General features: G+C 43.2%; 61 protein-coding genes (2 of these 61 only partly in view). 59 read left to right on the top strand and 2 right to left on the bottom strand.

Going from position 1 to position 57,671, the window contains the following annotated elements; all coding sequences use genetic code 11:
* The 18 genes from MHI53_RS15090 to fni form a co-directional block, all read left to right on the top strand.
* Positions 1–570 carry the 3' portion of a type II CAAX endopeptidase family protein gene (locus MHI53_RS15090; protein WP_340371667.1) on the top strand. Its footprint begins 57 nt before the window's first position, so 570 of the gene's 627 nt are visible here — the last part of the coding sequence; its start codon lies beyond the left edge, outside the window; its stop codon occupies positions 568–570.
* A complete protein-coding gene (locus tag MHI53_RS15085) occupies positions 548–1,363 on the top strand; it encodes a LysM peptidoglycan-binding domain-containing protein (protein ID WP_340371666.1) in 816 nt (271 codons plus the stop codon). The genes MHI53_RS15090 and MHI53_RS15085 overlap by 23 nt, the downstream gene beginning before the upstream one ends.
* 134 nt (positions 1,364–1,497) lie before the next feature.
* A complete protein-coding gene (locus MHI53_RS15080) occupies positions 1,498–1,956 on the top strand; it encodes a YpbF family protein (protein WP_061144313.1) in 459 nt (152 codons plus the stop codon).
* A gap of 96 nt (positions 1,957–2,052) precedes the next feature.
* Positions 2,053–2,868: a metallophosphoesterase gene (locus MHI53_RS15075; RefSeq protein WP_340371665.1), complete on the top strand. Its 816-nt coding sequence runs from the start codon at positions 2,053–2,055 to the stop codon at positions 2,866–2,868.
* Positions 2,869–2,967: 99 nt separating this feature from the next.
* Positions 2,968–3,852, top strand: a complete 885-nt coding sequence (locus MHI53_RS15070) for a MerR family transcriptional regulator (protein ID WP_340371664.1) — start codon at positions 2,968–2,970, stop codon at positions 3,850–3,852.
* 73 nt (positions 3,853–3,925) lie between these two features.
* Positions 3,926–4,501 carry a genetic competence negative regulator gene (locus MHI53_RS15065; RefSeq protein ID WP_061144310.1) on the top strand — a complete coding sequence of 192 codons (576 nt, stop codon included), beginning with the start codon at positions 3,926–3,928 and terminating at the stop codon, positions 4,499–4,501.
* 256 nt (positions 4,502–4,757) lie between these two features.
* Positions 4,758–6,035 (top strand): Glu/Leu/Phe/Val dehydrogenase, encoded by a 1,278-nt coding sequence (locus MHI53_RS15060; protein ID WP_061144309.1) that lies wholly within the window; start codon positions 4,758–4,760, stop codon positions 6,033–6,035.
* A 148-nt stretch (positions 6,036–6,183) separates the two neighbouring features.
* Complete coding sequence (locus MHI53_RS15055) at positions 6,184–7,161, top strand: YpdA family putative bacillithiol disulfide reductase (RefSeq protein WP_340373695.1); 978 nt, start codon at positions 6,184–6,186, stop codon at positions 7,159–7,161.
* Positions 7,162–7,179: 18 nt separating this feature from the next.
* Positions 7,180–8,145 (top strand): asparaginase, encoded by a 966-nt coding sequence (locus tag MHI53_RS15050; protein ID WP_061144308.1) that lies wholly within the window; start codon positions 7,180–7,182, stop codon positions 8,143–8,145.
* 98 nt (positions 8,146–8,243) lie between these two features.
* Positions 8,244–8,930, top strand: a complete 687-nt coding sequence (gene prsW / locus MHI53_RS15045; protein WP_061144307.1) for a glutamic-type intramembrane protease PrsW — start codon at positions 8,244–8,246, stop codon at positions 8,928–8,930.
* 126 nt (positions 8,931–9,056) lie between these two features.
* Complete coding sequence (sleB, locus tag MHI53_RS15040; protein ID WP_081092572.1) at positions 9,057–9,908, top strand: spore cortex-lytic enzyme; 852 nt, start codon at positions 9,057–9,059, stop codon at positions 9,906–9,908.
* Between the two features lie 14 nt (positions 9,909–9,922).
* On the top strand, positions 9,923–11,278 hold the full coding sequence (ypeB, locus tag MHI53_RS15035) for a germination protein YpeB (RefSeq protein ID WP_061144306.1): 1,356 nt from the start codon (positions 9,923–9,925) through the stop codon (positions 11,276–11,278).
* A 168-nt stretch (positions 11,279–11,446) separates the two neighbouring features.
* Positions 11,447–12,106 carry a flagellar brake domain-containing protein gene (locus tag MHI53_RS15030; RefSeq protein WP_340371663.1) on the top strand — a complete coding sequence of 220 codons (660 nt, stop codon included), beginning with the start codon at positions 11,447–11,449 and terminating at the stop codon, positions 12,104–12,106.
* Between the two features lie 67 nt (positions 12,107–12,173).
* Positions 12,174–12,359, top strand: a complete 186-nt coding sequence (locus MHI53_RS15025; protein ID WP_061144304.1) for a YpfB family protein — start codon at positions 12,174–12,176, stop codon at positions 12,357–12,359.
* Between the two features lie 180 nt (positions 12,360–12,539).
* Complete coding sequence (gene cmk / locus MHI53_RS15020) at positions 12,540–13,214, top strand: (d)CMP kinase (RefSeq protein ID WP_340371662.1); 675 nt, start codon at positions 12,540–12,542, stop codon at positions 13,212–13,214.
* A 1-nt stretch (position 13,215) separates the two neighbouring features.
* Entirely contained in the window at positions 13,216–13,797 is a 582-nt protein-coding gene (locus MHI53_RS15015) for a lysophospholipid acyltransferase family protein (RefSeq protein WP_340371661.1), read from the top strand.
* A gap of 216 nt (positions 13,798–14,013) precedes the next feature.
* Entirely contained in the window at positions 14,014–15,156 is a 1,143-nt protein-coding gene (gene rpsA, locus MHI53_RS15010) for a 30S ribosomal protein S1 (protein WP_061144301.1), read from the top strand.
* Between the two features lie 19 nt (positions 15,157–15,175).
* Positions 15,176–16,222, top strand: a complete 1,047-nt coding sequence (gene fni / locus MHI53_RS15005; RefSeq protein ID WP_340371660.1) for a type 2 isopentenyl-diphosphate Delta-isomerase — start codon at positions 15,176–15,178, stop codon at positions 16,220–16,222.
* Between the two features lie 68 nt (positions 16,223–16,290).
* Here fni and MHI53_RS15000 read toward each other — a convergent pair whose 3' ends face one another.
* Complete coding sequence (locus MHI53_RS15000; protein WP_340371659.1) at positions 16,291–16,422, bottom strand: YpzI family protein; 132 nt, start codon at positions 16,420–16,422, stop codon at positions 16,291–16,293.
* Between the two features lie 134 nt (positions 16,423–16,556).
* Between MHI53_RS15000 and MHI53_RS14995 the strand changes: the two genes are divergently transcribed.
* The 32 genes from MHI53_RS14995 (at position 16,557) to MHI53_RS14840 (ending at position 49,370) form a co-directional block, all read left to right on the top strand.
* Entirely contained in the window at positions 16,557–17,177 is a 621-nt protein-coding gene (locus MHI53_RS14995; protein WP_340371658.1) for a hypothetical protein, read from the top strand.
* 470 nt (positions 17,178–17,647) lie between these two features.
* On the top strand, positions 17,648–18,958 hold the full coding sequence (gene der, locus MHI53_RS14990) for a ribosome biogenesis GTPase Der (protein WP_061144299.1): 1,311 nt from the start codon (positions 17,648–17,650) through the stop codon (positions 18,956–18,958).
* A gap of 16 nt (positions 18,959–18,974) precedes the next feature.
* Entirely contained in the window at positions 18,975–20,021 is a 1,047-nt protein-coding gene (locus MHI53_RS14985; RefSeq protein WP_340371657.1) for an NAD(P)H-dependent glycerol-3-phosphate dehydrogenase, read from the top strand.
* A gap of 383 nt (positions 20,022–20,404) precedes the next feature.
* Positions 20,405–21,742: an APC family permease gene (locus MHI53_RS14980; RefSeq protein ID WP_340371656.1), complete on the top strand. Its 1,338-nt coding sequence runs from the start codon at positions 20,405–20,407 to the stop codon at positions 21,740–21,742.
* 448 nt (positions 21,743–22,190) lie between these two features.
* Positions 22,191–24,296: a sigma 54-interacting transcriptional regulator gene (locus tag MHI53_RS14975; protein WP_061144296.1), complete on the top strand. Its 2,106-nt coding sequence runs from the start codon at positions 22,191–22,193 to the stop codon at positions 24,294–24,296.
* 281 nt (positions 24,297–24,577) lie between these two features.
* Positions 24,578–25,951, top strand: coding sequence for a putrescine aminotransferase (locus tag MHI53_RS14970; RefSeq protein ID WP_061144295.1), 1,374 nt, complete (start codon positions 24,578–24,580; stop codon positions 25,949–25,951).
* Between the two features lie 345 nt (positions 25,952–26,296).
* Positions 26,297–26,494 (top strand): DUF2768 domain-containing protein, encoded by a 198-nt coding sequence (locus tag MHI53_RS14965; RefSeq protein WP_061144294.1) that lies wholly within the window; start codon positions 26,297–26,299, stop codon positions 26,492–26,494.
* A 13-nt stretch (positions 26,495–26,507) separates the two neighbouring features.
* Positions 26,508–27,233 (top strand): hypothetical protein, encoded by a 726-nt coding sequence (locus MHI53_RS14960; protein WP_340371655.1) that lies wholly within the window; start codon positions 26,508–26,510, stop codon positions 27,231–27,233.
* A gap of 231 nt (positions 27,234–27,464) precedes the next feature.
* Positions 27,465–28,943: a stage IV sporulation protein A gene (gene spoIVA, locus MHI53_RS14955; protein ID WP_061144293.1), complete on the top strand. Its 1,479-nt coding sequence runs from the start codon at positions 27,465–27,467 to the stop codon at positions 28,941–28,943.
* A 483-nt stretch (positions 28,944–29,426) separates the two neighbouring features.
* Positions 29,427–29,699, top strand: coding sequence for an HU family DNA-binding protein (locus tag MHI53_RS14950; RefSeq protein WP_061144292.1), 273 nt, complete (start codon positions 29,427–29,429; stop codon positions 29,697–29,699).
* A gap of 302 nt (positions 29,700–30,001) precedes the next feature.
* Positions 30,002–30,568: a GTP cyclohydrolase I FolE gene (gene folE / locus MHI53_RS14945; RefSeq protein WP_061144291.1), complete on the top strand. Its 567-nt coding sequence runs from the start codon at positions 30,002–30,004 to the stop codon at positions 30,566–30,568.
* An 18-nt stretch (positions 30,569–30,586) separates the two neighbouring features.
* Positions 30,587–30,835, top strand: a complete 249-nt coding sequence (gene mtrB, locus MHI53_RS14940) for a trp RNA-binding attenuation protein MtrB (RefSeq protein ID WP_061144290.1) — start codon at positions 30,587–30,589, stop codon at positions 30,833–30,835.
* Positions 30,836–31,079: 244 nt separating this feature from the next.
* The gene (locus tag MHI53_RS14935) at positions 31,080–31,910 is read left to right on the top strand and encodes a heptaprenyl diphosphate synthase component 1 (protein WP_061144289.1); all 831 of its coding nucleotides are present in this window, start codon (positions 31,080–31,082) and stop codon (positions 31,908–31,910) included.
* A 3-nt stretch (positions 31,911–31,913) separates the two neighbouring features.
* Positions 31,914–32,624, top strand: a complete 711-nt coding sequence (locus tag MHI53_RS14930) for a demethylmenaquinone methyltransferase (protein WP_061144288.1) — start codon at positions 31,914–31,916, stop codon at positions 32,622–32,624.
* A gap of 34 nt (positions 32,625–32,658) precedes the next feature.
* Complete coding sequence (hepT, locus tag MHI53_RS14925) at positions 32,659–33,621, top strand: heptaprenyl diphosphate synthase component II (protein WP_061144287.1); 963 nt, start codon at positions 32,659–32,661, stop codon at positions 33,619–33,621.
* Between the two features lie 96 nt (positions 33,622–33,717).
* Positions 33,718–34,164: a nucleoside-diphosphate kinase gene (ndk, locus tag MHI53_RS14920; RefSeq protein WP_340371654.1), complete on the top strand. Its 447-nt coding sequence runs from the start codon at positions 33,718–33,720 to the stop codon at positions 34,162–34,164.
* Between the two features lie 151 nt (positions 34,165–34,315).
* On the top strand, positions 34,316–35,089 hold the full coding sequence (locus MHI53_RS14915) for a protein-glutamate O-methyltransferase CheR (RefSeq protein WP_061144286.1): 774 nt from the start codon (positions 34,316–34,318) through the stop codon (positions 35,087–35,089).
* Between the two features lie 255 nt (positions 35,090–35,344).
* Positions 35,345–36,517 (top strand): chorismate synthase, encoded by a 1,173-nt coding sequence (aroC, locus tag MHI53_RS14910; RefSeq protein ID WP_061144285.1) that lies wholly within the window; start codon positions 35,345–35,347, stop codon positions 36,515–36,517.
* Between the two features lie 3 nt (positions 36,518–36,520).
* Positions 36,521–37,600 carry a 3-dehydroquinate synthase gene (gene aroB / locus MHI53_RS14905; protein WP_061144284.1) on the top strand — a complete coding sequence of 360 codons (1,080 nt, stop codon included), beginning with the start codon at positions 36,521–36,523 and terminating at the stop codon, positions 37,598–37,600.
* 25 nt (positions 37,601–37,625) lie between these two features.
* Positions 37,626–37,994, top strand: a complete 369-nt coding sequence (gene aroH / locus MHI53_RS14900) for a chorismate mutase (protein WP_061144283.1) — start codon at positions 37,626–37,628, stop codon at positions 37,992–37,994.
* An 81-nt stretch (positions 37,995–38,075) separates the two neighbouring features.
* The gene (hisC, locus tag MHI53_RS14895; protein ID WP_061144282.1) at positions 38,076–39,188 is read left to right on the top strand and encodes a histidinol-phosphate transaminase; all 1,113 of its coding nucleotides are present in this window, start codon (positions 38,076–38,078) and stop codon (positions 39,186–39,188) included.
* 47 nt (positions 39,189–39,235) lie between these two features.
* Positions 39,236–40,339 carry a prephenate dehydrogenase gene (locus MHI53_RS14890; RefSeq protein WP_061144281.1) on the top strand — a complete coding sequence of 368 codons (1,104 nt, stop codon included), beginning with the start codon at positions 39,236–39,238 and terminating at the stop codon, positions 40,337–40,339.
* Positions 40,340–40,360: 21 nt separating this feature from the next.
* Positions 40,361–41,647, top strand: coding sequence for a 3-phosphoshikimate 1-carboxyvinyltransferase (gene aroA, locus MHI53_RS14885; protein WP_061144280.1), 1,287 nt, complete (start codon positions 40,361–40,363; stop codon positions 41,645–41,647).
* A 365-nt stretch (positions 41,648–42,012) separates the two neighbouring features.
* Positions 42,013–43,284, top strand: a complete 1,272-nt coding sequence (locus MHI53_RS14880; RefSeq protein ID WP_340371653.1) for a tetratricopeptide repeat protein — start codon at positions 42,013–42,015, stop codon at positions 43,282–43,284.
* 41 nt (positions 43,285–43,325) lie between these two features.
* Positions 43,326–43,877, top strand: coding sequence for a ReoY family proteolytic degradation factor (locus MHI53_RS14875; protein ID WP_061144278.1), 552 nt, complete (start codon positions 43,326–43,328; stop codon positions 43,875–43,877).
* A gap of 423 nt (positions 43,878–44,300) precedes the next feature.
* A complete protein-coding gene (locus MHI53_RS14870) occupies positions 44,301–44,762 on the top strand; it encodes a YpiF family protein (RefSeq protein WP_061144277.1) in 462 nt (153 codons plus the stop codon).
* Positions 44,763–44,922: 160 nt separating this feature from the next.
* Entirely contained in the window at positions 44,923–45,429 is a 507-nt protein-coding gene (locus MHI53_RS14865) for a ubiquinol-cytochrome c reductase iron-sulfur subunit (protein WP_061144276.1), read from the top strand.
* Between the two features lie 3 nt (positions 45,430–45,432).
* Positions 45,433–46,107: a cytochrome b6 gene (locus tag MHI53_RS14860; RefSeq protein WP_061144275.1), complete on the top strand. Its 675-nt coding sequence runs from the start codon at positions 45,433–45,435 to the stop codon at positions 46,105–46,107.
* A gap of 56 nt (positions 46,108–46,163) precedes the next feature.
* Positions 46,164–46,931 carry a menaquinol-cytochrome c reductase cytochrome b/c subunit gene (locus MHI53_RS14855; protein WP_061144274.1) on the top strand — a complete coding sequence of 256 codons (768 nt, stop codon included), beginning with the start codon at positions 46,164–46,166 and terminating at the stop codon, positions 46,929–46,931.
* Positions 46,932–47,103: 172 nt separating this feature from the next.
* Complete coding sequence (locus tag MHI53_RS14850) at positions 47,104–47,700, top strand: DUF1405 domain-containing protein (RefSeq protein ID WP_061144273.1); 597 nt, start codon at positions 47,104–47,106, stop codon at positions 47,698–47,700.
* Positions 47,701–47,821: 121 nt separating this feature from the next.
* Positions 47,822–48,607 (top strand): sporulation protein YpjB, encoded by a 786-nt coding sequence (gene ypjB / locus MHI53_RS14845; protein WP_061144272.1) that lies wholly within the window; start codon positions 47,822–47,824, stop codon positions 48,605–48,607.
* Between the two features lie 85 nt (positions 48,608–48,692).
* Positions 48,693–49,370: a zinc metallopeptidase gene (locus tag MHI53_RS14840; RefSeq protein WP_061144271.1), complete on the top strand. Its 678-nt coding sequence runs from the start codon at positions 48,693–48,695 to the stop codon at positions 49,368–49,370.
* A gap of 111 nt (positions 49,371–49,481) precedes the next feature.
* Here the strand turns inward: MHI53_RS14840 and MHI53_RS14835 are convergent, their stop codons facing one another.
* Entirely contained in the window at positions 49,482–50,354 is an 873-nt protein-coding gene (locus tag MHI53_RS14835) for a YitT family protein (RefSeq protein ID WP_340371652.1), read from the bottom strand.
* Positions 50,355–50,523: 169 nt separating this feature from the next.
* Between MHI53_RS14835 and MHI53_RS14830 the strand changes: the two genes are divergently transcribed.
* The 9 genes from MHI53_RS14830 to panC all read left to right on the top strand — a co-directional run.
* Positions 50,524–50,883 carry a nucleotide pyrophosphohydrolase gene (locus tag MHI53_RS14830; protein ID WP_340371651.1) on the top strand — a complete coding sequence of 120 codons (360 nt, stop codon included), beginning with the start codon at positions 50,524–50,526 and terminating at the stop codon, positions 50,881–50,883.
* Complete coding sequence (gene dapB / locus MHI53_RS14825) at positions 50,876–51,676, top strand: 4-hydroxy-tetrahydrodipicolinate reductase (RefSeq protein ID WP_100531417.1); 801 nt, start codon at positions 50,876–50,878, stop codon at positions 51,674–51,676. The genes MHI53_RS14830 and dapB overlap by 8 nt, the downstream gene beginning before the upstream one ends.
* 17 nt (positions 51,677–51,693) lie before the next feature.
* On the top strand, positions 51,694–52,119 hold the full coding sequence (locus MHI53_RS14820) for a methylglyoxal synthase (protein WP_340371650.1): 426 nt from the start codon (positions 51,694–51,696) through the stop codon (positions 52,117–52,119).
* On the top strand, positions 52,103–52,816 hold the full coding sequence (gene bshB1, locus MHI53_RS14815; protein ID WP_340371649.1) for a bacillithiol biosynthesis deacetylase BshB1: 714 nt from the start codon (positions 52,103–52,105) through the stop codon (positions 52,814–52,816). The genes MHI53_RS14820 and bshB1 overlap by 17 nt, the downstream gene beginning before the upstream one ends.
* 4 nt (positions 52,817–52,820) lie before the next feature.
* On the top strand, positions 52,821–53,960 hold the full coding sequence (bshA, locus tag MHI53_RS14810) for an N-acetyl-alpha-D-glucosaminyl L-malate synthase BshA (RefSeq protein ID WP_340371648.1): 1,140 nt from the start codon (positions 52,821–52,823) through the stop codon (positions 53,958–53,960).
* A 13-nt stretch (positions 53,961–53,973) separates the two neighbouring features.
* Positions 53,974–55,167, top strand: coding sequence for a CCA tRNA nucleotidyltransferase (locus MHI53_RS14805; protein ID WP_340371647.1), 1,194 nt, complete (start codon positions 53,974–53,976; stop codon positions 55,165–55,167).
* A complete protein-coding gene (locus tag MHI53_RS14800; protein WP_340371646.1) occupies positions 55,152–56,132 on the top strand; it encodes a biotin--[acetyl-CoA-carboxylase] ligase in 981 nt (326 codons plus the stop codon). The genes MHI53_RS14805 and MHI53_RS14800 overlap by 16 nt, the downstream gene beginning before the upstream one ends.
* Positions 56,133–56,477: 345 nt before the next feature.
* Positions 56,478–57,314, top strand: a complete 837-nt coding sequence (gene panB / locus MHI53_RS14795; protein ID WP_340371645.1) for a 3-methyl-2-oxobutanoate hydroxymethyltransferase — start codon at positions 56,478–56,480, stop codon at positions 57,312–57,314.
* Positions 57,311–57,671 carry the 5' end (the start) of a pantoate--beta-alanine ligase gene (panC, locus tag MHI53_RS14790; RefSeq protein ID WP_340371644.1) on the top strand. The gene runs 488 nt beyond the window's last position, so 361 of the gene's 849 nt are visible here — the first part of the coding sequence; its start codon is at positions 57,311–57,313; its stop codon lies off the right edge, out of view. Before panB ends, panC begins: the two co-directional genes overlap by 4 nt.

Below are 57,671 nucleotides of genomic sequence, written 5' to 3'. Positions count from 1 at the left end.
AATTTGTTTCTTACACAAATTATTCTCTTAACGTTAGCATTTTTTTTAGGTATTATTTTATTTGAAGACCGTTCCGCATTTTTCGACTTATTTAATTTAAATGACCTTAACATTTTGCTGATCGGTGTTCCCGCTGGAGCCCTCGTCGTGGTATTGGATATTATATTGATGAAAGTGACACCCCCTTCCTATCAGGATGATGGGGGGATCAACGAACGCATTTTCAGCCATTTGCCATATTCGATGATATTTGTCGTTGCATCAGTGGTTGCGGTAAGTGAAGAGTTATTATTTCGCGGAGTGCTGCAAACCCATTTTGGTTTGCTATGGACGAGCATCATTTTCGCAGCCGTCCATTATCGTTACTTGTTTAATTGGTTCTTATTTTTAAATGTATTGGTTTTGAGCTTTTTTATCGGTTTTTTATATGAATGGACCGATAATATCATCGTGACGATCATGGCCCATTTTTTGATTGACTTTATTCTGGGTGTTTTAATTAGGAACAAAAAGCAAAAAGAGTTAGGCAAGAAGGGGGGTGACTTGAATGAATCGAGTGCAAAAGAGTGACAAGGAAAACGATCAGGCGGGTGAACTTCGTTCGCGGGTTGAACGCCACAAAGCTAAGTCAATGCCTAAGCGCAGTAAAACTCACCAAAATAAAAAGAAAAAAAGTAAGGTGAAGTTCAAGTTTCCGATCATCAAGGCATTGGCGTTGTTTTTCATTTTACTTCCGATTGGGTTTTACAGCCTTTATTCATATCTTCAGAAATTACCGGTCCAAGATCCGAAAACTGACCAAATCGTTTTTGAAAATGGTGAGGATGCAAAGGAAACGATTCCGACTACAGCCACTGCAAAGGATTTAAAGGGCAATGATGAAAAAGAACCGTCGAAGGCCGAAGCGAAGAAAGAGAAAGAAGAAGCGAAGGCAAAAGCGGAGGCAGAAGCGCGAAAGCAACAGGCTAAGGAAGAGGAACAAGCTAAGAAAAAAGCTGAAGAGAATGCCAAAGCCGAGCAGGAAGCGAAAGAGAAAGCGAAAGCCGAGCAGGAGGCGAAAGATAAGGCCAAAGCCGAGCAGGAAGCGAAAGAAAAGGCAAGGGCTCAGCAATTGGCTGACGAAAAAGCCAAGCGGGAGGCCGCAGAAAAGAAAAAGGCAGCCCAAAACGCTCAAGCCGAAAAACCAGATAAGGATGAATATAAGGTTGTCCTACATACTGTTCAACCACAGGAAACCCTGTTCCGGATTTCAATGAATTATTACAAATCCCAGGAAGGCATTGCCCTTATCCAGGAGTGGAATGGACTGAATGGCAATGAAATATCCAAAGGGCAGGTTTTGAAAATTCCGATCAAAAAATAACGATAACACCTTGCCTTATTGGCAGGGTGTTATTTTTTCATATGCAGCTAAAAACATGTGATGGATAGCCGCTTTATCATTTTTTCCTGGACAGACTCATATCATGTTTGGAGAGAGTGAAGGAGGAAAAAAAGATGGAATCGACTATCATTTTATTGGATGAAAAGACGGATCAAGCAACAAAGCAAATGTTGCAAAATGTCGTGGACCGAAAAAAAAAGTTCGAGGCGCTTAAAAGGAAGCACCTAAAAACTTTATGGGCTACCATGATTGCTGTCGCTTTTCTTTTTATTTATCTTTATCTTTATATTGTTGTCCCTTATTCTTATTCTTTTTTCACGATGTTCAGTGTTTTCGTCGACCATTTCAGTCATTTCCTATTCTTGGCTGCAGCGATTGGGCTATATGGATATATGGTATTGGTTAAGAAGAAGCTGGATAAGGCGGAAAAGGAATTTCAGCTCCTTCGCTGTGAAATCATAAATAAAAGCAAGCAGCTATGGGAAAAAGAGGATGAATGGAAGAGCCGCCATAAGGTTTTTGAAATGATGAAGAAAAATTTTGATATAAATTTATACCATGAAAATAAATAAGGGCATATTAAACGATATATAATTGCGGGTGTCATGATTTTATGGTTACATGAAGGTAACTCTTAGGCTTAGGATGGAAAGAAGGTTTAATGATAGATGTTATGGTTATCTGTATTATTTTTTATCATCATGGTGCTGGCATTTGCCTTGATCGTTTACATGTGGCGAATTGCCAAGCAAGATAGGCTGATTATTCAAGACTTATATTTCAATGATTTCCCTGAAGGGTTTGGCGACATGAGGATTTTTTTCATATCGGATTTACATCGGAGGATCATTTCGGATCAATTGATTGCAGGTGCCCGCGGCGGGGTCGATTTGGTGATTATCGGCGGCGATATAAGGGAAGGCGGAGTGCCTCTTGCTCGAGTGGAAGAGAACCTCTCGAAATTGAAAGAACTTGGCCCCCTTTATTTTGTATGGGGAAATAACGACTATGAAGGAGATTTCCATGAACTGGATGCGACGCTTCTGAAACATGGAGTGAAAATCCTCGATAATACGGCTGTTTCATTCGAATCTACAAAAGGAAGGGAAATTGCTCTTCTGGGCATTGATGATATCACGGAAGAACGGGATAGGCTGGACCTCGCCCTTTCTGATTGCAAAAATGAGCCATTTCGGATTTTGGTGAGCCATAACCCGTTGGTCAAGGAACAGCTCACTCCGGAACACCGCATCAGCCTTGTTCTGTCAGGGCACACCCACGGCGGACAAATCCGTATATTCGGCTATGGACCTTATCAGCTTGGCGGCATAAAAAAAGAGGGGAATTGTTTGTATATGACGAGCAATGGTTACGGGACAAGCACTGTGCCTTTAAGGCTTGCGGCAAGGCCTGAAACACATCTATTCACCTTGAAGAGGGGGAAACGGACTGAAATGGGCGAAGCGATGGAAAAGTCCTATTAAAGGTTTCGTTTAGCCGGCATATCGGGATTTTACAGTCGAAAAAGAATCCACTATAATTTCAATAAATGAACGTTCAGCTATTGGAGGCCTTGTACAACCATGCAAGAAGGTAAATATAATATAAAGGCGGTTTCAAAACTGCTAAACATACAGCCGGGGACTCTAAGGGCATGGGAAAGGCGTTATAAATTCATTGAACCTGTCAGGAATGAGTCAGGCCACAGGCTGTATACAGAAAAACATCTGCAAACCCTTAAATGGCTCATCAATAAAACGAATCAAGGCTTCACAATAAGTCAAGCCGTTTCTCTTCTTGAAAACACCGGGTCTGAAGATAGTGGATCAACGGAAAGCCGGAAGGATGAGCAAACGATCAAGCTAGCGGATGACCTGATCGAAGCGTTATTGAATTTCAATGAAACGAAAGCCCAGATGCTGATTAGCCAAGCCTTCAGCATGTATACAATCGAGCATACGATAGTGGATGTCCTTGGTTCGATACTGGTCCGAATAGGCGATAAGTGGGAAAATGGAGAAATCACCTCCGCTCACGAACATTTTGCTTCGAACATTTTAAAAGCAAGGATCAGTTCCGTCATGCATACGATACCGACCAATGGTTTTCTTCCAAAAGCGCTTGCTGTTTGCGCTCCTGGTGAAAAGCATGAGTTCGGTCTTTTGATCTTCACCATTTTCTTGAAGCGTAAGGGATACGAAACCATTTATTTGGGGGAATCCGTTGCCGATAAAGACCTTTTTAAAGTATTGAATATCATAAAGCCCCGATACCTATTCATGTCATGTTCACAGCAAGAAAACCTTGAAGCGACACTCAAGCTTGTTGAGGCGTTAAAAAGCGACTTTCCGGATTTAAAGATCGGTCTTGGTGGAGCGGCGCTCAGCCTTATACCCGAAGAAACGCGTGCAGCCTTCTGCGGCGTTTTGATGGGTGACACGCAATCGGAATGGGAGGAATGGCTCTAGGTATAATGGATATGCACCCTGCGACCAAGGCTTCATATGATGTATGAAGATGGTAACCAGGGGGCATTTTTTTATGAAGCTGGAGCGATTAACTAATAATAAAATCAAGATTTTTTTGACCCTTGATGATTTAATTGATAGAGGTATTACCAAAGAAGATATTTTAGGGAATTCTTTAAAGGTCCACAAGCTGTTTCAGGATATGGTCGAAGAAGCGTGCGAAGAACTCAGCTTTAAAATGAGTGGTTCCATTGCAATCGAAATTTTTTCCTTGCCTGCCCAAGGACTGATCATCATCGTGACGAAGGATGAAGAAGAATTATTGACTGACGAAGAAGAATTCTTGGATTTGCAGGTGAAAATCGACGATTTCCCCCATATTTTATATGTTTTTGATGAGTTTGAGGATATTGTCCAATTATCTCATAGATTATCCATGCAAGGCTTACTGAAAAGTAACCTTTATCATTATGAGGGCAGGTATTACTTACTTATCGAAAATGTCAAAGATACCACTTATGACATGGTCATTTCCTTAGCTGCCGAGTATGGCCATGCTTCAACGCTCACTCTGTGCCGCATCAATGAATATGGAACCTGTATCATCGAAAACGAAGCGATAGATGTTTTGATTTCACACTTTAGATAACGGAAAAAAGAAGGAGGCAAGGAAGGCACATCGAAGAAAACCGAGCGATTTGCCTTATTTGCCTCACCTTCTGGATGGAGAAATGATTGGGGAAACAATCGCTATGATAACGGTTTCATTTTTTGAATATTTCCAACTTTAATTTTCCCGTTTTTACTCTTGCATAAATATAACGAAGGTGTATACTAGCCATGAAGAGGACTATTTGTTTATTATATTTTAATATATGGATGAGATTTTCTAGGAGGTACTTTTAATGGAATCGGCAAAAGGCAATGGCCATGTAAATGAAGAGGAAAAACATGACGTATTGAGGTCCACTCAAACTGTCATACATAAAGCTTTGGACAAGCTTGGTTACCCGGAGGAAGTTTATGAGCTATTGAAGGAGCCCTTGCGCTTATTAACAGTGAAAATGCCAATCCGCATGGATGATGGCACGGTAAAAATCTTCACCGGTTATAGGGCACAGCATAATGATGCCGTAGGGCCGACAAAGGGCGGTATCCGTTTCCATCCAAATGTAACGGAACGTGAAGTGAAAGCATTATCCATCTGGATGAGCTTAAAATGCGGTATCGTGGATTTGCCATACGGCGGAGGTAAGGGCGGTATCGTTTGTGATCCTCGTAATATGTCCTTCCGAGAGCTGGAAAGGCTAAGCCGGGGCTATGTTCGCGCAATCAGCCAAATTGTCGGGCCGACTAAAGATATCCCGGCACCGGATGTTTTTACCAATTCTCAAATCATGGCTTGGATGATGGATGAATACAGCCGCATGGATGAATTCAACTCACCTGGGTTCATTACAGGCAAACCCCTTGTCCTTGGCGGTTCACATGGACGTGAATCTGCAACGGCCAAGGGTGTAACGATTTGCATCAATGAAGCTGCCAAGAAGCGCGGCATCGATATTAAAGGAGCGCGGGTCGTCATTCAAGGTTTCGGTAACGCCGGTAGCTTCCTAGCTAAATTCATGCATGATGCCGGTGCTAAGGTAATTGGGATTTCCGATGCATACGGTGCCCTTCATGATCCTGAAGGTCTTGATATCGATTATCTTCTTGACCGGAGAGATAGTTTCGGAACCGTAACCAAATTGTTTAAAAGCACCATTTCGAATAAAGAGTTGCTTGAGCTGGAATGTGATATTTTAGTTCCTGCTGCAATCGAAAACCAAATCACCGAAGAAAATGCTGCGGATATCAAAGCTTCGATCGTGGTCGAGGCAGCAAATGGACCTACGACAATTGAAGCGACACAAATCCTAACGGATCGTGGCATCCTGCTCGTTCCTGATGTCCTGGCCTCTGCTGGCGGCGTGACGGTTTCTTACTTCGAGTGGGTACAAAACAATCAAGGATACTACTGGTCTGAAGAAGAAGTGGACGAGAAATTGGAAAAAATCCTTGTCAAGTCTTTCAACAATATTTATGAACTTGCACAATCAAGACGAGTTGATATGCGCCTTGCCGCCTATATGATCGGTGTAAGGAAAATGGCTGAAGCTTCACGCTTCCGCGGTTGGATCTAAAAGATTCCAATCAGGCATGCTCATAGAAGAAGTCATGTTCATTGCTTTATCATTGAAATGATTTGTAAAAACTCCTATCATGTATTGATAGGAGTTTTTATTTTAGATGAACGAATTACAAAGTGTATGGAAAGGCAGTGGAGTGAAAATGAATGTGGAAGAAGTCATTATCATAGGTGGGGGCCCTTGTGGATTGGCTGCTGCAATCGCGCTTAAAGACGCGGGAATACAGTCCCTGATCATTGAAAAAGGCAATGTGGTGGATTCGATTTATCGTTACCCGACACATCAAACCTTTTTCAGCTCAAGCGAGAAATTGGAAATCGGAGATACTGCTTTTATTATCGAAAACCGGAAACCGGTCCGCAGCCAGGCGATGGCCTATTATCGGGAGGTTGTCAGAAGGAAAGATTTGCGTGTCAATACATTCGAAAAAGTGGAAAAGGTGGAGAAACGGGAAGATGGGAAATTTTCCGTCAAGACTTCTAAAGGCGACTATTCAGCCTTGCAGGTGATTGTCGCAACGGGATACTATGATCACCCGAATTATATGTGCATTCCCGGCGAACAGCTTCCGAAAGTGTTTCATTATTTCAAGGAAGGCCACCCTTACTTTAATTGTGATGTGGCAGTGATCGGCGGTAAAAACTCAAGTGTGGATGCGGCGCTTGAGCTGGTCAAATCCGGTGCAAGAGTGACAGTGCTCTATAGGGGTACCGTGTATTCCCCAAGCATCAAGCCCTGGATACTCCCTGAATTCGAAGCATTGGTCCGCAATGGAACAATCAAGATGGAATTTGGTACGAATGTCGACAGAATCACGGAAGATCGCGTCATATATCATGTAGGCGAAGAGGAAAAGGCGATAAAAAATGATTTCGTGTTTGCGATGACCGGATACCATCCTGACCATTCCTTTTTAGCTTCTATGGGCATAAATATTGATAAGGTTACGGGAAGGCCGGATTATGACGAAGAAACGATGGAGACGAACGTTAAAGGAATCTATATTGCCGGAGTTCTTGCGGCAGGCAATAATGCTAACGAAATCTTCATTGAAAACGGCAGATTCCATGGAGGCTTGATCGCCAATCATTTGACCGTTAAAGAAAATGAAACGGAATGAAAAGGAGCTTACAGGAGTATGGAGAAAATATCATTAATAACGACTGGCGGAACCATTGCCAGTAAAGAAACGACAAACGGAATGCTGGCTTCTGGTGCGTTAAGCGGGCAGGAATTGGCTTCAACTTGCGAATTACCCAACGATATCGAGGTTAAAGTGGTTGACCTTTTCCAGATATCGAGCATGTCCATGTCTTTTGGGAAAATGGAACAGCTAAGACTTGCCATCCAGAAGGAGTTGGAGGACCCGGAAGTTACCGGGATCGTCGTGACTCACGGAACCGATACATTGGAGGAAACGGCATATTTCCTTGATATCACGAATAATGATCGGCGCCCGATTGTGGTAACCGGATCACAGCGCTCTCCAAAAGAAGTCGGTACGGATGTATATTCGAATTTAAGGAATTCGATATTATGTGCTGCTAGCGAGCTTCTCAAGGATGTGGGTGTGGTTGTCGTATTTAACGAGCGGATTTATTCAGCAAAATACGTGAAAAAAGTGCATGCCTCCAATTTGCAAGGGTTCGAATCCTTTGGCTACGGGTATTTGGGCATCATTGATAACGATGTCGTCAGCATCTATCAAAAACCTTTACATAGGGAGCATTATCAGACCCAAAATCGCATTCCGAGAGTGGATATCATCAAATGCCATACAGGAGCCGATGGGATTTTTATCGAGTCGGCAGTCCAGAACGGTGCGATGGGGATCGTTCTTGAGGGTGTGGGAAGGGGTCAGGTTACGCCGGAGATGGTGGAATCGATTCAATCTGCGATCGATCAAGGGATCGCGATCGTCATGACCACAAGCGCTGAAGAAGGCAAGGTTTACCCAGCCTATGATTATGAAGGCAGCGCCTTTGATTTGAAGCAGCGCGGCGTGATTTTGGGTGCCGATTATGATAGCAAGAAGGCAAGAATCAAGTTGGCTGTCGTGCTGGCAAGTGAAAACGCAGTAGATGAAACCTTCTTTAAGTACTGACGCGTTAAAATAAATGCTGGAAGACTCGATTCTTGGATTCAGTTTTTCGGCATTACGTGGTACGATTAAGGAAAAGAAGAGGAAAAGAGGGTCAGCTAATGCTGGTCATGTTGTCTGCGGCTATTGCGCCAGGATTGGCGCTTCTCAGCTATTTTTATTTGAAGGATCAATATGAAACCGAACCGATATCGGTTGTGGTCAAAACATTTTTATTCGGCGTCTTTCTCGTTTTGCCGATCATGTTCATACAGTATGTGCTTGAAACGGAGCATATTTTGAATACGGACTTAGCAAATGCTTTTTTATGGGCAGCATTGCTTGAAGAATTCTTCAAGTGGTTCATCCTCATTTATGTTATTTACCAGCATGTAGCCTTCGATGAACCCTATGACGGGATCGTGTACGGTGCGGCCGTATCGCTGGGATTTGCCACGATGGAGAATATCTTATATTTGCTGGCAAATGGAGTGGAGCATGCTTTTATCAGAGCCGTGCTTCCTGTATCCAGTCATGCCTTGTTTGGTGTCATAATGGGGTACTATTTGGGCAAGGCGAAATTTTCATCCTCAAATAATAGATTTTATTTATTTTTGGCATTGATCGTCCCGATAGCATTACATGGCGTGTATGACTATATTTTAGTGTCGCAGAAATTTTGGATATACTTCATAATGCCCTTTATGATCTACCTTTGGTGGTTAGGGATGAAAAAAGTGAAAAAGGCCCGTCTATTATCAGATTTCCATGCAGAAAAACTGTCCCGGAATCAATTTATAAGTAAATGACCATTATTATCAAAACGGAGTGCTGGCATATTTTGCCCGCTCCGTTTTTTTTATGGATTGGAATAAAAAAGACAGTTAAGAAGAAAATAGAATTACATTAATTCAAGAAAAAGAGGAGTGTTTTTGATGAAAGGAATTTCGTCAAAATGGAAATGGCTTTTGCTGTTTTCGTGTATAACAATAGGTTTCGGAATTTACCCGGAAACAAGAACAAATGCCTTTTCGAGCCAAATCATTCAAAAAGGTGCGGTTGGAGATGATGTCATCGAACTTCAGGCACGCTTGCAAAACATCGGTTACTATCATGGAAAGATTGATGGGGTCTATGGATGGGGCACTTATTGGGCACTCCGAAACTTTCAACAAGATTTCGGGCTGCCGGTCGATGGCCTTGGAGGCACCACGACAAAAAAGAAGTTGACGAATGCCTCCAACTTCAATAAACAATTCGTCCACGATCAGATTAATAAAGGGAACGAGTTCACTTATTATGGCGGGGTAGATATTGATAAGCAGGTAAAGGTGAAAGGCAATGGGAATGATTCCAAGTCAGGTGGAGGAAACGCCAATGCAGGCAAGGAACCTGCAAAGCCAGGCACTTCAGCCAATCTTCCTGGAGGGTATTCGCAGAATGACATACAGTTGATGGCCAATGCGGTCTATGGAGAATCGCGTGGCGAGCCGTATACTGGACAGGTGGCCGTTGCAGCGGTCATTTTAAACAGGGTCGAAAGCGCTGCTTTCCCTAACTCGATTTCAGGCGTGATCTTTGAACCTGGAGCCTTTACGGCTGTTGCGGATGGGCAAATATGGCTGACCCCGAACGAACGGGCAAAAGAAGCTGTCGTGGATGCCATTAATGGATGGGACCCGAGCGGCAATGCCGAATATTACTTTAATCCTGAAACGGCAACAAGCAAATGGATTTGGTCGAGGCCGCAAATTAAAAAAATCGGAAAACATATCTTTTGTAAGTAAAGAGGTGAAGGTACATGATCAGGAATATAGTCATTGCCCTGCTTGTTGTAGGTGTTGGAGGAACTGCATTCTGGGGCTATCAAGAACATAAGGAAAAAAACGCAATCTTAATCAATGCGGAAAACACTTATCAGCGAGCCTTTCATGATTTAAGCTACCAAGTAGATTTATTGCACGATAAGGTAGGCGGTACATTGGCAATGAATTCACGATATTCATTAAGCCCAGCACTGACGGATGTATGGCGCATCACTTCCGAAGCACAAAGCGATGTCGGGCAGCTGCCATTGACCCTGCTTCCTTTTAATAAGACGGAAGAATTTTTATCGAAGATTGCGGATTTCAGTTATAAAACAGCTGTACGTGACCTTGAAAAAGAACCATTGAATGATCAGGAATATTCGACTTTACAATCCCTGTATGCACAGGCAGGAGATATCCAGGGTGAATTGAGGAAGGTTCAATATCTCGTCCTTAAAAACCATTTAAGATGGATGGATGTTGAAATGGCCCTAGCGACCGGAAAGGAAAATTCGGATAACACGATCATTGATGGACTAAAGACCGTGGAGAAAAAAGTTTCAGGGTATGGGGAAGCGAATGAAATGAACCCGACCTTCACCTCAACCCAACAAAGGGATGAAAACTTCAAGAATTTGCAGGGGAAAACGATCACTAAAAAAGAAGCGATCGAGACTGCGAAGAGATATGCACATTCAAAAAGCGGGAATGTGGAAGTGAATGTGGAGGAAAATGGAAAAGGTTCTGATTATGGCTTTTATAGCGTCAGCATCCTGAATAAAGATTCCAATAGCGAATTGAATATGGATTTGACAAAAAAAGGCGGTTACCCGATTTGGTATATCAACAATAGGGATGTGAACAAAACCAATATTGATTTGAATCAAGCCTATACAAAAGCGGCGGAATTTCTTAAAGAACATGACTTCAGTTCGCTTGAACTCTTTGAAAGTGCCCAGTATGATAACATCGCTTTGCTGAATTTCGTGTCATCAGAGAATGGGGTCAAGATTTATCCGGATTCAGTCAAGGTGAAGATCGCCTTGGATGACGGAGCCGTGATCGGATTCTCGGCGGATGAGTATTTAAGATCACATAAAACGAGGGAAATCGGAACTCCAAAGATACCCGCGAAAGAAGCAAGGGATAAAATCAATCAAAATGTTAAGATCATGGAAGAGGGTAAGGCGCTGATCATCAATGATATCGGCAAAGAGGTTCTCTGTTATGAATTTCTTGGCACGATTAAGGAAGATACATACCGTATTTTCATTAATGCCGATACTGGTCAAGAAGAAAAAGTGGAAAAATTGAAGAATTCGGAGCCCGTATATGAAAATTTAATCTGATTGTATGTCTAATTTCGATTTTAAATGGGGAAATGTGCCTAGTCACTTTCCCTTTTTCTCATTTCATGACATAATAATAGAAACGATTTTTGGATTAAATGGGAAATTTGATGGGCAATGGGATTTCGTTAACCAAATTCCATTACATCATGAAGGAAGTGGAACGTGATGATTAAAATTGGTGATATATTAATGCTCGAACAAAAGTACTCCGCCCAGAAGGAAAAGTTCAAATGTATGGTTGTCGAGATGGAGCCTGGTTTTGTTTATATAGATTTTCCCATCCATTTAGAAACTGGAAAAATTGCCTTCCTGATGGACGGGACTCAGCTGAACGTCACGTTTTCAAATGAGGAGCAGGCGGTTTATATGTTTGATTCCGAAGTCCTGGGAAAAGTGAAAGGCAGGATACCGATGATACAGCTCTCCCTGCCCCATTTGGACACGTTTGTGAAAATTCAACGAAGGCAGTACGTTCGTCAGGATGTAACGCTTGATGCTGCCCTCCATCCTGAGCATGCCGAGTTTACCCCCTTTCGAGCATTAACGGAGGATATCAGTGCCGGCGGAGCATCGATAAGGCTTTTGAAAGGGGCAACCATCCAATCGGCTTCACAGATATACCTATGGCTGGTGCTAACGCTTAAATCGGGGGAAATCCATTACTTACGTTTAAAAAGCAAAGTCATCCGAGTGACGGAGAAGGATCTTGGCAATATGCTTTTGCATGTCCAATTTGTTGAGCCGTCAAAAAATGATGTACAAACATTAATGCGATTCATTTTTGAAAAGCAGGTCGATTTAAAGAAAAAAGGGTTGTACGCATGACGGGGTTGAATGAAAACCGGCGATTCCACCCATACTGCTAATATAATCAGTATGGAAGGGGCGGAGCATGAAAACATTTGAAAGAATATTAATTAAAGTGATTCTCATCCAATTGGCCTGCTTATTCTTATTCCAGTTCCTATTAAGCAGGGAGGACCAAATCTTTGATTTGACCAAGCTTTCGAAATATGAAGGCGTTACCAGCAATAATTATACGAAAATCATTGAAACGTTCAATGGGATTACAAAATAAAGCGGTGATCCGCTTTTTTTTTGTATGAGGAGTTGCGATGATCGGAAAACTATCGGGGTGGGAGGATTCATAGGGGATTTTGATTGTACGCTTCCTTTTATTAATGATTTTCCAGCCATTTGTGATAAAATGAAAGTGTAATAACTAATCAGCATGATTGTAGGATTCTTGGGAGGATTTATGGAAAAAAAATTATCAGTTGCAATCGATGGGCCAGCTGCGGCTGGAAAAAGCACGGTTGCTAAAATTGTCGCAGAAAAGTTCAATTACATATATGTGGATACAGGCGCGATGTACAGGGCCCTTACCTTTAAGGCTCTTAATCAACAGGTTCGCCTCAATGATGAACAAGCTCTTTTTGGAGTGCTCATCGATACGGAAATAGAATTAAGGACGAGTGAAAAGGGACAGCTGGTATTCTTGGATCATGAGGACGTGACAGCCCAAATCAGAAACAATGAAGTGACTGGCTCTGTATCGGAAGTGGCGAAGCACCGGAGCATTCGCGAAGAAATGGTGCGCAGGCAGCAAATCTTTGGCGAAAACGGCGGCGTCGTCATGGATGGAAGGGATATCGGCACGCATGTGCTGCCAAACGCTGAAGTGAAGGTTTTCCTGATTGCGTCTGTAGAGGAAAGGGCCCAACGGCGACACCAGGAAAATGTAGTGAAAGGTTTCCCTTCCGATATCGAAAAGCTGAGGGAAGAAATTGCAACAAGGGATAAGCTGGACTCCGAACGTGAAGTATCGCCCTTGAAAAAGGCAGCGGATGCCATCGAAATCGATACGACTTCCTTATCAATTCAAGAGGTGGCCGAAAGTATCATGTCTTTAATAGAAGAGAGGAAAAGATAAATTGGATTTTTACACATTTGCCAAAAACGTTGTAAAAGGCGTTTTAACGCCTGCTTATAGGGTTAAAACCTTAGGAAAGGAACATTTCCCTAAAGAGGGCGGTGTCTTGATCTGCTCCAATCACATTGATAATTTGGATCCGCCCGTAGTTGGCATGACATCACCTCGCGATATACATTTCATGGCGAAGGAAGAGTTGTTTCAAGCTCCTGTTTTAAAGGGTATATTACCTAGGGTGAATGCTTTTCCGGTCAAGCGGGGCAACAGTGACCGGGAATCGCTCAGGAAGGGTTTAAAGCTTCTGAAGGAAGGCAAGGTCCTCGGGCTGTTTCCCGAAGGAACCAGAAGTAAAACTGGTGAATTGGGAGAAGGCTTGGCAGGTGCTGGTTTTTTCGCATTGCGATCTGATGCCGTGATCATACCTTGTGCAATCATCGGCCCCTATAAGTTTTTACGGCCATTGAAGGTGGTTTACGGTCCTCCCATCGATTTCAACGAATATCGGGAACAGAAGATTTCAGCCGATGAAGCGACAAAGATCATCATGGACCGTATCGGGAAATTGATTTCCGAGCATAAATAGTTCTTCATACTTGACAATTTTCTGATTTTGTTGGAATTTATAAAATAGGGGGCAATGTTCCTTATTGGCGATGAAAAAGGATATAACCTGATTATTCTAAAAAAACTGTTTTTTTATCTTTATTAGGAAAGTGTTTTTATTGAACCACTTAAATAAAATATGTGGCCGATGAAGAGGAAGATTGCTGATCAGTCATGGGTTAAGGAGGAGTTAGTAATGACAGAAGATATGAACCAGGTAGAAGTGAACAATTACAAAGTTGGGGATCAAGTGAAAGCAACCGTTTCAAAGGTAGAAGAAAAGCAGGTCATTGTCGATGTTGAGAACAGTAAGACTGATGGAATCATCCCTATCAGTGAGCTGTCCAGCCTTCATGTCGAAAAGGCATCAGATGCCGTTTCGGAAGGGGATGTATTGGAGCTTGAAGTTATTAAAGTGGAAGAAGAAGCTCTCATTCTATCAAAACGTAAAATCGACGCACTAAAGGCATGGGATGACCTGGAATTGAAGTTTGAAAATGGTGACGTATTTGAGGCAGAAGTGAAAGATGTCGTCAAAGGCGGACTTGTTGTGGATCTAGGCGTACGTGGTTTCGTTCCGGCTTCTCTAGTAGAAGACTATTTCGTTGAAGACTTTTCTGATTACAAAAACAAAACTTTAACATTCAAGATCGTTGAGCTTGAGAAAGACAAGAATCGCTTAATTCTCTCACATCGTGCGGTAGTCCAAGATCAAAAGGAAAAACAAAAGGCAAATGTACTCGATAATCTTGAAAGCGGGCAAGTGCTTGAGGGTGTCGTCCAAAGGATCACCGATTTTGGGGCATTCGTCGATATCGGAGGCGTGGACGGCCTTGTCCACATTTCCCAGCTTTCACACCAGCATGTCGATAAAGCGTCCGATGTCGTTTCCGAAGGCGATAAGGTACAAGTGAAGGTGCTTTCCATTGATCGTGATAATGAGAGGATCTCGCTTTCCATCAAGGATACCCTTCCAGGACCGTGGGCAGGCATTGCCGATAAGGCAGCAAAAGGATCTACACAATCGGGAATCGTCAAGCGCCTTGTTTCTTTCGGTGCATTCGTCGAGATTTTCCCTGGGGTAGAAGGGCTTGTTCACATCTCGCAAATATCGCATAAACATATTGCCACACCACAGGAAGTACTGAAGGAAGGGCAATCCGTCGAGGTGAAGGTTTTGGATGTCAATGAAACGGAACAGCGTTTATCATTGAGCATAAAAGAACTTGAAGAACCTCAGTCCTCTAATTACAACACATCAAACTATGAACTTCCTGAAGAAACAAAGGGTTTTCAGCTAGGTGAAATGATTGGGGATCAATTGAAAAAACTAAAATAAGATAATAATGGTGATAGCCTTGGAGAGAGAAAAACGAAAATTAGATCATATAGAATTTGCGCTAAAAACAGGTCAGCAGCATAACTCCGGACTGGAAGATATTTCGTTTATTCACCAAAGCTTACCAGGAATTTCTTTGAATAACGTGACCCTCACAGCAGAAATTGGCGAACTTGAATTAAGTTCGCCAATTTTTATAAATGCCATGACCGGAGGCGGGGGCGCTGAAACGGAAAAATTGAATGGTGATCTTGCCATAGCTGCAAGGGAAACGAAAATCGCCATGGCGGTCGGTTCGCAGATGGCTGCAATCAAGGATCCTGCCCAGCAGGCATCTTTCAAAGTGGTCAGACAGGAGAATCCCGACGGTGTGCTGATTGGCAATCTTGGCGGTGAAGCAACTGTAGACCAAGCGAAGCGAGCAAGCGACATGATTCAGGCAAATGCCCTGCAGATTCACATCAACACGATACAGGAGCTGACGATGCCTGAAGGAGATAGGGATTTTTCCGGAACCCTGTCAAGAATAGAAAAAATCACTAGCAGCATCGGAATTCCTGTCATTGTAAAAGAGGTCGGTTTTGGAATGAGTAAGGAAACGGTGGATCAATTGCTTTCCGTTGGTGTTTCAATCATTGATGTAGGCGGTTTTGGCGGCACGAACTTTGCTAAAATCGAGAATGAAAGAAGAGCGAAAGTACTCGGATACTTTAATGAATGGGGCATTCCTACGGCTGCTTCGATTGTGGAAGCGGTTAAAGTTTCACCTGAACTTTCGGTGATTGGATCCGGCGGCATCCGTAATTCTCTGGAAATCACAAAATGCCTCGCTTTAGGAGCGAGAGGGGTCGGTTTGGCCGGTCATTTTCTCAAGTTGCATAAAGAGTTGGGCCTTGTACAATTAATTAAAGAAATAACCTACATACATGAAGATATAAAAATCATCATGACTGCACTCGGCTGCCGAAATATCGGCGAATTAAGGAAATCGAAAATGATCATTTCAGGAAATACCTACCATTGGTTAACGCAAAGGGGAATCGATTGCTCCGCCTATGCAAGATGATAGCCATAGAAAGAAGCACCTCAATGGGAATGAGCTTTGAGATGCTTCTTTTTTTCGTTCATATATGCCTAGCTATTCCTTTTTCGTGCCTCTTCGGGGCCTTCCATACTCGTGGCCCCTTTATGATTCAAGGATTGATCCCTATCGGACTCCACCCGCTTACTTTGTTTCAACTTCTTCTCCTGGCGATCTTTGCCCATGTTTCCACCTCCTTAATTTAAAAATGACCGAACGGAATTGTGAATGGAATGCTTAGAAAGCCCCAATAATTGCAGGACATTACGTTTATACCTTAAAAAAATGAGCCATAATGTTTCCTAGAGGGGGATGCTGTATGGATGGAATATTGTTTTATTGGTTGTCTTGGATAGTTTGGGTCATTGTCATGTTTTTTATTCCGAAAACGGTGCCATATCGGTTTGATTTTTTGTTTCATCTGTTGGCAGTCATGCTATTAGCTGGATATAAGTTGGAGATTTCCTTGCTTTCCATGCATGTGAGCGGACTCTACCTATTCTTAATACTGTGTGTGTATATCAGGAAGCAATCGATTTTCAAAATCATGGAGTTGATCAGCGGCTGTCTTATCGTTACGCTCGCCTATGCAAGTTTTCAACTTTTTTCTTTGCTAGACCCGATATGGCTCATTATCAACCCCTCCTACCTCTTGTGCCTCTTTTTGAATTATCTTATCCTATTACTTTTTAAAAATTGGAAACATCGCTTGTTTGCCCTTTTAATTGGTTTAATAATGGGGGATATCATATATTCTGTTTTACTGGTTTATCACTCTTTCCCATATGTGGCCTTGGCATTCGCTTGGCATGATGATGCAGCCCTGATTCTGGGAGCAAACGTACTTTGGCGGATGTTGGAGCTTGTTGGCCAATATGTATATTCAGCTTCCCAATCGAGGTTTTTATCGAAACAGAGAAAAGAGAACTTCAATCAGTGAACAAGGGGAGGAGGATCCTTTCTCGTGTTTTATCCCAATGATGCCTATTAAATGGAGTAAATTGGAATGGGAGGCTTTTATTTATACAATCATTGTTGATTGGCGCGAAATTTGGTACTATAGGGTAGTTAGAGGTCTGTAGATAAATCGTAAAGTGCTCTAAGCAATTAATAAGGAAGCACATGCTTGAGAGCTTTCTTCATTTTTTTTGGGCTGTATATAATCATGTTTTAGCATGCAGTCGGTTCATGTAAAGAAAGTGAACGAACTTGCCTGTAAATCCTTGATACGTTTAACTGATCATCAGTTGTGCATGTAGTCCTGATGGAAGTTTCCTTTATATGATGATGGATACAGTCTTTTCCTTGAAGTAGGAAATAATGAAAAACAATAATGCAATGCAAGTAGTGCATGCATTCCTGGATTTCGTGACTTTGACAGAGATATAGTAGCAGAAAGGGTGAATAGCAATGCCAAAACCGGTAATTGCGATTGTCGGTCGTCCGAACGTAGGTAAATCGACGATCTTTAATAGAATAGTGGGAGAACGGGTTTCGATTGTCGAAGACGTTCCAGGAGTGACACGTGACAGGATATATAGTTCAGGTGAATGGTTGACACATGATTTTAACATTATTGATACAGGCGGAATCGATATCGGTGATGAGCCGTTCCTTGAACAAATTCGCCAGCAGGCTGAAATTGCCATCGATGAAGCCGATGTGATAATCTTTATGACGAATGGCCGTGAAGGGGTTACGGCTGCTGATGAAGAGGTAGCCAAAATTCTTTATAAGTCGAGAAAGCCGGTTGTCCTTGCGGTTAATAAAGTTGATAATCCAGAAATGAGAGATCAAATTTATGATTTCTATGCGTTAGGCTTTGGGGATCCATTCCCGATTTCCGGGTCACACGGACTTGGGCTCGGAGACTTGCTGGATGAAGCAGCGAAGCACTTCCCTAATTTCAGCGGCCAGGATTATGCTGACGATGTCATCAAATTCAGCTTGATCGGAAGGCCGAATGTAGGCAAATCATCATTGGTCAATGCATTGCTGGGTGAAGATCGCGTTATCGTAAGTGAAATTGAGGGTACGACCCGTGATGCGATCGATTCTCCTTATAAATATAACGGTAAAGAGTATGTCATCATTGATACCGCTGGAATGAGGAAAAAAGGGAAAGTGTATGAAAGTACGGAAAAATACAGCGTACTTCGTGCGTTACGGGCGATTGAACGCTCAGACGTCGTTCTTGTCGTATTGAACGCTGAAGAAGGCATTCGCGAGCAGGATAAAAAAATTGCCGGTTATGCCCATGAAGCAGGCAGGGCGGTCATCATCGTCGTCAATAAATGGGATGCGATCGAGAAAGATGAAAAGACAATGAAGGATTTTGAAGAAAAAATCCGTGCCCACTTCCTATTCCTGGATTATGCGCCGATCATCTATCTTTCTGCATTGACTAAAAAGCGGACGCATACATTGATTCCGGTCATCGATCAGGCTAGTGAGAATCATGCCATTCGAGTTCAGACAAACGTATTGAATGAAGTGGTCATGGATGCCGTGGCGATGAACCCTACGCCAACCCATAATGGGAACCGCTTGAAAATTTACTATACGACCCAGGTAGCGATCAAGCCGCCTACTTTCGTTGTATTCGTTAATGATCCTGAGTTATTGCATTTCTCCTATGAAAGATTTTTAGAGAATCGAATTAGGGATGCCTTTGGTTTCGAAGGAACACCAATTCGGATTTTTGGGCGCCAAAGAAAATAGTAAAGGGAGTCATACAATGGTGAAAGCAAAAGAAAGCATCGCAGTCATTGGTGCAGGTAGCTGGGGCACTGCTTTAGCGATGGTATTAGCTGATAACCAGCATGAAGTGAGATTATGGGGACATAATCCGAAGCAAATTGAAGAAATAAACCAACATCATACGAATGAAAAATACTTGCCTGGGATTGAATTGCCTAAAGGGATTAAAGGCTATTCTTCCATCAAGGAAGCGTTGGTCGGAATTGAAATGATCATTTTGGCTGTGCCGACCAAAGCATACCGGGAAGTTCTTGGGCAGATCGAAGCGGCCCATGATAAACCATTGACAGTTGTGCATGTAAGTAAGGGGATCGAACCGGACTCCCTGCTGCGTATTTCTGAAATGATCGAAGAAGTCTCTTCTCCGGATTGGCTGAAGGATATCGTTGTTCTTTCGGGACCAAGCCATGCGGAAGAGGTCAGTCTCCGTCATCCAACGACAGTTGCCGTTTCTTCAAAAAATATGAAGGCGGCAGAAAAAGCTCAGGATCTTTTCATCAACAACAATTTCCGCGTTTATACGAATCCCGACTTGATTGGTGTTGAAATTGGCGGAGCCCTGAAGAACATCATTGCCTTGGCTTCAGGAATTACCGACGGGTTAGGCTATGGTGATAATGCAAAGGCTGCCTTAATGACCCGTGGTTTGGCAGAAATCTCCCGTTTAGGAGTGGCCATGGGTGCCAATCCACTTACTTTTTCAGGATTAGCTGGAATAGGTGATTTGATCGTCACTTGTACAAGCGTTCATTCCCGAAATTGGAGAGCAGGGAATATGCTTGGTAAAGGAAAGAAACTGGATGAAGTATTGGAAAGCATGGGAATGGTGGTCGAAGGGGTCAGAACCACTAAAGCCGCCTACCAGCTAGCCCGGAAATACGAAGTCAATATGCCGATTACTGAAGCCCTGTACCATGTTTTATTCAATGGAAAAGAAGTGAAAAGTGCAGTTGACCTTTTGATGAATCGTTCAAAAACGAATGAAATGGAAGAACTATACAACATTTTGGATAACAGGCAGTAGGATTTTCCCTTTTTTTGCTGCTTTCATAAAAGAATTTCAATTAATTAGGCATTCGATGATGCGTCTTGCCATGTATCAGCATACAATGCAACGAAAGTAAACTAGTAATTTGACCTCGGCACGGGGGATTTAGTCAAATGAGCAGAAGATATCTTAATATCTTCTGCTTTTTTTGTGGAAAAAAAACTTCCCTGAAAGTATGAAAAAATGAATAGGTTATTCAAGTTTGCATGAAACATTCTCTATATTTCCTTATTTTTTGTTAAATAGCGACTATTTTTTTTGGTATGAAAATTGCTGAGTGTAATATAACCAAGAAATTTTTTGAAATGAACGGAGAAGCTGGTCGATTTTTCTCGAAAAAAAGGGAAGGGGCATGATACATGCAAACAGGTAAACTGAAAAGGTCTTTAAACTTATGGCAAATCGTCTTGCTTGGTGTTGGGTACATGACGCCGATGGTCGTCTTTGATACATTCGGGATCGTTTCCGAATTAACGGGAGGACATGTGCCGACCGCTTATGTCATTGCTTTGGTGGCCATGCTGTTTACGGCAGCCAGCTATGGGAAAATGGTGAAAATTTATCCTCAGGCCGGGTCCTCCTATACGTATACACAAAAAACGATCAATCCGCATTTAGGTTTCCTTGTCGGATGGTCATCGATGCTTGATTACTTATTTTTACCGATGGTGAATGCGATTTTAACAAAAATATACTTAACGGCACTTTTTCCGGAAGTAGCCCCATGGATATGGGTGGTGGCATTTGTCTTGTTAATGACTGGAATTAACTTATTCAATGTAAATTTCGCTGCAAACTTCAATAGCTTCCTTGTTTTTTTTCAAATTCTCGTCATCATCATTTTCGTGGCACTTGTCATCAAGGGGGTCATGCATGGTGAAGGTACCGGAGACGTTTCCTCGCTTCAGCCGTTCATCGGACCTCATTTGGAAACGTCGACGCTCATAGCGGGTGCTACGATCCTTTGTTTTTCCTTCTTGGGGTTCGACGCTGTCACGACATTATCGGAAGAAACACCCAATCCAGCCAAAACGATTCCGCGGGCCATTTTTTTGACGGCTCTCATCGGAGGGGTTTTATTTGTGGCAGCTGCATTTTTCACCCAGCTATTCTTTCCCGATGTTTCCCGTTTCAATGATCCGGAAGCAGCTTCCCCGGAAATAGCACTTTTCGTAGGCGGGAAGCTATTCCAATCGATATTCCTTGCTGGCACACTATGCGGCACCCTTGCCTCCGGTCTTGCTTCACATGCCAGTGTATCAAGGTTGTTATATGTGATGGGGCGCGACCAGATGATTTCAAAAAAGCTTTTCGGATTTGTCCATCCAAAATACAATACGCCATTTTTTAATGTCATCTTTGTCGGAGCCATTTCGCTGGTTGCCTTATTCCTTGATCTGGTTACGGCTACATCGCTGATCAATTTCGGAGCGCTGATGGCTTTCACCTTCGTGAATATTTGCGTAATCGTCCATGCCATCAGGAACAAAAGTTTTCACACGGTCAAAGGATTTCTTGCCAATATGCTGCTCCCTATTATTGGCGGGGCATCGGTGTTCATCCTATGGCTTAATCTTGAAATGAGCTCCTTGATTCTGGGGACAGTCTGGGCAGGGATAGGGATCGTGTATCTTTCTTACCGGACGAAATGGTTTACGGAATCCCCTCCGTTATTCAGTTTTGAAGAGGCACAGTGAATCGACTTTCCTGATTAGGGAGGCAGCCGTTCCCATTTAAGACGTTCAGCAGCAGCGTTCATATCAATGTCCTATTCGTTTTTGGATCAAGAATTTGGTAAGCGGCTTCCGTGCATGCATGTAGAGGAAATGGTGTGGTCGCTTAAACCAAAAAAGGCGTACCAGGAAATTATTGGCCCTAGACGCAACGATTCAGTTTACTGATTATTATGACGATTGACCAGGTAGGGTGATAATGGCTGCAACAGGAATCTCCTTCTCCATATCATAGGGAGAGGAAGATTGAAAATGTCGTCCGTTTAGATGAAAAGGGCCAGCGGATGGCCCTTTTCTTATGGCTTGAATAGGCACAGGTGTAAGAGGTATCAAAAGTTATGGGTTATTTTTTATCTAGCAATTCAGAATTATGTTAAAATATAGACTAGGTTACTTTAAGGGGAGTGAAACTGTGTTATCCATTCCGGATGATAAAATTAGACCATTCATAACGATCACGATCGATCAGCCAGCACTTTCAGAGCAAAACATTCATGAGATACAGGAACCTTTCTTCTTTCTAATGAAGGATAATCAGGTGTTTGCCTATATCCGCATGGATGATTTGCCGTTAAATGAAAGAATAACAACAGTCGAACAGCTTTTACAGTATGCCTTATCGATTGATAATGTCTGTAAATTGCCTCCGAACATATCCTTGCCGCTACTGTTTCAAATTATTGGCGAACCAATCGTCCTGATCAAGACCGACGATGGCATGCTTACCGGTTATGTCAAAAGGGAAGATGTGTTAGCGGAATTATTCAAGCAGGACAGCAAACAAAACCTGGACCTGTTAAAGGTCATATTAACTTCTATTCCGATGGGGATCTTTGTCGCGGATAAAGAAAAAAATATCGTGAATTTCAATGAATCGGGCCTGAAAATGATCAAGAAGCCTGCTGAACAGGTTCTTAATGAACCAGCTGAGACCATCTTTAATAAAGAGCATATACATAGCGTGTTTGCAAGCGGGGGCAGTATTCTTAATCAGCTGGAAATCACTGATGTCATGAGTGTACTTGTCGATTATAGCCCGATTCTGAACCATGCTAAAGAAGTGGAAGGCCTGATCATCATCGTTCAGGATTTACCGATGGTTGAGGAAATGGCGATGGAAATAGAATTGATAAAAAGTTCAAATAAAGACTTGAATGCCATTTTAGCGAATATTTATGATGAAATCCTGGTCGTTAATCAAAAAGGGGAGCTGCTTCGTTATAGTGACAGCATCATTTCCGGTTTTTGGGGTAAGGATTTAAAGGATTATATCGGAAAGAATCTCTTGCAGTTGGAGGATGAAGGGATTTTCAATCCTTCTGTGACCCGTCTTGTCCTTGAACAAAAAAAGAAAGTATCGATTGTCCAAGATACGAAAATGAATAAAAAAGTCCTTTCCGTCGGAACGCCTGTATTCAATGAAAAAAGGGAAATCGAACGAATCGTGATTGCATCAAGGGATATTACCGAAACGACGCAATTGAAATCGGAATTGAATGAAATGAGAAAAGAATTGGATTCGTTCAAAAAGCAAGATCAATTTTATAAAGAGTTGATTTTTGCCAGTCCTAAAATGGAACAGATCATCAGCCAAATCAAGAAAATCGCTCATTTTTCCTCTACCGTTCTGATCAATGGGGAATCGGGGGTTGGGAAAGAAGTGATAGCCGAGGCCATTCATAAAATGGGGAGGCGGTCGAAGCAGCCCTTCCTGAAGATAAATTGCGGCGCAATACCGGAAAACCTTCTTGAAAGTGAATTGTTCGGTTATACGAAAGGGTCCTTTACCGGAGCGGATAAAAACGGGAAAGTCGGCTATTTTCAACAGGCCAATAAAGGCGTTTTGTTCCTTGATGAAGTGGGTGACATGCCGATCCATCTTCAGGTCAAGCTGCTGCGTGTCCTTCAGGAGCAGGAAGTGATTCCGATTGGAAGTACGACACCGATCCCGATCGATGTTCAAATCGTTGCTGCCACCAATAAAGGATTGGAAAAAATGGTCGAAATGGGAACGTTCCGTGAAGATTTGTTCTATCGGCTGAATGTCATTCCGATACATGTCCCGCCTTTAAGGGAAAGGCCAGAGGATATACCGCCGCTTGCCTTTCATTTTCTCCAAAAATTGAATGAAAGGTATCAACGGAACTACCACTTTTCCCCTGATGCCTTGAACATCCTGGAGGTGTATACATGGCCCGGTAATATCCGGGAATTGCAGAACATGATCGAGAGGTTGGTTGTTTCTGCTGATGAAGAGATGATCGATGCCGACTTCATCCAACGATTCATTCCTGTCGGGAGCGGTTTTAAACAAACGAAACCAATCATCACGCGAATCCTGCCTCTTCAGGAAGCGATGGATCACGTCGAGGAGCAACTGATCATGCTCGCCATGAAACAGTACAAAACGACGACGAAAGCGGCAAAAGCGCTAGGGATAAGTCAATCTTCCGTAAGCAGGAAGTATCAAAAGGTCCTGGCTGAACAAAGCAGGAAAATCGAAAAAAATGCCTATTAAATGAAAGCCATGGGACAAGCGATTTACAGTCGCTTGTCCCATGGCTTTTTCTTGAAGATGCAAATATACAGGCGATTATGCAAACCGAAATAGAGCTATGCATTTTCGCATAGTTTCGGAGGGGATTCTAACCTAAATGACGATATTCATAGGATTTTTAACTTGGCATGCTTCTTGCTTAATTATATATATATAAGCAAAAAGGGAGGTAAGCATTAACATCTCACCAGAAATATTTAAAATGATCCAACCACTACAGTTATCAAAAAGGAGATTATTACATGTCTATCAATGTTGAAAGCAAAAAAACTCAAGCTACCCAATCGGAAACTCAAGACTATATTAAAAAAGTGCTTCAATTAATCGAACAAAAGGAAATTTCAAAAGAGGATGCCCAATGGGTCACGAGGGAAACGGTCGAGAACTTCCGTAATCATGTAAACCCTGGGTTTTTGGAATATCGGAAGACGGTGACAAAAGACACGCAATTCGCCGCTGTTGAGTGGTCAGATCAGGATTCCTGCTTTACGGATGTAAATGGAAAGAAATATATTGATTGTTTAGGGGGCTTCGGGATTTATAATGTTGGTCACCGCAACCCTAAAGTCGTGAAAGCAGTCACGGATCAATTGCAAAGACAAGCCCTCCATAGCCAGGACTTACTTGACCCTTTGCGGGCAATGCTAGCCAAGATCCTTGCCGATATCACGCCGGGAGATCTTAAATACTCCTTCTTTACGAACAGCGGGACGGAGAGCGTGGAGGCTGCGCTTAAGCTTGCTAAAATGTATAGTGACCGCTTCACGATCATTTCCACGACGAAATCATTTCATGGCAAGAGCCTTGGTTCCCTTTCGGCCACAGCGAAGGGCATGTTCCGAAAACCATTCATCCCACTGATACCAGGTGTGCGCCATGTTCCGTTCGGTGATGTGGATATGATGAGAAAAACGTTTGAAAGTTGTGCTCTGGTCGGTGAAGATGTCGCTGCCGTGCTGTTGGAACCTATCCAAGGTGAAGGCGGGGTCATCCTGCCTCCGCAAGATTATTTAAAACAGGTTCGGGCATTGTGCGACGAATATGATGCATTATTGATATTGGATGAAGTCCAGACTGGTATGGGCCGAACTGGTAAAATGTTCGCTTCCGAGCTCTATGATGTTGTTCCGGATATTATTTGTTTGGCTAAGGCGTTTGGCGGCGGGGTGATGCCGGCTGGTGCAGTCGTTGCCAATGAAAAAGTGTTTAAAAGCTGGTTTGACAATCCATTCATGCACACGACGACGTTTGGCGGAAATCCACTCGCTTGCGCTGCGGCCATAGCTACGATCGACGTTCTTTTGGAAGAAAAATTACCGGAGCGTGCTGCAGAAGTGGGTGAATATTTCTTGAATGGTTTAAGGGAAGTGGCAAACGAGCACCAAGACAAGGTCTTGGAAATTCGCGGCCAAGGATTGATGATCGGTATTGAGTTCCATAAAGACGAAGTGGGCTATGAATTTTCAAAAGCCTTGTTTGATAAAGGAATTTTAGTGGCAGGTACGCTCATTAATTCCAAAACGATTAGGATTGAGCCATCATTGACGATTCAATTGGATGAAGTCGATACCGTTATCAATGCGTTTAAAGAAGTGCTGCCAACGCTTCAAGCTTAATTGGAATCTGCGCAAAAGACAGCCTTAGGGCCGTCCTCACATTGTAGACAAACTCGATGAAAAATCGAGTTTGTCTACTTTTTTTATGGCTTGAACAATGTGGACGTTGAACTCCGTCATTATTCAGTTTGAGTCTTCCACTAGTGCTGCTTGGTTTCAATTTTGGATACGCAATCAACTCATGAAAGGTCTCGGTTCAAGGTGATGGAACAAAGCGGGGAAAACCCGATTATTGATGGGATTCAAGCCGTTCAAGTGACAAATGCACAGTTTGGACAATGATTTAATTCCTTTAACGTAATTTGGTATGTTATAATAATTTCTGGAAAAAGGAGTGATAAATATATGACACCCGCTCTGCAAAAAATGTGGATATCCTTCATCGCCATGGGCTTTATGGTTATCTCGATATTTCTTATCTACTTAAGCCGGTATAAGTTAAAAGGCTTTTGGAGAGGCTTGACAGCAATCATCGCATACATACTTATGATACTAGCCGGCTTGATCATCATCGTCGTTGTTCTTAGCGGGCCAACCACTTGATAGGTGAGGAGAAATGATGAAGAATTTTTTCAAAATATTATGTTTATTAACCATCACTGTATCATTATCCGGCTGTTTATATCCGGAGAAGCAAAAAATGCAAAATCAGCTGCCTTATAAAGAGCAAATACAATCCGTCCAAAGTGCCGTCGATCAATTTCAAAAGGACGAAGGTGGCATATTGCCCATCGTTACGAAAGATGCCGAGACACCGATTTATCAAAAATATGTCATTAAATTTTCTAAGATTTCTCCCAGGTACATGGCAGAACCGCCGGATAACGCCTATGAATCTGGAGGTGTTTTTCAATATATCCTAGTCGATGTTGAAAAAAATCCGACTGTGAAATTGCTGGATGTCAGGATGGCCCAGAAGATTCAGGATGTTTCATTAAGATTGACAGCCTATCAGCAGAACAACGGATACCCGCCATTCAAGGAAAGGTTATCCGATGATGTCTTTACCCTCGATCATGAAAAGATGGGCCTGAAGGAAGCTCCCACGGTCACAAGTCCTTTTTCACAAAGGGATCTCCATCTAGTAGTGGATGGGCGAGGGAATATTTTTGTTGATTATACCCCTGATCTAATCGATGTTTTGAAGACAAACGAGGCGAAATTCAAACCGGGTGATGATATAAGGGAACTGCTTGTGCAAAGCTCGGAGTTCGTTCCAGCTTATTCATTGCCCTATACCATTGATGCAAAAACAAAAAATCCAATATTTCTTGAAAAATAGGCATAACCCTTCTTCTGCAAAATATATTGTAGGGGAAGGGTTATTTCTTTATCTTTAGTTCATCTTACTTATACAAATAACAACCCTTATATAAAATTTCTGGTGGAGGAAGGGATTGAACCAGGGAAATAATTGGAATAAATTTTTAGGACAACATCATAGATATATAGTGTCCTAATAAAAACAAATGGATAAACGAAATCCCAAAACGCTAATTCGGGAGGGGATACCTTGGAAAAGGTAGATATTTTTAAAGATATAGCTGAACGGACCGGCGGCGACATTTATTTAGGGGTGGTCGGTGCCGTCAGGACAGGGAAATCGACATTTATTAAAAAATTCATGGAGTTAGTCGTCATACCTAATATCCCGTCAGAAGCTGACCGTGCACGAGCACAGGATGAATTGCCGCAGAGTGCTGCCGGAAAAACGATCATGACGACAGAGCCTAAATTCGTACCGAATCAGGCAGCATCGATTTCGGTAGCCGAAGGTCTGGAAGTGAATATTCGTTTAGTGGATTGTGTCGGTTACACGATACCTGGAGCTAAAGGGTGTGAAGATGAAAATGGTCCGCGCATGATTCATACACCTTGGTATGAGGATCCGATCCCGTTCAATGAAGCGGCGGAAATAGGCACTCGTAAAGTGATTCAAGATCATTCCACCTTGGGTGTGGTCGTTACGACGGATGGTTCTATAGGAGAAATACCACGGAGTGATTATTTAGAGGCAGAGGAAAGGGTAGTCGAAGAATTGAAGGAGGTCGGCAAGCCGTTCATCATGATCGTCAACTCCGTCCAGCCCCACCATCCGAATACGGTGGCCTTAAAGGAATCCCTCCAGGAAAAGTATGATATCCCCGTCTTGGCCATGAGTGTCGAGGGAATGAGGGAATCGGATGTTTACAGTGTCCTCCGTGAAGCCCTCTATGAATTTCCTGTTCTTGAAGTCAATGTCAACCTCCCAAGCTGGGTAATGGTTTTGCGAGAGGATCATTGGTTAAGGGAAAGCTATCAGGAAGCGGTTAAAGAGACGGTGAAGGACATTAAACGCCTGAGGGATGTTGATCGGGTGGTCGGACATTTCAATGAATTCGATTTTATCGATCGTGCAGCCCTAGCAGGTATTGAGATGGGGCAGGGTGTTGCTGAAATCGACCTATATGCCCCAGATGAACTTTACGACGAAATCCTGAAGGAAATCGTCGGTGTGGAAATACGGGGCAAGGACCATCTATTATCTTTGATGCAGGACTTTGCCTATGCAAAAGCGGAATATGACCAGGTGGCTGATGCACTGAGGATGGTCAAACAAACGGGATATGGAGTCGCGGCTCCCTCCCTTAATGATATGAGCCTGGATGAACCGGAAATTATCCGTCAGGGAGCCAGGTTCGGTGTCAGGTTAAAAGCGGTGGCTCCTTCCATCCATATGATCAAGGTCGATGTCGAATCGGAATTCTCACCGATCATCGGGACGGAGAAGCAAAGTGAAGAATTGGTACGATACTTGATGCAGGATTTTGAAGACAATCCACTTTCCATTTGGAACTCTGATATTTTTGGCAGAAGCCTGAGTTCTTACGTTAGGGAAGGCATCCAGGTGAAATTGGCGATGATGCCGGACAATGCACGCTACAAATTGAAAGAGACTTTGGAAAGAATCATTAATGAGGGCAGCGGGGGCTTGATTGCCATCATTTTATAAAAACGTTGAAAAGCTGGACCAACTCCTTCATTGGATTGGTCTTTTTGCATGCAGCCCAGGCAGGAACAAACCTGCTGAAGTCCTTTTTTATTTCGCGTTTTTAGGAAAATCTTGAAAAAACCCCATGGTTAAGCGATTTTCAGTGAAATAATAAGTTTAATTTCTATAAAAACGGGAAATGATGAATAGCGAAAGACAAAATTTATAATATATACAATTATTAATGAAAAGATTCCCATTATTTTTTGAATTCCCTTGCTAAGCTTATAGGATTTGTGATAATCTACATACAGAAAACGCGTTGTAACAGCGATTTCGACCTATTTTTAATTTTTGGATGCATTATTTGGAAATTTGATCAGCTTGGTCATCCCCGGTTTACAGGGAATGAAAATGTTCGAAACGAAACTAATATCAAATCACTATTATAGTGTTGTAATAATGATTTTTTATAAAGATTCCTTTTGGGAGGAGGTGAATGGCATGAACAAAACAGAATTGATTAATGAAGTTGTTACAGCAACTGAAATTTCTAAGAAGGACGCTACAAAAGCTGTTGATGCTGTTTTTGATACAATCTTAGAAGCTCTAAAAACTGGTGATAAAGTCCAATTGATTGGTTTTGGTAACTTTGAAGTTCGTGAACGTGCGGCTCGTAAAGGACGCAACCCACAAACTGGTGACGAAATCGAAATTGCAGCTAGCAAAGTGCCAGCTTTCAAACCTGGTAAAGCACTGAAAGATGCAGTGAAGTAACTCTACCATTACATACGGGTGCTTAACCGAAAAGGGCCGCGTGCAAACGCGGTCCTTTTTTTGCTTCTTAATTTCCATCTGTGATAATATAAAAGACAGTGAATATTTTAGGAACGCTGTAGGCCAGAATGAAATAAACATACGGAAAATGCGGTTCTGACAAGCCTGTGCAGGAATGGTACAATATTGCAAGGGCTCCGGCTGCGTTAACGATGGGATTAAAGGATCTCAGGGTGTCGTTATTACCTTGAAATTTATTTGAATACATACTATTTTTTAAATTTTTTAGGAGGTACGGATAAATGGGTAATGTAGATCATGCCAAGATAGAGGAAGCGGTAAAGATGCTACTTGAGGCTGTAGGGGAAGACCCGACAAGAGAAGGGCTGCTTGATACACCAGGGCGTGTGGCAAGGATGTATGAAGAGATTTTTTCTGGACTTAATCAAGATCCAAAGGAATATTTCGATACCGTTTTCGGCGAGGACCATGAAGAACTCGTACTTGTAAAGGATATTCCGTTTTACTCGGTCTGTGAGCATCATTTAGTTCCTTTTTACGGTAAAGCGCATGTAGCTTACATTCCGAAAAACGGGAAAGTGACGGGCCTAAGCAAATTGGCGCGTGCGGTCGAGGCCGTATCGAAGCGTCCCCAGCTGCAGGAGCGCATCACCTCAACAGTGGCCGACTCGATAATGGAAAAACTTGAACCCCATGGTGTGATGGTGGTGGTCGAGGCCGAACATATGTGCATGACGATGCGCGGCGTCAAAAAACCAGGTTCCAAAACAGTCACCTCCGCTGTTAGGGGAACGTTCGCGAAAGATCATCGTACTAGGGCGGAAGTGTTGGCGTTCATTAAAGATTAAGGATAGGGGGGCAAAAAAATGAATGAGAAAAAGATCCTGAACGATTTTGTGGTAATTAAGGCCATTGAGGATAGTGTGAATGTGATCGGATTGACAAGGGGAACGGATACCAAGTTCCATCACTCGGAGAAGCTTGACTCAGGCGAGGTGATGATCGCGCAATTCACGGAGCATACCTCGGCAATCAAAATCAGGGGACATGCCAAAGTGTATACGCCATTCGGTGAGATAGAAAGTGATTCTAAAAAAAATTCTTTTGATAAATGATAGCCAGTCTAACATTGCATGAGACTGACTCCATTAACTGATAGGACGTTTAACAAGCTGGAAACTCCCGCATCCATTTTTTTGAAGAAGCTAAGCGGCCGCTTCCTTATTATTGGAAGTTTCTTTTTATAAACGTTGTCCATTTCATCTGATTGTTTTTATGGTATAATAATGTGTATTTTACACAGACAGAAACCAATATGCATGAAAAAAATATCTTTCAGGGATGCAAGGGTGGTCTCAATTGTTAAACATAACGGACGACAAAAGCCAATTAAAACGATTAATAGAAAAGAAAGCTCAACATCCATATTTATTGAAGTTTATACAAAAACCAAGCTTGGACGAAGATAAATTGCTATTGCTTTGGGGATTGTTTAACGACTTGGACGTTAAAAGCGAAAAAAGGGATCAATACATCACTTCGACCATGCTCGTGCAAATCGCCCTCGACACCCACGAAATCGTATCGAATTCGGTTGAGGGACCGGAATTGCCTGAAGTATTGAAAAACCGCCAATTACAGGTGCTTGCCGGTGACTACTACAGTGGTCTGTACTACCAGGTTCTTGCCAGTGTGGGGAATGTTGAGATGATCCGTATCCTTTCAAGCGCCATAAAAAAAATAAATGACAATAAAATCATCCTATATCAACAAAGGTCGATAAAGGATGTTCGATCACTTGTAACGACGATAAAAGCGATCGAGGCTTCGCTGATCCATAAACTCGCGGTTTATTATAAACAGCCTGCCTGGATCGATGTTTCGGAAGATTTCCTGCTTTTGAGCAGGCTTCATGCCGAGAAGGGGCATTACTTGAAGACCGGGCGATCGATCATATTCGATATCCTCCGGGAGATGCCTTCAGATGGTTCGAATGATCAGGAAGAACTCGCTCCACAAAAGGAACAGCAGGTCCGGTTCAGGTTCGAGAAATGCTTGGGGGATGCCAGGAAATCCTTGGAGCGTTCGATGCAAAAACTGATGAAAACGGATGATGAGCTAAGGGAACGAGTGAAGGTCCTCATGGAACAAACAGCAAGTATAGCAAATTCATATGTGAAAGAAGGGTGAAGCATGGAGCAGTCTAAAGAGCAAAAAGTTCATCATGTCTTTGAGAAGATATACGGAAACTATGACAAGATGAATTCCCTCATCAGCTTTAAGCAGCATCTTAAATGGCGGAAGGCTACCATGGCCATCATGAATGTCCCGAAAGGCGCCCACGCCCTTGACGTATGCTGCGGCACAGCGGACTGGACCATTGCCCTTGCTAATGAAGTAGGACCAGAAGGCAGTGTTGTCGGTCTGGATTTCAGTAAGAACATGCTTAAAATCGGTGAGCAAAAGGTGAAGGATCTCCATTTGGATCAAATTTCCCTGATGCAGGGGAATGCAATGGAGCTGCCTTTTGAGGATAATAGCTTTGATTACGTCACGATCGGGTTCGGGCTGCGGAATGTTCCTGACTACATGCAAGTGCTTAAAGAGTTAAATCGTGTCGCCAAACCGGGGGGGATGGTCGTTTGCCTTGATACCTCACAGCCAACCATGCTTGGCTTCAAGCAGGGGTATTATTTTTACTTCCGCTTCATCATGCCTGTGTTCGGTAAGTTATTCGCGAAAAGCTACAGCGAGTATTCTTGGCTGCAGGAATCTGCACGCGATTTCCCAGGCATGAAAAAGCTTGAAAGCATGTTCAAGCAGGCAGGAATGGAAAACGTCAGTTACAAGGCCCATTTCGGCGGTGTTGCAGCAACACATTTCGGGTACAAACCTTCAAAATAAGCATAATAGCAATGGACAAAGCTGGGTGGAATGTATGAAATTTAAAATGATGTATTCATTTTTGAATGCAGATTTGCAATCAATAGAAAAAGAATTGGAAGACGCTATTGAAGCGGATTCCACTGTTTTAAGGGAAGCCTCCCTGCATTTGCTGCAATCCGGCGGAAAGCGGATCCGTCCGGTATTCGTCCTATTGGGCGCCAAGTTTGGCGATTATGATATTCACATCGTCAAGCATGTTGCGGCGACATTGGAACTGATTCACACGGCTTCGCTTGTGCATGATGATGTTGTGGATGATGCAGATTTGCGCCGGGGATCTGCAACCATCAAATCAAAATGGGATAATCGTGTCGCCATGTATACAGGCGACTTCATTTTTGCACGTGCACTGGAAATGATGTCAGTGATCGAGTCACCCCTTGCGCACCAAATTCTCGCGGATACGATGGTCGAACTATGCCTTGGGGAAATAGAACAAATTAAAGATAAATACAATTTCGAACAAAATTGGCGGATATACTTCAGGAGAATCAAACGAAAAACGGCATTGCTCATCGCTTCCAGCTGCCAATTGGGGGCGATTTCAGCGGGTGTTGATGAAAAGATCCATCAAAAGCTATTTAAATTCGGATATTATGTCGGGATGTCTTATCAAATCACCGATGATATATTGGACTTTACGGCTTCGGAGGAAGAACTTGGAAAACCAGCTGGAAGTGATTTGATCCAGGGAAACATCACATTGCCCGTCTTGATTGCTATGGAAGATCCAAAACTGAAGAAGCTTATCGAAACGGTTCGTGAGGATACGCCTAAAGAAGAAATGACCGCTATCATACAAGCGATAAAATCTTCCGGTGCCATCGAACAGGCAGCGAAGGTCGGTGACCTGTATTTGGAAAAGGCTTTTACTGAATTGAAAGGCTTGCCAGCCATAAAAGCGAGAAAAACATTATCCGATATCGCGAAAAACATCGGAAAACGAAAGTTTTAATACTTGCAGTTGCGAAACTGCTCAAACAATGGTAATATTCTAAAAGGATTGCCTTATATAGGCAAATAACAATGATACATATTAGGAGTGACAATAATGGAAAGAACATTTTTAATGGTTAAGCCTGACGGCGTTCAACGCAATCTAATCGGTGAAATCGTTTCCCGTTTTGAAAAAAAAGGCTTCCTGCTTGCAGGGGCAAAATTGATGCTCATTTCTCAGGAATTGGCTGAGCAGCATTATGGCGAGCATAAAGAACGTCCTTTCTTTGGCGAATTAGTGGACTTCATCACTTCAGGTCCTGTCTTCGCAATGGTTTGGGAAGGTGAAAATGTAATCGCGACTGCACGTCAAATGATGGGTGCCACTAACCCTAAAGATGCCGCTGCTGCAACCATTCGCGGTGATTTCGCCGTAACTGTCGGCAAGAATATCATTCACGGATCTGATTCAGCTGAAAGCGCTGTACGCGAAATCGGTTTATTCTTCAAAGAAGAAGAACTTGTTGAGTATTCTAAACTTGTCAACGAGTGGGTTTATTAATCAATAGATTCAAATGAATGTTAAAGCGGATTTCATCGCCCTCATGCGACGGAATCCGCTTTTTTATTTTGGGCCTTTAAAGAAAAAATGCCATTCTCCGATATATATAGAAGAACTATTTAAAATAAATATGTGCAAGGGAGTCGTGGGGATGCCTCAAGAATATGAAGCGTTTATTCGGAATATCAAGATGCTGACAGGTATCGATTTGGCATTATACAAGGAAGGGCAAATGAAAAGGCGACTGACATCTTTATACGAAAAAAGAGGATATCATTCATTCGGTGCATACTATAAAGACATCCAAGCCAATCCCGGCGTTTTAAACGAGTTTTTGGATAGGATGACCATCAATGTTTCTGAATTTTATAGAAATGCGAAAAGATGGGAAGTGTTGGAGCATAAAATCCTTCCTGGCTTATTGGAAAGCAAAAAAAAATTGAAAATCTGGAGTGCGGCCTGTTCAACGGGTGAGGAACCTTATACGATAGCGATGATTCTAGCAAATCTCGTCCCGCTTGGCCAAATAGAGATTCTGGCAACGGATTTGGATGTAAATGTCTTGGCACGGGCGAAATTGGGGATGTATCCGGAAAGGTCCTTAAATGAAGTTCCAGAAGAAATAAAAAGGAAGTACTTTAAAAAAGAAGAGGATTTTTATCGGGTCTCGGATGAAATCAAAAAGAGGGTCACATTCAAACGGCACAATCTTCTTTCGGATCGCTTTGAGCAGGGATTCGATTTAGTCGTTTGCCGTAATGTGTTGATATACTTCACTGAAGAAGCCAAAAATCTATTGTATGAGAAGTTCAGTGCATCGCTGATTGGAGGGGGGGTATTTTTTGTCGGAAGTACGGAGCAAATATTCACCCCTGGAAAATATCAATTTGAAACGATTGACACATTTTTTTATCAAAAAAAGTGAATACTTATCCATAAGGGACTGATCGTGCATTCGCATTCAGTCTCTTTTCGCATGTTCTAATATGCCCAATGGTGTTGCGGGCCAAGATCAGAGTGATTAAACTATATCGAAAATGTTGGAGAAGATGTAAAATAAAATGAATAATGAATAAATTCAACGTGCAAAAAGGTTTTTAGGTTTACATATACCCACATTGAATAAAATTGTGGTATATTGATACATATACACTTTAAAGTGCTAAAAGGGGGCTGGAAGATGAGATACTTAACAGCGGGAGAATCACATGGTCCGCAGCTAACGACAATTATTGAGGGATTACCGGCTGGAATGCCGATTACGAATGAAGATATCAATGAAGAACTGGGACGCCGGCAAAAAGGGCATGGGCGTGGCCGAAGGATGCAGATCGAGAAAGATCAGGCGTTCATATCCTCGGGGATCAGACATGGCTATACATTAGGTTCTCCTGTAGCCTTAGTGGTGGAGAATGACGATTGGAAGCATTGGACAAAAATCATGGGAAGTGAAGTTCTTTCAGAGGAAGAAGCTGAAGGAGTCAAACGGAAAATCACGCGTCCTCGTCCAGGGCATGCCGATTTGAATGGCGGTATCAAATATGGACATCGCGATTTGAGGAACGTTTTGGAACGGTCATCAGCCCGTGAAACGACTGTAAGGGTAGCGGCAGGTGCCGTGGCTAAAAAGCTATTGTCGTTATTGGGGATTGAAGTGGCCTCACATGTTCTGGAAATTGGCGGAGTGAAGGCAGAACCGCCGGTATATGAAACGATTCAGCAATTGCAGCAAGTGACAGAGGAATCTTCAGTTAGATGTTTCGATAAAAACGTCGAGCAGCAGATGAAGGATGCCATTGATGAAGCGAAACAAAAGGGAGATTCCATCGGCGGCATCGTTGAAGTCATTGTCGAAGGAATGCCTGTTGGTGTAGGAAGTTATGTTCATTATGACCGTAAGCTTGATGCAAAACTCGCTGCTGCGATCATGAGCATCAATGCATTTAAAGGGGTCGAGATAGGAATTGGGTTCGAAGCGGCCCATCGCTTCGGCAGTGATGTCCATGATGAAATTGCCTGGGATGAAGACAAGGGCTACTACCGGAAAACAAACCGCCTTGGCGGCTTTGAAGGCGGTATGACAACGGGCATGCCGATCGTTGTGCGCGGAGTCATGAAGCCGATCCCGACTTTATATAAACCTTTGAAAAGTGTTGATATCGATACGAAGGAAGTGTTCGAAGCAAGTGTCGAGCGTTCCGATAGTTGTGCAGTTCCTGCAGCGGCAGTAGTTGCCGAAGCAGTAGTGGCATGGGAGCTTGCGGCTGCCATCGTCGATCAATTCCCTTCAGATCGTTATGAACAGTTAGCGGAATACATAAGGTCGTATCGGGAAGACGTAAAGGGGTTTTAATAGATGGAAACCATCCAAATAACAACGGTCTCCAAGCAATATCCCGTTTTGGTCGGTAAGAAGGCAATACAGGAACTGCCGGAATTAATAACAACTGAATTCAATCACCTGAACAAGATTTTGATCATAACCGATGAGAAGGTCGCTGAACTGCATTTGCAAACCGTGAAACATGCATTGATCAAGACCGGAAAACCGGTACTGCAGCATGTCGTGCCTGAAGGGGAGCATGCAAAAACATTCGAAGTGTTTTATGAATGCCAAGGCTACTGCCTATCCCAGAAACTCAATCGCAAGTCATTGATCATTGCCCTTGGCGGCGGAGCGGTCGGTGACTTGGCTGGGTTTGTTGCGGCCACATTCATGAGGGGAATTCCATTCATCCAGATCCCGACGACTTTGCTAGCCCACGATAGTGCCGTGGGAGGCAAGGTCGCCATCAACCACCCTTTAGGGAAAAATATGATTGGTGCCTTTCATCAACCTGAAGCGGTCATTTATGATCTGGATTTTTTACTAACTCTGCCGCTGCAAGAATTAAGGTCAGGTTTTGCTGAAGTGATTAAGCATTCCTTGATTGCCGATCATGACTTTTATCATTGGCTTAAGTCGAATATTGTGGACTTGAACGAGATTACGGATGAGCAATTTCTGACAATGATCACAAAAGGAATCGCCATTAAAGCGGCAATTGTCGAAGAAGATGAGAAAGAAATGGGCATTCGTGCGTTTTTGAATTTTGGCCATACACTTGGACATGCAGTGGAGGGTTCCATGGGTTATGGGAATTTTACACATGGAGAATCGATTTTAATCGGGATGGTTTATGCGCTTAAATTGAGTATGAAAAAAGAGGGTCTCGATTTTAACCTTGAGGAATTCATTGATTGGGTGTCTCAATTAGGCTACCAAATTACCATTCCAGACCGCCTTGAAACTGCAGCGTTACTTCATTTAATGAAAACGGACAAAAAATCAGTCAATGAAGCAGCTACCTTTGTCCTGCTAAATCAGGTGGGGTCACCCATATTAAAAGATATACCCGACTCTGAGCTGATAGATGAAATGACTGAAATGAAATAAATTAAAGGAAAAAGGGGAACTGTGTGTGATAAGAGGAATTAGAGGTGCCACTACAATTGAAAAAGACACAGAAACGGAAGTGATCGCCGCCGTCGAAAAGCTGATGGCGGAAATCATCGAGGTCAATGAGATTGATCCTGACACGGTTGCCTCCGTATTTTTTTCAGCTACGGATGAGATCCGTTCGGTTTTCCCTGCCAAAGCCTTGAGGAAATTCGACGGCTGGACCTATGTACCGGTAACTTGCATGAAGGAAATACCTGTGAGCAACTCCCTGCCATTCTGCATCCGTGTCATGATTCATGTCAATACAACGAAAACGCAGCAAGAAATAAAGCATGTCTATCAGGAAGGGGCCATAGCATTACGGCCGGACTTGATAAAAAAGGGGTAAGCCGATTCGAACCCAGGAATATGATATACTATTCTCACACTTTCTGGCTTTAAAGTGATAAAAACTATAGGGGTGATTGACATGAAATGGAATGAAGCGGTCCTTTCCTTGAAATCTTACCAACCGGGAAAGTCCACAGATGAAGTGAAGAAATTGTACGGTCTCGAAAAAATCACGAAACTCGCGTCTAACGAAAATCCGTTCGGGTGCTCAGAAAAGGTCAAGGAATCCGTCAGGAATTCAACCCATTCTTTTGCCATCTATCCGGATGGCTATGCAACGATGCTAAGAGAAGCTGTGGCGAAGCATACAGGCGTGAAGCAGACTCAGCTTATCTTTGGGAATGGCTCTGATGAAAACATTCAAATCATTTCCAGAAGCCTATTGGGCGCAGGAAAGAATACGGTCATGGCAACGGGCACTTTCTCGCAATACCGTCATAATGCTACGCTTGAAGGTGCAGAAGTCAGGGAGGTTCCCCATCTTGATGGTGCGCATGATCTGGAAGGCATGCTGAAGGCGATAGATGAAAAAACCGCGGTCGTCTGGTTATGTACACCGAATAATCCTACAGGGAAATACATCCCGGAAAAGGAACTATTATCGTTCATCGAAAAGGTGCCTGAAGATGTCCTTATCGTACTGGATGAAGCGTATTGTGAATACGCGACGGCTGAGGATTACCCAAGAACGAATCAATGGATCAATCGATTCAAAAATTTGATCATACTGCGCACATTTTCTAAGATTTATGGTCTTGCCAGCTTCAGGGTAGGATACGGATTGGCGGATGAGGATATCATTCAGAAGCTGGACCCATCGCGCGAACCATTCAATGTCAACACATTCGCACAGAATATTGCTATCGTCGCTTTGGAAGACCAAGCTTTCATAGAAAAATGCAAAGATGAAAATCAAAAAGGCCTCAAGCAGTACTACGAATTTTGCGACAAGGAAAATTTAGCGTATTACCCGTCACAAGGAAATTTCATTTTTATCCACTTTAAACAAGATGCCGATAGGGTGTTCCAATATTTACTTGAGCACGGATACATTGCAAGGAGTGGGAAAGGTTTCGGTTTTCCTACCAGCCTGAGGATAACGATTGGTTCAACTGAGGAAAACGAAGGAATGATCAATGCGATTAAAACGTTCTTGAATGAAGTCGAGGCACCATCTGATTCGCTGCTTTAACATGCATCAAACCTTATGGAGTCTTAAAGGATGCGGGGGAGAAAAGAGTGAAGGGAAAGGTTTTTGTAATAGGTCTGGGACTAATTGGAGGATCATTGGCCAAGGCTGTCCGCCATGCCCATCCTGAAGCGGTGATAATTGGTACGGATATCAGTGAAAAGAATATTCAACTCTCGATGCTGCTGGGGACGATAGATGATTCCGTTTCTACTCTGGAAGCGGGGGCGTGTGAGGCTGATTTGATCCTTCTTGCTGTGCCTGTCAATGAGACCGTCAAGATTTTAGCACAACTGGCTGACATGAATTTAAAAAGTGACGTCCTCATATCCGATGCGGGAAGCACGAAGGATACAGTCGTAAAGGCAGCAAAACCATTGATTGATAAAGGGGTGGCCTTCATCGGGGGGCACCCTATGGCTGGTTCACATAAAAGCGGCGCAGGAGCTGCCAAGCTGCATTTGTTTGAACATGCGTTTTATTTGCTGACACCGGGAGACTCCATCGAGGAGAAAAAGGTGGAACGGCTGAAGGAATGGCTCAAAGGAACAAGAGCGAACTTTTTGGTCGTCACTCCTTCCATGCATGATAAGCTGACGGGTGTCGTCAGCCATTTTCCGCATATTGTCGCATCAGGTCTTGTGAAGCAGGCAGAAAATTATAGCAAGGAAAATAAATTGATTTCCAGGCTCGCGGCCGGTGGCTTTCGTGATATCACAAGAATAGCTTCTAGCAGTCCGGAAATGTGGCGTGATATTCTGTTGCATAACCGGGATGTGTTACTTGAATTAATGAAGGATTGGCTGGCTGAAATGGAGCATGTAAAAGGGTTGGTGGAGAATGGAGATAGTGAGGAAATCCTTCGCTTCTTTGCGGATGCCAAGGTTTTCAGGGATGATTTGCCGACTCACGCCAAAGGTGCCATACCAGCCTTTTATGATTTATATATCGATATACCGGACTATGCGGGAATAATTTCAGAGATTACCGGATATCTGGCGCAAGAAGGAATCAGCATTACGAACATAAGAATCATCGAAACCAGGGAAGAGATATACGGTGTATTGGTCATTAGCTTCCAAACGGATGTTGACCGCATTAAAGCAGCGGATTGTATCTCCAGACATTCAGATTACGAAACGATCCTGGCATGATGACAGGGAAAGGAAGGTAGCATGAAAACAAAAAAATTACAAACCGATATCCACTCACTACGCGGTTCGATAGACATACCTGGGGATAAATCGATCTCCCACCGCTCGATCATGTTCGGGGCTCTCGCCGAAGGTGAAACGACCGTCACTAATTTTCTTCCGGGAGCCGATTGTTTAAGCACAATTTCGTGTTTTAAGCAACTTGGCATCCAAATCGAACAGGAAGGGAAGCGTGTCCGTATCCAGGGTAAAGGGTTCAAGGGATTAACCGAACCTAATGAAGTGCTGGATGTCGGAAATTCCGGGACGACAATTCGATTAATGACGGGTATCTTGGCAGGACAAGATTTTTCGGCGGTTTTGACAGGGGATGAATCAATAGCCAAACGGCCAATGACCAGGGTGGTGAATCCTCTCCGTCAGATGGGGGCGGTCATAGACGGCCGTAAGGGGGCGGAATATACCCCGATCTTCATCAGAGGAGGCAAGCTAGAGGGTATCCGCTATGAATTGCCTGTGGCAAGTGCACAGGTCAAATCGGCGATAATCCTGGCAGGCTTACAGGCCGAGGGTGAAACGATCATTGTTGAACCGGAAGAGACTCGTGATCATACCGAAAGGATGATCCAGGCGTTTGGCGGGAAAATCGAAAAAGATGGACATACCATTAAAGTGGGCGGAAATCAGGTTTTCAAAGGAACTTCCGTACATGTGCCGGGAGATATTTCCTCGGCCGCTTTCTTCTTGGTGGCAGCTGCGGTTACCAAAAATAGTGAAGTCGTCTTAAAGAATGTCGGCCTAAATCCGACAAGGACTGGAATCCTCGAAGTCATGAAAGCGATGGGAGCGGATATCACGATCGAGAAGAAGACGAGTGGAGGCGAACCGGCAGGGGATATCACTGTAAGGAGTTCACGCTTAAAAGGAATCACCATCTCAGGTGACCTAATTCCGCGCTTAATCGATGAAATACCGGTCATTGCGCTTCTGGCAACCCAGGCAGAAGGGGTAACTACGATCAAGGATGCAGCAGAACTGAAGGTTAAAGAAACCAATCGAATCGATACGGTGGCCAATGAGCTTTCCATTCTTGGAGCTGATATAACACCTACAGCAGATGGATTGATCATCAATGGAAGTAAGAACCTGAATGGTGGAAAAGTTACAAGCCATGGAGATCATCGCATCGGGATGATGCTCGCTGTCGCCGCATTGATAACGGATGGGGATGTTGAACTTGCCGATCCTGATGCGATTGATGTTTCTTATCCTGAATTCTTTGAGCATATGACGCGTTTGATACAATGAATGTCCAAGAGTTTACGGCCCTTGATCAGGACCGTAAACTTTTTTTTTCATTTTTACGTGCTTAGAAATGTTGAAAGCGCTGACATTCTGCGTGAATGGGTCATGAAATTCACGAAAAGGACCTTCGAATCAAAAAGGAGATTGACCCTGGCATGGAGAATTAACTAGTAACCTTTTTTTAATGAGAATGGAGGGGACTTCATCAATGGAATACAGGGCTGCAGTATGGTAAACTAAGAAATACTGTTTACCAGGCATCTTACGCTTACATGGGCATTTTGCTCATAATGGAAAAGGATTTGACATTATCGCGTGAGAGTGTTTGATCAGAGACCAGTTTATCTTGCAAAAGGAAGGAATTCGCAATGAACACAGTGGAACAAGTAATCCAACATTTAAAAAAAGGGGAATTAACAGAAGCTCTTAAACATATAAATCGAATTAAATCATCGGAGTCAGCGGAGGACATTTTGCTGCTGGCCGAAGAAATGCTTCAGCTTGGTTTTGTGGAGGAGGCGAAAGACCTTTTCGAACATCTCCTTGAACTCTATCCTGATGAAGGGGAATTGATGGTTTCATTGGCTGAAATCTTGATTGACATGGACCAGGAAGATGAAGCGATGTTGATGCTTGAAAGAGTACGTGCAGATGATGAGGTATATCCAAGTGCTTTGCTTTTGGAAGCGGACCTTTACCAATTACAGGGAATGGATGAGGTCAGTGAAAGAAAATTACTGAAAGCCAAGGAAATACTGCCTGATGAGATCATCATTGATTTTGCGCTTGGTGAACTGTTTTTCCATCAAGGCAGGGATCAGGAAGCCATTGCAAATTACATAAAGGTATTGGAACATGAACAGGAAATATCCGGAGTCAATGTACATCAGCGGCTTGCTGAAGCATTAAGCAGCTCAGGTAAATTCGAGGAAGCCCTGCCGCATTTTGAAAAAGCCTTGGAGGATGGACTTGAAATCAATACATTATTCGAGTATGCATTTACAGCTTTCCAAGCAGGTCTTTATGAGACGGCCGTCCGTAAATTTATCGAGCTGAAAGAATTGGATCATGAATATCATTCCTTGTATTTATACTTGGCAAAGAGTTATGAGCATCTGGAGGATTTGGAAAATGCCTTGAAAACGGTCAAAGAAGGAATCAAGGCTGATGAATTCAATAAGGAGCTTTATTTCTTCGGCGGAAAAATAGCATTGAAAAGCGGACTCGATGAAGAAGCGGAAAATCTATTTAAACAAGCTCTTGCCCTTGATCCAGGCTACCTGGAAGCGGCGCTTACCCTCTTGAAATTGTATATGCATCAGGAAAGGTATGAAGATATCTTGGAGTGCATCGGAGAAGTGAGGAGATACGGAGAGGATGATCCTCAGTTTGAATGGATAGCCGCCGTATCTTACCAGCACACCGAACAATTTAAAGAGTCATTAACCAGCTATCATAATGCATATAATTCATTCAAGAACAATCAAGATTTCCTCGAAGACTATGGTTTCTTTTTAATCGAAGAAGGAGACAGAGCCACATCTAGAGAAGTATTTAATAAGCTGCTTGAGATTAACCCGGCGAATGATGAGTATGCCATGATTTTGGAGCGGCTTGGTGAAGGCTCGGATGAATCGTAAGCAAGCGTAACCAAACTAAATCAAGACAGAGGAGGGAATTCATGGTGGCTGCCCCTGTTTCTGTGAATGAGAAGAAGGATTTTATTCGGTGGTTTTTAAATCATTATCAACTTAAACGAAGAGAATGCGTTTGGATATTGAATTATTTAATGAGTCATGATCAACTGATGAAAAAAGTTCATTTCGTGGAAAATGCCCAATATTGCCCTCGTGGACTCATTATGTCGACACATTGTGTGGAAGAGGTCCCATTCCGGTTTTATAAGTCCAATATCATGACGACCGATGCAGAGAAATCCTTTCACGATATTCGATTGAACCGGGATGAAGATATTTATATCCAACTCAATTTCAAATCGGCTTACTCTTCCTACCAATATGCAGCAGTTTTGGAGCAAAACCCATTCATGCCAAAATCGACGGCATCCAATGAAAAAGATCAGTTGCTGGCAGAACAATTTTTAGAAAAAAGCATGCTCTATTTTCAAAGGGACCGCCTGCTGAAGGAAATCGATGAGGCATTGGATAAGCATGATGAACAAGCATTCAAGAGCCTGACTGAACAATTGAATCAATTGAAAGTGCTTGGCTGACATAAGGTTTCAGACTGTAGGCAAAAGGGTTCCGGGATGTATTCATTCCGGGACCCTTTTGATTTTTATTGGCTTCAATAGCGCTTTAACAAAAACTGTTAAATGTACTTTATCATTTGTGATTGGACGAAAAAAGTGAAGAACCGGACGAATAAACCTGCGAGGGTACGAAAAAAGTGAAAAAAGGGACGGATTGACCATCTTTGAATAGGCGAGTGCTTGCACCGAAAAGAAACAGTGAAATTTTAAATGAACTTAAGAATTGTATACAAGAAAACCTTTCCGTTTTCAGGATAGTTTTTTCATAAAATATAGATAAAATCCACATTTTTGTAAAGACTATGGGTATATGGTAAAGATGACATAAAAAGCATGGTAAAATGATAAGGAGTTGATTCGAAAAGTCGGGAGTGAAGAGAAAGTATGAGATGGACAGCAAAAGAACTTGATATGTATAGTCAGTCAAAGGAATATGTGGATACCGTTTTGATTCCATTGGTTCCCCTTTCTTTTGGAGGCCAAATGAAGCAAACGGGCTCGATGAATGAATTTCTTACCATTTTAAGCTTGGAAATTGAAAAACAAATGAAGGGGCGGATCCTGCTGATGCCATCCTTTCATTATATAAGCAATGAAATGGATAAGGTGGAACGTTTGAAGCATTGGGCAACTGAACTGAAGGAAAATGATATCAAGCATATTTTTTTTCTAACATCGGATTATGAGTGGAAGAAGGATGAACGGGAATTGGAAAATAACTTACTATGGATCCCGGCCATACCATTGGAAAGTCTGGAAAATGAACAAGCCAGGGGTATGATCAATCAACAGGTTCTCCAAATCCTTGATATTTTCACTTATAATTGGAAAAATGAAAAAAAGTAGGATTTTTCGCATAATTTGACACATAGTTGCCACCTTTTGGGTTTTACAAATATTGACCTTGGTAAATTATTGAGATATCATGGAAATGTCCTAGTTTTATAGTGTTGCTATTTATTGGTCCTTTGGGCTCTCAGTATAGTAATAGAGGGGGGGAAAACGCATGAGCAAGCATAATGTTTCACGACGTCAATTCCTTAATTACACACTGACTGGCGTTGGTGGATTTATGGCGGCCGGTATGTTGATGCCGATGGTAAGGTTTGCGATCGATCCTGTATTATCTGCAGATAAAGGCGGGGATTTCGTTGCAACCAAGCAGAAGGTAAGCGAACTGACTGCCGAACCGACTCGTGTTGACTTTAGTTTTAAGCAGGTCGATGGGTGGTATGAGTCCGAAGAAACGAATACAGCTTGGGTTTACAAAATGGATGATGGTAAAATCATTGCTTTATCTCCAATCTGTAAGCATTTAGGCTGTACGGTAGCATGGAATACGGATAAGTCTAATCCGAATCAATTTTTCTGTCCTTGCCATTACGGCAGGTATACGAAAGATGGAGTGAACGTGAAAGGGACACCTCCGGTTAAACCTTTGGATGTCTATGAAACGAAAGAAAAAGATGGAATTCTTTACTTGGGTCGACTAAAACCGCACGGGGAGGCGTAAACATTGTTAACAAAGTTATATGACTGGGTGGACGAGCGTTTAGACATTACGCCGTTATGGCGGGATATTGCTGACCATGAGGTTCCTGAACATGTTAACCCCGCACATCATTTTTCCGCATTCGTATATTGTTTTGGTGGGTTAACATTCTTCATCACGGTCATCCAAATCTTATCAGGCATGTTCTTGACGATGTACTATGTCCCGGACATTAAAAACGCTTGGGAATCTGTTTATTATTTACAAAATGAAGTGGCCTTCGGTCAAATTGTCCGTGGAATGCATCACTGGGGAGCAAGTCTGGTCATTGTTATGATGTTTTTACATACTCTTCGTGTCTTCTTCCAGGGAGCTTACAAAAAACCGCGTGAATTGAACTGGATGGTCGGCGTATTGATTTTCTTCATCATGCTGGCATTAGGATTGACTGGTTATTTACTGCCATGGGATATGAAAGCGCTATTTGCGACGAAAGTTACTTTGACAATTGTCGATTCGGTACCGTTAATGGGTCCGGCACTCAGGGCCTTGATCGCAGGAGATCCAACCGTCGTTGGAGCACAGACACTGACACGATTCTTCGCCATTCATGTATTCTTCCTGCCTGCAGCATTATTTGCTTTACTGGCGGCTCATTTCCTAATGATCCGAAAACAAGGTATTTCAGGTCCACTTTAATAGAATTATGAACCAATAACCAAAAAAACCTTTTCATAAAGGAGGGGAATTGTTCAATGCATCGTGGGAAAGGTATGAAATTCGTAGGTGACTCGCGTATCTCTGCGAACCGTAAACCGAATATTCCGAAAGATTATTCAGAATATCCTGGTAAAACTGAAGCATTTTGGCCTAATTTCCTTTTAAAGGAATGGATGGTCGGGGCTGTGTTCCTTGTTGGCTACCTATGTCTGACAATTGCACATCCATCTCCATTGGAAAGGATAGCAGATCCGACGGATACAGCGTATATCCCGCTTCCTGACTGGTATTTCCTATTCCTTTACCAATTACTTAAGTATACGTATGCCTCAGGTCCTTACAATGCAATAGGGGCTCTTGTCATTCCTGGTTTGGCTTTCGGGGCATTGCTCCTGGCGCCTTTTTTAGACCGTGGTCCAGAGAGGAGTCCAGCAAAACGTCCGTTTGCTGTGGGCTTCATGCTTTTGGCAATTGCCGGTGTATTTTATTTAACCTGGGAGTCCGCTGCCCATCATGATTGGGAAGCCTCCAAGAAGCAAGGGGCAATCGTAGAGGGTGCAGACATCGATAAAGATAGTGATGGATATAAACTGATGGATTCCAATGGCTGCATTAGTTGCCATGGCGCTGAGTTAACTGGCGGGGCTGGAGCGCCAAGCTTGATTGACACTGGTTTAAAGCCGGAAGAAATCGCTAAAATCGCCCGCAAAGGACAAGGTGCGATGCCAGCTGGCATGTTTAAGGGTTCAGATAAAGAATTGGACACATTAGCTGAATTCGTATCTGGATTATCAGCAAAATAAGGAATCCTGCCCAGTTTCTTCAAAAGCTGAAAGGATAGCTGACAACTCATGTTGTCGGCTTTTTTATTGGTAAATGCAAGTGAATATGAAAAGAAATTGAAATCAATTCTTGGTTTTCACGATCAAGACCTGTAAAATGAGAATAATTGAAGAGGTAAGAGAGGTTAACGGAATGAATGTTATATATGGTTGGCTTGCCAGCCGGCAAATGCTTGTTTTATTATTCGTCATAAATATTCTTGGTACGGCATTTGGGTATTATTGGTATGGGGGGCAATTGGAGAACACACCAGGCATATTTTTGGCCTTCGTACCGGATAGCCCGACAGCCAGCTTGTTTTTCGTTTTTGTACTATGGGGCTTCCTTTTAAAAAGAAATTTCGGATTAATGGAAGCTTTGGCCATCATTACGCTATTCAAATATGGCATCTGGGCAGTTGTCATGAATGTAATGACGCTTGTGACAACGGGTACTTTGCCATGGGAAGGGTATATGTTAATGGCTTCCCATTTGGGCATGGCGATTCAAGGGATATTATATGCGCCATTTTACCGGATAAAGCCTTGGCATTTGGTTGTCGCCGGAATTTGGACGATACATAATGACATAATCGATTATGTGTTTGAAATGATGCCGATCTACCGTGACTTATTGATGTATATGAATGAAATCGGCTACTTTACTTTTTGGCTCAGTATCCTTTCCATCTTTGTCGGTTGGTACTTCGGGTATAGGAAAAACAGAATCACACTTTCTTTCATCCATTAGAAAAGTTAACCTCGCTTACAGGTTTTGTAAAGGCGGGGTTAACTTTTTTATGTGGAACAAGGTCTACTCATCTTTATTGTTTCATATCGTTTTAGTAGAGATATGAGGAGGGACGAGTAGCATGTTAAAAAAATCCATATTAACCATTGCTGTTTTATTTGTCGTCTTACATTTCCCTGTCTATGCAGAATCCTCTTCAAGTTTGGAGCAATTGGATAACATTTCCGATAGAGCGTTGGAAATGACCAAGTTGAAGCGATATGGAGATTCGGAAAAGATGCTGACGTATTTTTCTGACCGGTTTTTAAAGGAGACAGCGAAAGAGCAGATTCTTGACATGGACGAACTTCGGATTATCACTGTAGCTCATAATGAGGCGTTGATGACGATAAAGGATATGAATAAGGGAGATTCCGAAAAGGTTAATTCTGTGACGAAATTCCGCCTTGTCGTTGATGCGGTCAAGTCAACACATCAGCCCCTTTGGACAGAGATGGAGGATCAGATGATGAGTTCTTTCCAGCAGACGAAGAATGCCGCCATCAAACAAGACGCGATTACATTCAATAGCCAGTTGAACTTATTCCTTTCACAATATGAAATGATCTATCCCAGCTTGAAAGTGGACCTTTCCAAGGAAACGATGCAGCAATTGGACACTCGGATTCAATACATTAACCAGTACAGACCGGAAGTGATCAATGATGGTGAAAGTCAAAAGGAGTTGGACGCTTTACAAACCGAGCTAACCTCCATTTTTGAAGATATGGGGGAAGATGATACCGATCCTTCGCTTTGGTGGGTCATCATATCTACAGGCAGCATCATCATCATGACCCTTTCTTATGTCGGCTGGAGAAAATATAAAGGAGACCGGGAAAAACCAAGAAAACAACATAATGATTAAAAACGAAAGGGAAGAGAACACTATATTTGACAGGGGTGTCTTCTATCCATAGAATTAAGAGTAATTATAGTTATAGGAGGATACCATGTATTTCATATATTTGGCGATTATCATTTTAATCCCGATTTATGCACAAATGAAAGTGAAAAGTACGTATAAAAAGTATTCCCAAGTGCCGGCATCTTCCGGGATGAATGGTGCTGAGACGGCAAGGGCCATTTTGGATCAAAATGGACTGTTCAATGTCAGGGTGGAAGAGACGCCTGGAATGCTATCTGACCATTATGATCCAAGAGATAAAACGGTACGGTTATCAACAGACAACTATCACGGCCATTCAGTTGCAGGGGTAGCGGTTGCGGCGCATGAAGTCGGACATGCGATCCAGGATAAAGAAGCGTACGCATTCCTGCGATTTCGTCATGCATTGGTACCGGTCGCTAACTTTGGTTCCAACATATCTTGGATCTTGATTTTAGTCGGAATGTTGGCTCATATTCCAGGGTTGCTACTGGCGGGGATCGTATTCATGGCAGCGGCTGTAGTATTCCAAGTGATTACACTGCCGGTCGAATTCAATGCTTCGTCTCGTGCAATGGATCAGCTCGTTTCCGTTGGTGTCATCCGGAATGACGAAGAGCGGGAAACGAAAAAAGTATTGAGTGCAGCTGCGATGACGTATGTTGCTGCCGCTCTTGTAGCAGTACTTGAATTGGTCCGCCTTTTGCTCATGTATACAGGCATGACGAGGGATGAGGATTAATTGGTAAAGGACGCCATCATATGATGGCGTCCTTTTTTTGTTTCCGCTTATACAGACGAAGACGGCTTGTTATGAAAGTAAGCTTTTCCGGGAACCCTTCAGAATGATGACTCATCTTTCAATCGGATTCTTATTCTCATCGAGGGTGAAGCCCTCACCCAATACATCATGCACTTCACTTACTGATACGAAGGCATGGGGATCCACTGATGTAATGGCATTTTTTAAACGGACCAGCTCATTTTTGGCGACGACGCAATAGAGAACTTCCCGATCATTCCGTGTAAATGAACCATATCCACGTAAGACTGTCACGCCCCGCTCCATATCTTTCATGATTTTTTCAGCAATTTCCTGGTTCTTTTCACTGATGATCATCGCACCTCTGGCTGCATATGCGCCCTCCTGCATGAAGTCAATGACTCTTGCCCCGATAAATACGGCAACAAGGGTATACATCGCTTGCCGATAGTTCAAGTAGGTGAGGATGGAAAGGCCGATCACGACGGCATCAAAGATGAACATGGTCCGGCCCATGCCCATTCCTAAATAGCGATGTGCAAAACGGGCAATGATATCGACGCCTCCCGTTGTCCCCCCGTACCGGAATATTATGCCAAGGCCGACGCCTACAAAGACCCCTGCAAACAACGCGACCAGCATCAAATCGCCTCCAAGGTCGATGTTGATTTGGTATTTTTCGAACACCCATAGCCATACCGAGAGGCCTACCGTTCCAATGAGCGTATAGAGGAAGGAGGTGCGGCCTAAATATTTCCAACCGATTAAAAACAGGGGAATGTTCAAAACCAAATTGGAATAGGAAGGATTTATGCCTACAAGTTGATATATAATCAAGGTTATACCGGTGAAGCCGCCCTCGGCCAAATTATTTTGCATGTTAAAATGCACGAGGCCAAAGGCAAAGATCCCAGCCCCAAATAGGATGAATAGTGTATTTTTTAGTTTTAAGCCGAAAAGCATTCTCCATACCTCCAAACGGTTGAGTAAAACATCAATTGACTTATTATAACTAATTAGCCAACTATGGGCAATTTTGATTCGCGAACGTATCTGTTGTCATCTGTTTCACTTTTAGCTAACATGGAGAAGATATGAAGTTTGTAAACGAAAATCGAGATTGGGTGACTATATGGAAAAGCACAAAACGATTCAACACATGCAGGCTGAGGTGGACCAATACATAGGACAATTCAAGGAAGGCTATTTCAGCCCTCTTGCCATGCTCGCTCGCATGACTGAAGAGCTCGGGGAATTGGCGAGGGAGGTCAATCATCATCATGGTGAAAAACCGAAGAAAACAACGGAGGAAGAGAACACGGTCGAGGAAGAATTGGGCGACATGCTTTTTGTTTTAATTTGTTTTGCCAATTCATTAGGGATCGACCTCCAAAGCTCACATGATAAGGTGATGCATAAGTTTACAACCCGTGATAAAGATAGATGGACAAAAAAACAAGATACTACGGAGGGGGAAAGTGAAGATGAGTAAAGTAAAGGTAATCGTAGCGGGTCCGCGCGGCAGAATGGGAAATGAAGCGGTGAAGCTTGTCCAAAGGACGGAAGAATTTGAATTGGCGGCTGTCATCGATCACAAACATAACGGAATAAGCCTTTCCTCCATAGAAGGTTTTCAGGGCATGGATGTGCCTGTTTTTTCCGATATTAACGAATGCTTTTCTTCGGTGAAAGCAGACGTATTGATTGATTTGACTACGCCAGAAGTGGGGATGTACCATACCGAGACCGCACTGAAGCACAACATCAGACCTGTAGTGGGGACGACCGGCTTTACCAAGGAAGATTTAACGAAGCTGGAATCATTGACAAAGGAAAAAGGTATCGGCTGCATCATTGCACCAAACTTCGCGATAGGTGCCATTTTGATGATGAAGTTTTCCCAAATGGCGGCTAAATACTTCCCGGATGTAGAAATCATTGAAATGCACCATGATCAAAAACTGGATGCTCCTTCAGGCACCGCCTCAAAAACGGCAGATATGATCGCGGCGGTTAGGGAAACGAAGCAGCAAGGTCATCCTAACGAGAAGGAAACCATCCAGGGCGCAAGAGGAGCGAATGTAGACGGCATGCATATCCATAGCGTTCGGCTTCCAGGACTCGTCGCTCATCAACAGGTGCTTTTCGGAAGCGATGGGGAGTTATTGACGATTAGACATGATTCCTTCAATCGGGCTTCCTTCATGTCAGGAGTTAAACTTGCGGTAGATACCGTCATGAAATTGGACATACTTGTATACGGTCTGGAAAATATTATTGAATAGGGAGTGGAGGATTGACGATGAAAATTGCCTTGATTGCCCATGATAAGAAAAAAGAAGATATCATTCAATTTGTAACAGCGTATAAAGCAGTATTTCAGCAGCATGAGTTATTTGCAACAGGTACGACCGGAAAACGGATCATGGAAGAAGTATCCTTGACAGTTCACCGTTTTCATTCGGGTCCGCTTGGCGGAGATCAGGAAATAGGCGCCATGATTGCACGGGGGGAAATGGATATGGTCTTATTTTTCCGCGATCCATTGACATCACAGCCCCATGAACCGGATGTATCGGCACTTATCCGTCTTTCCGACGTATATGAAATACCCCTGGCCACCAATATGGGTACGGCAGAAGTACTGGTAAAAGGCTTGGAGCATGGGTATATGGATTGGCTTAAACTACGAAAAAAACAAGGTGAAATCAATGATAAGCAAAAGTAATATAGATATCCTGGCGTTCGGTGCACATGCGGATGATGTTGAAATCGGTATGGGCGGCACGATCGCCAAGTATGTACAGCAAGGCAAGCATATCGTGATATGCGATTTGACAAAGGCTGAAATGTCATCGAACGGAAGCATCTCATTAAGGCAAAAGGAAGCTAAAAAGGCGGCAGACATCCTTGGAGTGGAGAGAATTTCCCTGGATTTACCCGACCGGGGGCTTTATATGAAAGCGGAATACATAAATCAAATCATTACCGTCATTCGCCGGTATAAACCTGCGCTCGTATTTGCCCCTTTTTCAGCGGATCGCCATCCCGATCATGGAAACTGTGCAAAATTAGTGGAAGAAGCAGTTTTTTCTGCGGGAGTGAGAAAGTATATGGAAGAAGGCAGCAGCGATTATCATCGTGTCAAAAATATGTATTATTATATGATAAACGGTTTTCACAAGCCGGACTTCGTCGTGGACATCACTTCTACATTACCGACGAAGCTGGATAGCCTCAGGGCATACGCCAGCCAATTCGACAAAACGGATGGAGCGGAGGACACACCGCTTGTGAATGGTTATATCGAGACGGTAGAGGCACGGGAGCGAATGTTCGGCAAAGAAGTCGGTGTCGGATACGCTGAAGGATTCATGACAAAGAAACCGTTATTGATTGATGCCGATTTGTTAGGAGATAACTAATCTTATGAAATTAAAAATTGGAATTACCTGCTATCCCACAGTTGGAGGTTCAGGTGTCGTAGCCACTGAATTAGGCAAGATGCTTGCGGAAAAGGGGCATGAAATACATTTCATTTCTTCAAGCCTCCCTTTTCGCTTGAATAAGATGTATCACAATATTTATTACCACCAAGTGGAAGTGAATTCGTATTCCGTATTCCAGTACCCCCCATACGACCTTGCGCTTGCGAGCAAGTTAGCTGAAGTGGTGAAACGGGAGAAACTGGATATCCTTCACGTTCATTATGCCATTCCCCATGCTGTTTGTGCGATTTTGGCCAAGCAAATGTCAGGCAATGAAGTGAAAATCGTCACCACGCTTCACGGTACAGACATCACCGTGCTGGGACATGATCCTTCCCTGACCAATTTAATAAAATTCGGGATAGAGCAATCAGATGTCGTTACCGGTGTGTCTAATTCACTTGTCCAACAAACATATGATTTGATCGCTCCCGATAAGGAAATTAAAACCGTATATAACTTTATTGATGAAAGGGATTACCATAAAGCAAATTCAGATTACCTGAAGGACGAATACGGGATCAAGAATGACGAAAAAGTGATCATCCATGTTTCTAATTTCCGTTCCGTCAAGCGTGTGAAGGACGTCATCCAGGCGTTTTATTTAACTCAAAAGAAAATCCCTGCCAAGCTTCTCCTCGTTGGGGATGGACCGGAAGTGACAACCGTATTGGCCTTGGCGAAAGATCTTGGAATCGATGAATCGGTCCTATTCCTTGGAAAACAGGATAACCTCGCCGAATTATATTCAATCAGTGATTTGCTTTACCTGTTATCGGAAAAAGAAAGCTTCGGCCTGGTGCTTTTAGAAGCGATGGCATGCGGAGTTCCTTGTATCGGAACGGATATTGGCGGCATTCCGGAGGTCATCGTTGATGGGGAGACCGGTTATATTTGTGATTTGGGAGATGTCGCGACGGTGGCCGAAAAAGCGGTCGGTCTATTAAGTGATTCCGCCCTGCATGAACGTTTTTCTGAGGCTGCACTGGAAAGGGCCAATACCGATTTTCATTCAGATACGATCATGTCGCAATATGAAGCCATTTACCTGGAAGCTTTAGAAGCTAAAACCATCAAATAGGGAGGGGATGCTGATGGACGAATTATTCTTAAAATCGGTGCCCATTCTTGAAAAGATTGAACAAGCAGGATTCGAGGCGTATTTCGTTGGTGGCTCTGTAAGGGATTATATTCTAGGCCGTGCAATTAATGATGTGGACATCGCCACTTCCGCGACCCCGCTGGAAATAAAAGAGGTGTTTTCCAATACGGCGGATATCGGGATTGATCACGGTACGGTGCTCGCCATTACGCCGTCAGGTACATATGAAATTACAACATTTAGAACGGAAGGCGGTTATTCGGACTTCCGCAGACCGGATTCCGTCCAATTTGTCCGCTCTTTGACGGAGGATTTACAAAGAAGGGATTTTACGATGAATGCAATCGCCATGGATAAAGGCGGAAATATCATCGATCCTTTCAATGGGAGGCGTGATCTTTCAGAGCAAAGGATCATTACGGTCGGTAACCCGCATGAACGATTTCATGAGGATGCCTTGAGGATGATGCGCGCATTAAGGTTCGTCAGCCAGCTTGGTTTTGAACTGGATCACGACACTTTCCACTCGCTTCAAGTGAATGCCCCCATCATTGGCAAGATTGCAGTCGAAAGGATTCTAGTCGAATTCGAGAAGTTAATGGCCGGCACATATAAGAAGAGGGCAATCGCCCTTTTGTTGGAAAGCGGATTATATCAATACCTGCCCCAGCTCTCGGATAAGAAGGACCATTTAAAGAATGTACTGAACCTGCCGCTTCATCATTTAAAAGCGGCAGAGTTATGGTCCGTGATCATAGTCGAGACAAAGGATGACGAAATGGAAGCGGCGTTAAGGGCATGGAAACTGCCATTGAAAACGATCCGAAACATCCAACGGATTGTACAGCTGATAAAGCAGGAACCGTCTTTTGAAAAATCATCCTTTGAGGTATTCCAAGCCGGGCATGACTTGACTGTACAGGCGGCCAAGGTCAAAGCTTCCCTGACGGGGGGGAATGTCATCGAGGCGGAGGAAAGCGGCCAACATCAGTACGAGGCACTGACTATCAAAACGATGTCCGAACTTGACGTAACGGGGACGGATTTAGTGAATTGGCGTCAAGAAAAACCAGGACCTTGGGTCAAAGCATACCTGGAAATGATCGTGAAGGCGGTCTTGGATGGAGAATTAAGAAATGATAAAGAAGAAATAATGAGGTGGCTCGTGAAATGCAATCTGAGTTAAGAACAAAGCTGATGGAAGCCCTTTCAAAGGCGGATGGTGCATTTATATCAGGGCAGGAAATTGCCGAATATATTGGCTGTTCACGAACAGCGGTATGGAAGCATATCGAAGATCTGCGCAGTGAAGGATATCGCGTCGAGGCGATTAGAAAAAAAGGCTATCGGATCATATCGGCACCAGAAAAAGTGTCCGAAAGCGAAATACAGCTTGGCTTGGAAACAACGACGATCGGCAAGATGATTCACTATCAGGAGACGGTGGAATCCACACAGAAAATTGCCCATCAACTTGCAAATGAAGGTGTTCAGGAAGGGACATTGGTCGTTGCCGAGGAACAGATATCAGGGAAAGGAAGATTGATGAGATCTTGGCATTCACCAAAATTCAGCGGCATATGGATGAGCCTCATCTTAAGGCCGAAGATCCCGGTTCATGAGGCTCCGCAGTTGACCTTGTTGGCAGCGGTTGCCGTGGCTCAGGCCATAGAGGATACGACTGATTTGAAACCGCAAATAAAATGGCCGAATGACATTTTGGTGAATCGCAAGAAAGTAGTGGGCATCCTGACCGAAATGCAGGCGGAATCGGATAGGATTCATTCTGTCATCATCGGAATTGGAATGAATATTAATCAGCAATTGGAAGACTTTCCCGAAGAGCTGCAGGAAAAGGCTTCTTCGCTTTTCATAGAAAGCGGAGAACTGATTTCAAGGTCGACGGTCATTCAGCGTGCATTATTGCGCTTGGAACATTTATATGATCTCTACCTGGAGGAAGGCTTCAAGCCGATAAAGGATCTGTGGGAAAGTTATGCGATCAGCCTTGGACAGGTTATCAGGGCCAGCACCGTCAACGATACGATCGTCGGAAAAGCATTGGGCATAACCGATGCCGGTGTGTTGCTCCTTGAGGATGAAAAAGGAACCGTTCATTCGATTTATTCGGCAGACATTGAAATTCAGTAGATTTTTGTCAAATCCACAAAAAAAAATAGAATTTTTGATTTTTGCTTGATATAATGCAAGTGGGCAGTATCTTATGTGAACTGCACCCCCATAAATGCCAAATTATTTGAAAATCTGCCTTGATCCAGATTATTGGACGGGGACGGAGGGATGAAACTTCTGATGGAACAAAAGGATTGCCTAAAAGATAAGTGCTGTTTATTGAACGAAATGTGGCTTTTTTTGCTATTTTTCGCGCGTAACAGATACCTTTTTTAGTCAGTCTTTTTTTTGCGTATGAATGTAGAGGCACCAGTTCACTTACACTGATGTTTTCATCTCCTCCATCAAAAAGGAGGAAACATAATGAAATTGTCCGGAGATTTTTTGAAAATGAAACTAAATCAAGAGAAGATCGTCATGCTGACGGCTTATGATTACCCATCCGCAAAATTAGCCGAACAAGCAGGAGTGGATATGATATTGGTGGGCGATTCTTTAGGAATGGTCGTATTGGGATATGAGTCGACGATTCCTGTAACGGTGAATGATATGATTCATCACACCAAGGCCGTAAAACGCGGGGCGCCGAATACTTTTGTCGTTACGGATATGCCCTTCATGAGCTATCATCTTTCAATGGATGAAACACTCAAGAATGCAGCTCGAATCATGCAGGAAGGTCATGCGGATGCCGTGAAGCTTGAAGGGGCAGATGAAGTCGTTGAAAAAATAGCCGCGTTGACGAAGGCAGGCATCCCGGTTGTAGCCCATCTTGGCTTGACCCCTCAATCGGTGGGGGTGCTAGGGGGATACAAAGTACAAGGAAAAGACGCCGAAGCTGCTGCACAGCTTGTGGAGGACGCAAAGAGGTGTGAAGCTGCGGGGGCAATGGCAATAGTATTTGAATGTGTACCATATCAAGTGGGGGAGCTGGTCACGCATCACTTGGGAATACCGACCATCGGGATTGGAGCAGGTGCAGATACGGATGGCCAGGTTCTCGTCTATCATGACGTGATCAAATATGGCGTTGATCGAGTGGCCAAATTCGTCAAAGTATACGGAGATGCGAATGAACTCATAGGGCAATCGCTAACAAACTATGTCGCTGAAGTGAAAGCGAATCAATTCCCGTCCCAAGAACATACATTTACGATGAAGGAAGAGGAGCTTACAGAGCTTTACGGAGGGAAAAGATGAGAACTTTTACATCAGCAGGGGAATTGCAGCAGGTGCTCCGCGAACAAAAAAGCAACCAGAAAAGTATCGGCTATGTAGCGACGATGGGGTACTTACATGAAGGGCATGCCACCCTTATGGAAAAGGCAAGGAAAGAAAATGATATCGTCGTTTTAAGTATATTCGTCAATCCTTTGCAATTTGGGCCGAATGAGGACTTTGAAACATATCCGCGTGATTTGGAACGTGATGAAAACGTTGCTGCGAATGCAGGTGTGGATTATCTCTTCTATCCTACCGTCCAGGAGATGTACGGTGAGGAACCTTCGGTGAAGGTAGTGGTCCAAAGCAGGACGGATTGCCTTTGCGGCAGGAAAA

It is taken from the genome of Peribacillus sp. FSL E2-0218, assembly GCF_037992945.1.
In the GTDB taxonomy this organism is placed as follows: domain Bacteria; phylum Bacillota; class Bacilli; order Bacillales; family DSM-1321; genus Peribacillus; species Peribacillus simplex_B.
The sequence above is the reverse complement of the archived record's forward strand: the minus strand, read 5'-3'. Positions and strand labels throughout refer to the sequence as shown.

What these genes read in the sequence shown, in the direction of transcription:
- MHI53_RS15065 (WP_061144310.1), top strand. Translation starts at nt 3,926, where the DNA reads ATGAAGCTGGAGCGATTAACTAATAATAAAATCAAGATTTTTTTGACC.
- bshB1 (WP_340371649.1), top strand. Translation starts at nt 52,103, where the DNA reads ATGATAAGCAAAAGTAATATAGATATCCTGGCGTTCGGTGCACATGCG.
- rpsA (WP_061144301.1), top strand. Translation starts at nt 14,014, where the DNA reads ATGACAGAAGATATGAACCAGGTAGAAGTGAACAATTACAAAGTTGGG.
- MHI53_RS15075 (WP_340371665.1), top strand. Translation starts at nt 2,053, where the DNA reads ATGTTATGGTTATCTGTATTATTTTTTATCATCATGGTGCTGGCATTT.
- MHI53_RS14995 (WP_340371658.1), top strand. Translation starts at nt 16,557, where the DNA reads ATGGATGGAATATTGTTTTATTGGTTGTCTTGGATAGTTTGGGTCATT.
- MHI53_RS15060 (WP_061144309.1), top strand. Translation starts at nt 4,758, where the DNA reads ATGGAATCGGCAAAAGGCAATGGCCATGTAAATGAAGAGGAAAAACAT.
- ypeB (WP_061144306.1), top strand. Translation starts at nt 9,923, where the DNA reads ATGATCAGGAATATAGTCATTGCCCTGCTTGTTGTAGGTGTTGGAGGA.
- MHI53_RS14865 (WP_061144276.1), top strand. Translation starts at nt 44,923, where the DNA reads ATGAGCAAGCATAATGTTTCACGACGTCAATTCCTTAATTACACACTG.
- dapB (WP_100531417.1), top strand. Translation starts at nt 50,876, where the DNA reads ATGAGTAAAGTAAAGGTAATCGTAGCGGGTCCGCGCGGCAGAATGGGA.
- ndk (WP_340371654.1), top strand. Translation starts at nt 33,718, where the DNA reads ATGGAAAGAACATTTTTAATGGTTAAGCCTGACGGCGTTCAACGCAAT.
- MHI53_RS15025 (WP_061144304.1), top strand. Translation starts at nt 12,174, where the DNA reads ATGAAAACATTTGAAAGAATATTAATTAAAGTGATTCTCATCCAATTG.
- folE (WP_061144291.1), top strand. Translation starts at nt 30,002, where the DNA reads ATGGGTAATGTAGATCATGCCAAGATAGAGGAAGCGGTAAAGATGCTA.
- cmk (WP_340371662.1), top strand. Translation starts at nt 12,540, where the DNA reads ATGGAAAAAAAATTATCAGTTGCAATCGATGGGCCAGCTGCGGCTGGA.
- MHI53_RS14855 (WP_061144274.1), top strand. Translation starts at nt 46,164, where the DNA reads ATGCATCGTGGGAAAGGTATGAAATTCGTAGGTGACTCGCGTATCTCT.
- aroB (WP_061144284.1), top strand. Translation starts at nt 36,521, where the DNA reads ATGGAAACCATCCAAATAACAACGGTCTCCAAGCAATATCCCGTTTTG.
- MHI53_RS15085 (WP_340371666.1), top strand. Translation starts at nt 548, where the DNA reads ATGAATCGAGTGCAAAAGAGTGACAAGGAAAACGATCAGGCGGGTGAA.
- MHI53_RS15000 (WP_340371659.1), bottom strand. Translation starts at nt 16,422, where the DNA reads ATGGGCAAAGATCGCCAGGAGAAGAAGTTGAAACAAAGTAAGCGGGTG.
- MHI53_RS14985 (WP_340371657.1), top strand. Translation starts at nt 18,975, where the DNA reads ATGGTGAAAGCAAAAGAAAGCATCGCAGTCATTGGTGCAGGTAGCTGG.
- MHI53_RS14930 (WP_061144288.1), top strand. Translation starts at nt 31,914, where the DNA reads ATGGAGCAGTCTAAAGAGCAAAAAGTTCATCATGTCTTTGAGAAGATA.
- MHI53_RS14950 (WP_061144292.1), top strand. Translation starts at nt 29,427, where the DNA reads ATGAACAAAACAGAATTGATTAATGAAGTTGTTACAGCAACTGAAATT.
- ypjB (WP_061144272.1), top strand. Translation starts at nt 47,822, where the DNA reads ATGTTAAAAAAATCCATATTAACCATTGCTGTTTTATTTGTCGTCTTA.
- MHI53_RS14830 (WP_340371651.1), top strand. Translation starts at nt 50,524, where the DNA reads ATGGAAAAGCACAAAACGATTCAACACATGCAGGCTGAGGTGGACCAA.
- MHI53_RS15050 (WP_061144308.1), top strand. Translation starts at nt 7,180, where the DNA reads ATGGAGAAAATATCATTAATAACGACTGGCGGAACCATTGCCAGTAAA.
- MHI53_RS14850 (WP_061144273.1), top strand. Translation starts at nt 47,104, where the DNA reads ATGAATGTTATATATGGTTGGCTTGCCAGCCGGCAAATGCTTGTTTTA.
- aroC (WP_061144285.1), top strand. Translation starts at nt 35,345, where the DNA reads ATGAGATACTTAACAGCGGGAGAATCACATGGTCCGCAGCTAACGACA.
- MHI53_RS15080 (WP_061144313.1), top strand. Translation starts at nt 1,498, where the DNA reads ATGGAATCGACTATCATTTTATTGGATGAAAAGACGGATCAAGCAACA.
- hepT (WP_061144287.1), top strand. Translation starts at nt 32,659, where the DNA reads ATGAAATTTAAAATGATGTATTCATTTTTGAATGCAGATTTGCAATCA.
- MHI53_RS14875 (WP_061144278.1), top strand. Translation starts at nt 43,326, where the DNA reads ATGGTGGCTGCCCCTGTTTCTGTGAATGAGAAGAAGGATTTTATTCGG.
- hisC (WP_061144282.1), top strand. Translation starts at nt 38,076, where the DNA reads ATGAAATGGAATGAAGCGGTCCTTTCCTTGAAATCTTACCAACCGGGA.
- MHI53_RS14820 (WP_340371650.1), top strand. Translation starts at nt 51,694, where the DNA reads ATGAAAATTGCCTTGATTGCCCATGATAAGAAAAAAGAAGATATCATT.
- mtrB (WP_061144290.1), top strand. Translation starts at nt 30,587, where the DNA reads ATGAATGAGAAAAAGATCCTGAACGATTTTGTGGTAATTAAGGCCATT.
- MHI53_RS15055 (WP_340373695.1), top strand. Translation starts at nt 6,184, where the DNA reads ATGAATGTGGAAGAAGTCATTATCATAGGTGGGGGCCCTTGTGGATTG.
- MHI53_RS15070 (WP_340371664.1), top strand. Translation starts at nt 2,968, where the DNA reads ATGCAAGAAGGTAAATATAATATAAAGGCGGTTTCAAAACTGCTAAAC.
- MHI53_RS14965 (WP_061144294.1), top strand. Translation starts at nt 26,297, where the DNA reads ATGACACCCGCTCTGCAAAAAATGTGGATATCCTTCATCGCCATGGGC.
- MHI53_RS14800 (WP_340371646.1), top strand. Translation starts at nt 55,152, where the DNA reads ATGCAATCTGAGTTAAGAACAAAGCTGATGGAAGCCCTTTCAAAGGCG.
- MHI53_RS14870 (WP_061144277.1), top strand. Translation starts at nt 44,301, where the DNA reads ATGAGATGGACAGCAAAAGAACTTGATATGTATAGTCAGTCAAAGGAA.
- sleB (WP_081092572.1), top strand. Translation starts at nt 9,057, where the DNA reads ATGAAAGGAATTTCGTCAAAATGGAAATGGCTTTTGCTGTTTTCGTGT.
- MHI53_RS14840 (WP_061144271.1), top strand. Translation starts at nt 48,693, where the DNA reads ATGTATTTCATATATTTGGCGATTATCATTTTAATCCCGATTTATGCA.
- der (WP_061144299.1), top strand. Translation starts at nt 17,648, where the DNA reads ATGCCAAAACCGGTAATTGCGATTGTCGGTCGTCCGAACGTAGGTAAA.
- MHI53_RS14960 (WP_340371655.1), top strand. Translation starts at nt 26,508, where the DNA reads ATGATGAAGAATTTTTTCAAAATATTATGTTTATTAACCATCACTGTA.
- MHI53_RS14805 (WP_340371647.1), top strand. Translation starts at nt 53,974, where the DNA reads ATGGACGAATTATTCTTAAAATCGGTGCCCATTCTTGAAAAGATTGAA.
- MHI53_RS14880 (WP_340371653.1), top strand. Translation starts at nt 42,013, where the DNA reads ATGAACACAGTGGAACAAGTAATCCAACATTTAAAAAAAGGGGAATTA.
- prsW (WP_061144307.1), top strand. Translation starts at nt 8,244, where the DNA reads ATGCTGGTCATGTTGTCTGCGGCTATTGCGCCAGGATTGGCGCTTCTC.
- MHI53_RS14970 (WP_061144295.1), top strand. Translation starts at nt 24,578, where the DNA reads ATGTCTATCAATGTTGAAAGCAAAAAAACTCAAGCTACCCAATCGGAA.
- MHI53_RS14835 (WP_340371652.1), bottom strand. Translation starts at nt 50,354, where the DNA reads ATGCTTTTCGGCTTAAAACTAAAAAATACACTATTCATCCTATTTGGG.
- MHI53_RS15030 (WP_340371663.1), top strand. Translation starts at nt 11,447, where the DNA reads ATGATTAAAATTGGTGATATATTAATGCTCGAACAAAAGTACTCCGCC.
- aroA (WP_061144280.1), top strand. Translation starts at nt 40,361, where the DNA reads ATGAAAACAAAAAAATTACAAACCGATATCCACTCACTACGCGGTTCG.
- bshA (WP_340371648.1), top strand. Translation starts at nt 52,821, where the DNA reads ATGAAATTAAAAATTGGAATTACCTGCTATCCCACAGTTGGAGGTTCA.
- MHI53_RS14915 (WP_061144286.1), top strand. Translation starts at nt 34,316, where the DNA reads ATGCCTCAAGAATATGAAGCGTTTATTCGGAATATCAAGATGCTGACA.
- panB (WP_340371645.1), top strand. Translation starts at nt 56,478, where the DNA reads ATGAAATTGTCCGGAGATTTTTTGAAAATGAAACTAAATCAAGAGAAG.
- MHI53_RS14980 (WP_340371656.1), top strand. Translation starts at nt 20,405, where the DNA reads ATGCAAACAGGTAAACTGAAAAGGTCTTTAAACTTATGGCAAATCGTC.